Below are 55,561 nucleotides of genomic sequence, written 5' to 3'. Positions count from 1 at the left end.
TCGAGCACCTCGCCATCGACGACATCCGCACCGTCGACCGCCTCACCGACTACGTCGTCGGGCACCACACCGACGAGGACTGACCCGGTGCCCGCCCAGACCCGCGGCCTGCGCGTGACCAGGGCGGTCGCCGCCGGGTTCGCCGACCACGCCGCCGCCGCGCTCCACCCCGACCTGCGCACCTTCACCGGCGACCTGGTCCGCCCGTACGGCCTGCCGCTGCGCGAGGACCTGCTGAGCGCGGGCGCCGGGCACGACTACGCGGAGATGGGCGCCGCCCTGCTGGAACGCGCCCTGCCCGGGGGCGAACCCGCGGACCTGCTGATCCTCGCCTTCTCCTCCCCGGACGTCCGGCCCGCCGCCCCCGCCTCGCTCCGGCTCAGCAGCCACTGCCCCGGGCAGCCGACCGCCTTCGCCGTCTGCGACCAGGGCAGCGCCGCCGCCTTCACCGCCCTGCGCCTGGCCGCCCTCCACCACCGCACCGGCGGCTGCCGCCGGGCCGTGGTCGTGCTCGCCGAGCAGAGCGCCCTGCACCACGAGCCCCCCGAGCCGGTGGAACTGCCCCTCGAGCACCGCGCCGTCGTCCTGGTCTGCGAGGAGGCCCCGGGGGAGGGGCTGCGGGTGCGCGGGCAGAACCAGCCGGACGGCGCCCGGGCCCTGCGCGCCGCCCGCGACGAGCACCGCCGACTCGGCGACGGCGCAGCGCTGCTGCTCTCCGCCGGACTCGCCGACCACGGCCTCCCCGGCGGCGCCGAGGCGGCCCGCCCCGGACAGCCCTTCACCGGCCTCTGGACCCTGCTGGCCGACCGCCTCCCCGCCCGCCGCCCGCTGCTGGTCGCCGACCACGACCGGCGCCTGGGCCGACTCAGTACGCTGACCCTGCCGTGAACACCCCCGACACCCCCCGCCGCACCGGCGACGCCGCCGACGTCATCGACGTCTGGAGCATCCCCACCGACCAGCCCCCGCACGTCGTGCACCGCCTCCACGCCCTGCTCGACCCCGCGGAACGCGACCGGGCCGACCGCGCCCACGACCCGGCCGAGGGCGGACGGTTCGCGGTGGCCCGGGGCGCCGTCCGGCTGCTCGTCGCCGAACGGCTCGGCCTCGCGCCCGCCGACCTGGTGTGGCGCTACGGCCCGCACGGCAAGCCCGAACCCGTCCTCCCCGCCGCCGCCGAGCCGCTCCAGGTCAACTGGTCCGGCTCGGGGGCGCTCGCGCTGCTGGCCCTCGCCGTCGGACGCCGGGTCGGCGCGGACGTCGAGCGGCTCGCCCGGCCCGAGATCGGCGCGCGGATCGCCCGCCGCCACTTCCCGGCCGCCGACGCCGCGCTCGTCCTCCAGGCGCCCACCCCCGCCGACGGCGCCGACCGCTTCACCCGCCTGTGGTGCCGCCGCGAGGCCTGCGTCAAGGTCCACGGCGGACGCCTCGCCCAGGGCCTCGGCCTCCCGCTGGCCGGACCCTCCCCGCTGCGCCTGGCCGACGCCGCCCCGCTCGGACCCGGCCCGCTCTGGCTGGCCGACGTCCCGGTGCCGGGCCCGTTCCGCGCGGCGGTCGCCGCCGACACCGACCGCCCCTTCACCGTCCGCCACCGCACCTGGAGCGCCTGAACCCGCCTGTGCGGCAAGCGAACCGGGCCCGACCGGCAACCGCACCGGTCGGGCCCCGCGCACGTGCGCCGTCAGCCCACCGGCCGCGACATGTAGACCGCCCGCCGCCCGTACGACGCGGGCACGGCCACCTCCCGGTGCGCGCGGTAGCCGTAGAAGCGCAGCAGGATGTCGCTGCCGCGCACCGCGACCATCGAGACCTGCGCGAACCCCCGCTCCACCGCCCGCGCGTGCACGTGCTCCATCAGCACCGCGGCGAGCTCCCGACCGCGCAACTCCTCGGCCAGCACCAGGTCGTGCACGTGCAGGTTGTCCGAGGCGAACGCCCCGCCCTCCGCCACGGCGAGGTCCGGGCAGCGCAGCGGCGGGTACGGCAGGCTCAGCAGGTAGCCGCGGACGGTGCCGCGCTGCTCCAGCACGTAGCAGGTCTCCGGCGAGCAGCGGGCCCGGGACCGCAGCGCCTCCCGCCCCTCCGACAGGCCGTCGGCCGCGTAGGCGTCGTGCTCCAGCGCGACCACGGCGTCCCAGTCCCCCTCGGCCAGCTGCCGGACCAGGAACTCCCCGCTCACCCGCCGAGCCCCCGCTCGCGGGCGGCGGCCACCATCGGCGCCCACGCCTCGATCAGCACCGCCCAGCGCACGGCGTCCTCCCGGGCCTCGTCCAGCAGCTGCTGCCGCTGCCCGGCCACCACGTCCGCCAGCTCGGCGTACTTGCCGCCCAGCTTGCGGTAGAGGCGGTCCACCTCGTCCAGGCAGGTCTCGTTGGTGTCCCGCTCCAGGTCGACGGTGCTGCGCACCAGACCGAGCACCGGCTCGACCCGCAGCACGTGCCGTTCGTCCAGCAGCCCCCGGCCGAGGTCGATCATCTGCCCGTAGACCGGGTACAGGTACAGCATCGACAGCAGCATCTTCACGAAGCGCAGCTGGTACGAGACGAACCCGGCACCGCTCCGGCGTTCGGGCGTGTAGTAGTTGACGATGTGCCGCCGGTGGATGACGGCGGGCAGCTCGGAGTGGACCAGCGCGTGCAGCAGCGCGTAGTCGGCGCCGATGGTGCGCAGCGAGGGCACCAGCGGCAGCACCTCGTAACCCCGGTGGTCGATGGCGACGTTGCACATGTAGACGTCCCAGATGTCCGGCACGCCGAGCACCGAGTCGTCGGGGTCGAAGGTCTCCGGCTCGGCGCCCTTGAAGGAGATCTCGACCATCGCGTCCTGCTGCTCCCGCGTCCACACCCGCGGCGTCCACAGGCGCACCAGGTCCCGGTAGACCTCCGGGTCCAGCTCGGCGATCTCGCCGATGTCCACGTTGAGTTCGCCCATGAAGGACGCGCTGACCAGCATCACCGGCCGGTCCGCGTCCGCCGGGTCGAGCACCGAGCGGGCCACCCCGGCCGCCGCCTCCCCGGCGGGCTTGCCGATCGACAGCAGCTCGTGGTGGATCGGGAACATCTTCCGGCCGTCGACGACCCGGTAGTCGAAGTCGTCGTTGCGCAGGTGCGCCGAGGTGCAGCCCAGCGCGGCCGCGCCCAGGAAGACCCGGTTGACGCAGGAGCCGTACGCGACGTCCTGCGGCAGCATCAGGTCGAGCAGCAGCCCGGGGTCGGCGGCGCCGGAGCGCTGCGCCACGTCGCGGAAGAACGCGTGCTGCGCCTCGTTGCCGAGGTGGTGGACGAACACGCCGGGGGAGGGGGCCAGCGAGGCCACGGCGTCCGCGTTCTTCGCGAAGTCGGCGCCCACGGTGGTGTCGAGGACGAGGAGGTGCACCTCGGCCCCGAAGGTCGCGACGGCGTAGGCCGCCTCCTCGGCGAGGTCCACGATGGTGCCGGGACAGGCCCGCATGGTGGGCAGGGCGAGGCAGACACGTTGCATGGCGGTGGGGATCTCCGTCCGGTCGTCGGATCCGCTGCGGCCGCCGGGCGGCCGAGCGGGGAGGAGGCGCCCGGAGCGGCCCGCCGCGCCGCCCCGGACGGCCCGTCGGCGGGCCCGTCGGCGGGGGCGGAGGACTGCGGCGGAGGGCTGCGGCGGCACCGCGGGCGGCCTGGTTCCACCACCCTGGACCAGCCCCGAACGGGGCGTCAACGCGCGGCCCCCGATCCGTCCCCGTCGACCGCCGACCCTGCCCGATGGGGCAGCGCGCCCTGCCCCGGGGCCGGCCCGGAACGGGCCGACGGAATCCGGCCGGGAATTCCCGCCGCCCGCCGACCGACTTCCGCCGCCCGGCTTCCGCCCCGAAGCCCGCCGCCCCGAAGCCCGCCGTCCCGGAACCCGCTCCGGAAGCCACCCCGGGCGAATGCCGCCGAACGCCCGCCCGCCGCCCACCAGTTCCCGCCGGAATTGATCCGTGATTGACCCGTGATGGTCGTTGCGCCCCCTGCGTCGAATATCTCGGCGAGATCACGGAATTGCGGGGGAAACGTCCCCGGAGGCGGCGCGCCATTGCCTACGCCAGACAGCTCCGCCCGCGGCCGCGCTCCCCGAGGTCGGCCCGCGCCTGCTCGATGGCGCTCAGCGCGTTCGCCCGGCGGTGCTCCAGACCGACCCGCTCGGCGATCGCCAGCGCCTGCTCGGCCGCCTCCAACGCCCGGGCGGGACGCCCCGCCGCCCGGCAGGACGCGGCCAGCGACACCAGCACGCCCGGCATCCGGTCCCAGGCGCCGAGCACCCGCAGCGCCCCCAGGCACTCCTCGTAGTCCCGGCACGCCTCCTCGAACCGCCCCGTCCCGTGCAGCGCCGTCGCCCGGGCGTACAGCATGTGCACCTGGCCGACGAAGTCACCGAGGCCCCGGAAGGCCGCCAGGCTCCGCTCGGCCCGGCGCAGCGCCGACTCCGGCCGCTCCACCGCGAGGTCGGCCAGCGCCGCCATCCCCTCGACGAAGGCGTGCGCCGACGGGTTGCCCAGCTCGGCGCTCAGCGCCACCGCCTCCTCGCACCAGGCGACGACCTCCTCGTCGGTGCAGTGCGGCAGACCGGTCAGCGCCAGGACGACCAGCGCGCCGGGCAGCAGCGCCGCCTGTCCCGTCCGCCGGGCCAGCGCCACCACCCGGACCGCCTCGGAGCGGGCCTGCCGGGTGCGCTGGAACTCCCGCTGCGCCCACATCAGCGTGTACCGGGCCCGCGCCTCGCTCTCCGGCAGGCCCGCCGCCGCCGCGGCCCCGGCCACCCGCCCGGCCAGGTCGCACAGCTCCGGCACGGCCGTGCCCAGGTCGATCAGCTGGATCAGCACCAGCGTCAGGTCCGCGACCACCGCCAGCGGCCCGTCCGGGTCCAGCGCCGCCTGCCCGGCGAGCGCCAGCACCGCGGGCACCTCCCGCCGGGCCCAGGCCAGTCCCTCGGCCGCCCCGGCGAACCCGGGCCCGGGAACCCCCGCCGCCACCAGGTCCGGGAAGGGGTAGCCGGGCCGCACCACCCGGTACAGGTCCGCCACCGCCGCCAGGTAGTGCCGCAGCAGCCGCTCGACGGCCGCCCGCCCGGCGGCCTCCCCGTCCACCTCCCGGACCAGCTCGCGGGCGAACAGCCGCAGCAGGTCGTGGTACTGGTAGCGGCCCGGGTACGGGCAGGACAGCAGCCCCAGGTCGGTCAGCGCCTCGGCCAGCCGCTCCGCCGCCGCCTCCGGCAGCCCCAGCAGCACCGCGGCCGCCGCCGAGGACACCCCCGGCCCGTCCGCCAGCGACAGCAGCCGGAACGCCCGGGCGGTCTCCGGGTCGAGCTGCTCGTAGCTGAGCCGGAACGAGGCGGCGACCGCCAGCTCCCCGGTCTCCAACTCGGCCAGCCGCCGCCGCTCCGAGGCCAGCCGGTCCACCAGGTGCGCCACCTGCCAGGCCGGCCGGGCCGCCAGCCGGGACGCCGCCGTCCGCACCGCCAGCGGCAGGAACCCGCAGGCCGCCACCAGCCGCCGGGCCGCCGCGGGCTCGGCCGCCACCCGCTCCTCCCCGGCGATCGCCGCCAGCAGCCGCACCGACTCCCGGGGCGTCAACGGCTCCAGGACGAGCTGCCGGGTCACCGGCAGCCCCGACAGCCAGGCCCGGCCGGTCACCAGCACCGCGCACGAGCGGCTGCCGGGCAGCAGCGGCCCGACCTGCCGCCCGTCGCGGGCGTCGTCCAGCACGATCAGCACCCGCAGGCCCGCCACCCGGGAGCGGAACAGCGCGGCCCGCTCCGCCGTCCCCGGCGGGACCGCCGCGTCCGCCACCCCCAGCGCGGCCAGGAAACCGGCCAGCACCTCGCCCGGGTCGGCGGGCAGCGCCCCCGCCCCCCGCAGGTTCACGTACAGCTGCCCGTCCGGGTACTGCCCGGCCACCGCATGCGCGACGTGCACCGCGAGCGTCGACTTGCCCACCCCGCCCAGGCCCGACAGCCCCACCACCGGCATCGCCGCCCCGCCGGGCGCCAGGTCCGCGCGGAGCGCCGCGCACAGCTCGTCCCGGCCCGTGTAGTCGGAGACGTCGGCGGGCAGCTGGGCCGGCGGGGTCGGCCGCCCCCCGGCGGGTCCGTCGTTCGCCGCGGGACCCGGCACCGGTACGGGCGGCGCGGCCAGCTTCGGGTCGCCCGACAGGATGCCCAGGTGCAGCTCGCGCAGCCGCGGACCCGGGTCCACCCCCAGCTGCTCCAGCAGCGCCCGGCGGGCGTCCGCGTACACGCCCAGCGCCTCGGCCTGCCGCCCCCCGCGGTACAGCGCCAGCATCAGCAGCTCGCGCATCGGCTCCAGCAGCGGGTACTGGCTGACCCACACCGTCAGCTCGCCGATCACCTCCGCGTGCCGCCCCGCCTCCAACTCGGCCTCCAGCCACGACCGGACGGCGTTCAGTCGACGCTCGACCAGCCGGGCCCGGTGCGCCTGGGCCAGCGGCCCCGGCAGCCCGGCCAGCGGCTCGCCGTGCCACAGCCCGCAGGCCTCCCGCAGCAGCCCCAGCGCCCCGGCCGGGTCGCCCAGCGCGCGGGCCCGGCCCGCCGCCGCGACCCGCTCCTCGAACACCTCGGCGTCCACGCAGTCCGCCGGGAGCCGCAGCACGTACCCGCTGCCCGAGGACACCAGCACCGTCGGGTGCACCCGGTCCGGCTCCAGCACCCGCCGCAGCCGCGACACGTAGGTGCGCACGATGGCGGCGGCCCGGGCCGGGGGCTCCTCCCACAGCGCGTCGAGCAGCTCGTCGACGGACACGATCCGGCGGGCCCGCAGCGCCAACGCGGTCAGCAGCGCCCGCTGCTGCGGCGGGCCGAGCTCCAACTCCCGCTCCCCGCACCATGCCTGCACCGGCCCGAGCAGGCACAGCCGCAGCCGCTCCCCGCCGTCCGGTTCCGGGGCCGACGCGCCGCGCGGTTCTCCGATTTCCGTCACCGTCAGAAGGTAGCGGTTCGGTCTCGCCGACCGCGGCGCCGGGGCGGGTGCAATTCCGTCCCGGTGCCCGCTCCCCGCCACTCGGCCGCCCCGCGCATTCGATTCCGGCGCGCCGCGGAGCACCCTCCCGGCGGGCCGAAAGGAAAAACCTCCCGCGGAACGGAACCGTCCGGGCAGATGCGCATCCGTCAATCTTTTATTGACCGGCGGCGGATAGCGTGTTCCCCGTCCGCCGAACCTCCGCCGAACCTCCGGCGGGCGAGGCGACCTCCCGCGGTGCCAGGCCCTCACGGCCGCCGGAGGAGGAAGGGCGGCGTCGCGTGCGGACGGCGCCGACCGACCGGTTCTGACGGTGCGCCCACCACCTGTGGGGGGCGGTGGGCGCACCGCCGAGCGCAACGAAAGGAACCCAGCGCCGTGCTCCAGTACGCCGACGACGTCCGTACGACGACCCGACAGATCCCGACGCAGACCGCCCGGCCGGTCCCGACGCAGGCCGCCCGGCCGGTCCCGACGCAGACCGTCCGGCCGATCCCGGTCGCCGTCCACGCCCCGGACCCGCTCTCCCGGGCCGGAGTGCTGAGCTACCTCCGGCAGTGCCCGGAGATCTCGCTCGTCGACGACCTCCGGCAGGCCGGCACCGGCGTGGCCCTGCTGGTCGCCGACACCTTCGACGCGGCCGCCCTGACCACCCTCTCCCGGCTGGTCAAGGCCGAACGGGCGCGCGTGGTGCTGGTCCTGGACCGGATCCAGGAGCCCGAACTGCTCGACGTGGTCTCCCTCGGCGTCACCACCATCCTGTGGCGCCGCGAGGTCACCGGCGAACGCCTGCGCCAGGCCGTCCGCACCGCGGACCGCGGCCACGGCGACCTCCCGCCCGACCTGCTCGGCAAGCTGATCGGCTGCATGGGCCGCCGCCGCACCGCCGACGGGACCGGCCACGACCCCGCCGAGCACGGCATGCTCCCCCGCGAGGTCGACGTCCTGCGCCTGGTCGCCGACGGCATGGACACCGGCGAGATCGCGGGCAAGCTCCTCTACTCGGAGCGGACGATCAAGAACATCATCCACACCGTCACCACCCGCTTCCACCTCCGCAACCGCGCCCACGCCGTGGCCTACGCCCTGCGCGAGGGCTACATCTAGGACCCGCGCCCGCCGTGCCGGGGCCGGTGGCCGGGGCCAGAAGGCGAGCTCGAACCCGTCGTGGCTGCGCGCGAAGCCCGGTCGGCCGAGCGCGCAGCCACGCACGCGGGCCCGCTCGGCCCCGGGACGTGCGTCACCCGCGGGCGGCCGCCCCCCGCCGTCGCCGGGGCACGGCTTCGGGAGCCGTCGGCACGGCGACGACCCCGACAACCGGCCCCGGCCGGCCCTCAGCGCGCGGCCAGCACCTCCAGCAGCCTGGTCAGCGACGTCCCCAGCCCCCAGCGCCCGGCCAGCCACTCCAGCGCCGCCGGGTCGCGCGGCCCGCGCGGCAGCTCCGGATCGAACGCGGGCAGCGGCACGTCCCGGGCGACCCGGACCACCGTCGGCGCCACGTCCAGGTACGGGGCCGCCTCCAGCAGGTTCCGGCGCCGGGCCGGGGTCAGCTTCGAGGCCGGGTCGGCCGCCGCGGCCCGGACGCCCGCCAAGTCGCCGTACTCCTGCACCAGTTGGGTCGCGGTCTTCTCCCCGATGCCCTTGACGCCCGGCAGCCCGTCGCTGGCGTCCCCGCGCAGGGCGGCCAGGTCGGCGTACGAGGACCCGGGCACGCCGTACTTCTCCAGCAGCGCCGCGTCGTCCATCACCAGCGCCGACCCGACCCCCTTCGCCGGGTAGAGCACCGTCACCGCACGGGCGTCGTCGACCAGTTGGAAGAGGTCCCGGTCGCCGGTGACGATCTGGACCGGGCCGGTGGCGCGGGTCGCCAGCGTCCCGATCACGTCGTCGGCCTCGTAGCCGGGCACGCCGACCCGGGCGATGCCCAGCGCGTCCAGCACCTGCTCGATCACCGGGACCTGCGGGGCCAGCGTGTCCGGGACCTCCTCCTCGCCGTCCTGCGCGGCCTCGGCGACCCGGTGGGTCTTGTACGTCGGGATCAGGTCGACCCGCCACTGCGGGCGCCAGTCGGCGTCCATGCAGGCGACCAGCTGGTCCGGGCCGTGGTCCTGGACCAGGCGGGAGACGAAGTCGAGCAGGCCGCGCACCGCGTTCACCGGCTCGCCCTGCGGGGAACGCAGCGAGTCCGGGACGCCGAAGTAGGCGCGGAAGTAGAGGCTGGCGGTGTCCAGCAGCATCAGGCGGGGCGCGGTCGGGGCGCTCGGTGCGGTCGGTGCGGTCACCCCCCGATCATGCCGCATCCCGCCGACGGCCCACGCCCGACGGCTGACGCGCGGTCAGTGCGGGTGCGGACCCGCGCGGTGCACCGGGCCGTGGGTGTCGCCGCAGTGCTCGCGGGCCGCGTCCCCGGCCGGGTCCCCGGCCGCCGCGACGGTGCCGTGCGGCGCGATCTGCAGCAGCCCGTCCGCTCCGTCCTCGCCGACGTGGTCCACCTGCAGGGTGGTGTGGGTGATCCGGTACTCCTCGCGCAGGCGCCGCTGGAGCTCGCGCTGCACCGCGTGGCAGTCACCGCCCGGGGTGACCAGCACGTGCGCGGACAGCGCGGGCTGGTTGGAGGTGATCTCCCAGATGTGCAGGTCGTGGACCTCCTCCACCTGGGGCGCCGACACCAGCCGGTCCGCGACCGCGTCCGGGTCGACCCCGGCGGGCGCGGCCTCCAGGAAGATCCGCGCGGAGTCCCGCACCAGCCCCGTTCCGGCCCGCAGCATCAGCGCCACCACCACCAGCGAGGCGATCGCGTCCGCCCGGACGAACCCGGTGAACAGCACCACCGCGCCCGCCACCGCCGTCGCGACGAACGCGTAGAGGTCGGTCAGCACGTGCTGGAAGGCGCCCTCCACGTTCAGCGAGGACCGGTTCGCCCTCGACAGGCACCAGGTCGCCGCGACGTTCACCACCACGCCCACCAGCGCCGTCACCAGCACCAGCGAGCCCTGGACCTCCGGTGGCGAGACCAGCCGGGTCACCGCCTCGTACCCCAGCCACGCCGACAGCACCAGCAGCGTCACCCCGTTCGCCTGCGCGGAGAGGATCTCGGCCCGCTTCAGCCCGTACGTGTAGCCGCCGCGGGCCGGACGCGCCGCCAGCCGCATCGCCACCAGCGCCAGCGCGATCGACGCCGCGTCGGTCAGCATGTGCGCCGCGTCCGAGATCAGGGCCAGCGACTGCGCGGCGAAACCGACCACCACCTCGCCCGCCATGAACACCAGCAGCAGGAGCAGTGCGCTCCACAACCACCTGCGGTCCGCGTCCGCCGCCACCGCGTGGCTGTGTCCGGCGTGCGAACCGGGACGGTCGCCCTGCTCGTGCGCGTGGTCGTGCGCGTGGTCGTGCTGGTGCTCGGCCATCGGGATCCCTCCGCTCTGGTGCCCGCACCGGAAGTGAACCCCAGATCCGAGCAAGATCCAAAGGCGGCAGTGGTGACCGTTGTCGTTCCCCGTTGCGCCATCCGGGTCGGATAGGGTGCGCCCCGCGCCCGCGCGGCTCGCGCGGCGGTCGGACCGGGATCGAACAGGGGAGTGGACGGGGTGGCGGAGGCAGGGACGGACGGGCGGGTGCCGCTGCGGGTGATCGCCCGGGAGTGGGGGCGGATCGGCGTCCTCGGCTTCGGCGGCCCGCCCGCGCACATCCTGCTGCTGCGCAGGCTCTGCGTGGAGCAGCGCGGCTGGATCGCCGCGAGCGAGTTCGAGGACGGCATCGCCGCCACCAACCTGCTGCCCGGTCCCGCCTCCACCCAACTGGCGATCTTCACCGCCTGGCGGCTGCGCGGCACCGCCGGGGCGCTGGTCGGCGGCGCGGCGTTCATCCTGCCCGGGCTGGTGCTGATCCTGCTGCTGGCCGCGCTGTTCCTGGCCGGGAACCCGCCGCACTGGGTGCTGGGCGCCGCCGCGGGCGCGGGCGCCGCGGTCGCCGCCGTCGCCGCGCAGGCCGCCAGCACCCTCGTCCCGCCCAGCCTGCGCCGCTCCGGCCCCGGCCCGGCCCGGGTCCGCTGGGCCGCCTACCTGCTGCTGGGCGCGGCCGCCGCGGTCCTCACCGGCCCGTGGCTGGTCCTCGTCCTGCTCGCCACCGGCACCGCCGAGATCGCCTTCCGCCGCCGCGGCCGCCGCGCCCACCCCGCCCCCGGCCCCGCGTCCGCCGGAACCAGCCCCACGGGGGACACCGCACTGGGCCGACCGGACGCGGACCCGCCCGTCCCGCCCGCCCCGCGCGGGCTGCTGCCGCTGCTGGCCCCCGGCCTCGCCGCGACCGGCGGGCTCGGCGCGCTCGCCTGGGTCGCGTTCAAGGTCGGGGCGCTGTCCTACGGCGGCGGCTTCGTGATCATCCCGCTGATGCAGCAGGACGCCGTCGAGCGCTACCACTGGATGACCGACGGCCAGTTCCTGAACGCCGTCGCGCTCGGCCAGATCACCCCCGGCCCGGTGGTGCAGACCGTCTCGGTGGTCGGCTACGCGGCCGCGGGCGTCCTCGGCGGACTGCTCGCCGCGGCCGTGGCCTTCGCCCCGTCCTTCCTGTTCGTGCTGTTCGGCGCCGCCCACTTCGACCGGCTGCGCGCCAACACCTCCGTGCAGGACTTCCTCACCGGCGCCGGACCGGCCGTCATCGGCGCCATCGCCGGTTCCACCGTCCCGCTGGCCCTCGCCCTCGGCCGACCCTGGCAGTACGCGGTGCTGGCGCTGGCCGCGCTCTGGCTGCTCGTGCTGCGCCGCGGGGTCGTCCCCTGCCTGCTCGGCGCGGCCGGCCTCGGCGTGCTCGCCGCCGCGGCCGGTCTCGCCCTGCCCTGAGCCGACCCAGCCCGGGAGGCCCGGCAGCCCCGGCAGCCCCGGCAGCCCTGGGAGACCCGGGAGGCCCAGGAAGCTCGTGAGCCCCCGGGAGCTCAGGAGCTCAGGAGCTCCGGAAGCTCGGGAGGACGGCCTCCTCCGGCGTCGCCGGGGCGGTGAGCGGGGCCAGCCGGGCCGCGTTGACCAGGGCGCGGGCGACCCGCCGGTCCTCGCCCTGCTCGGGGTGCCACTGCACGCCGACGGTGAAGCCCGCGCCCTCGACCGCCTCGATCGTGCCGTCCTCGGCGTACGCGCTGACGGTCAGGCCCTCGCCGAGGCGGGCGACCGCCTGGTGGTGGAAGGTCGGGACGACCACCGACTCCTCCGGCAGCAGGTCCGCGAGCAGCGTGCCGGGCACCGGGCGGACCGGGTGGCGGCCGTACTCGCCGGGCGCGCCGACGTGGCGCAGCCCCTCCTCCTCGCCGACCGCGTCCGGCAGGTGCTGGACCAGCGAGCCGCCGCACACCACGTTCAGCAGCTGCATGCCGCGGCAGATGCCCAGCAGCGGCGTCCCGGCGGCGAGCGCGGCGCGGATCAGCGCGGCCTCCCACAGGTCGCGCGCGGCCGCGGTGGCCACCGTCCGCGGGTGCGGCCGCTCGCCGTACAGGGCCGGGTCGACGTCCTCGCCGCCCGCGATCACCAGGCCGTCCAGCCGGGCCACCACGGCCGCCGCGTGCTCCGGCGCGTCCGGCGGCAGCATCAGGGCGATCCCGCCGGCCTCGCGCACCAGCTCCGGGTAGCGCGCGGGCAGCAGTACGGAGCGCATCCGGTCCCACCGCCCCCAGGCGGCGTCGTTGAGGTAGGTGCTGATGCCGATCACGGGGCGAGAGGTCATGGCGCGCATTCTGCCGTGCGGCCACTCCCCGCGCCGTACGACCCACCCCCCTCGTGCGCCCCTTCAGGCGCGTGGAGCACACCGTGCGCCCCCGGGGGCGCGCAAGGCCGCCGCCGGGGCGCGCAGACGGGGACGATCGTGTGATTCTCACCGGAATCTCATCGCCGGACCCCGGAATGTGCCCCCTCCCTGATTTCCCGCTTATCCGTCGCCCCCTAGGGTCTCTGTCGTGAGCGAGCAGCAGATTCCGGCCGGGTGGTACCCGGACCCGGTCGACACCGACAGCGACCCCCGCCCCCAGCGCTGGTGGGACGGCAAGGGCTGGACCGCCGAAACCCGCCCGGCCCCCGCCGGACCGGCGGCCCCCGCCGACGCGACCCCCGCCGACGCGACCCCCGCGGACGCGCCGCCCGCCGCCGGGACCGCCGCGCCCGGGACCGCCGCGCCCGGGGTCGAGGAGACGGCCGTCCTCGAGGGCACCGTGCTGGACGCCTCCGGGCAGACCGTCCACTACCCGCCGCTGCCCCCGTACACCGGGCAGTTCGGGGCGAAGCCCGCCCGCAGCAAGCCGTCGAAGCCGGTGCTGGTCGCCGCGTCGGTCGCCGCCGTGCTCGGCCTCCTGGTCGGCTCCGGCGTCACCTACCTGGTGATGGACGGCCGCCACGACAGGACCAGGTCCACTGCCGCCCCCAGCACCGACGGCCGCCACCCCGGCGGCGGCTTCGGCAGCGGCGGCCTCGGCGAGGGCGGCAACGGCGGCAGCGGTGGCAAGGGGGGCAAGGGGGGCAACGACAGCCCCACCGACCCGTTCGGCTTCGGCAGTGGCGGTGGCAGCGGCGGCAGCGGGAAGAGCAGCACCACCGCCGTCGACACCGTCAACGGCATCGCGCTGCCCGTCCCGAACGGCTGGAAGGGCGGCACCACGAACGACGGCTACGCGGGCATCACCACCGGCGACTACACCTGCGCCGACGGCCAGGACAACTGCTCGCTGGGCGGCGTGTTCACCACCCAGCTCCAGGGCACCGACGCCAAGCAGGCCGCGCAGGCCGACATCGTCGACGCCGCCAAGAACGCCTACGGCAAGCTCAACGGCCACAAGGAACTGAAGAACGAGCCCGTCACGGTGGCCGGCCGCTCCGGCTACCTGGTCCGCTGGCAGGTCGACGCCGAGCAGGGCAACCCGGGCTACGTCGAGACGGTGGTCTTCCCGACCGCCGACGGCAAGGCCCTGACCGCCGTCCACTTCGGCTTCGACATCGCCGACAAGGCGCCCGGCCTGAACCAGATGGACACCATCCTGAAGGGCATCACCAAGGCCGACGTCGGCAGCACCGGCGGCGGGGGCGGCACCACCACCTGACCGACCGCCGCCCCCGCACGGCCCGGCACGCCACCCCCCGAACGAGGGGGGACGACGCGCCGGGCCGCGGCCGTCCCCGGCCTCCTCCTCACCTTCCTCCGCGCAGCCGCGTGTTGATCCGCGCCGCCTGCCGGATCAGGTGGTCCCGTTCGGCTGCCGTGCCGGCCTCGTGGGCGGCCCGCGCGTACAGGGCGGCGGCGGTCGGCAGGTCGTCGGCCCGTTCGTGCAGGTACGCGCGGGCGGCGGTGTGCCGGGGGAGCGACTCGTCGAGCGCGGCGAGGGCGGCCAGGCCCGCGCGGGGGCCGTCCGCCTCGCCGACGGCGACGGCCCGGTTGAGGCGGACGACCGGGTTGTCCGTCAGCGCGGCCAGTTCGTCGTACCACTCGACGATCTGCACCCAGTCGGTCTCGGCAGCGGTCGGCGCGTCCGCGTGCAGCGCGGCGATCGCCGCCTGGGCCTGGAACTCGCCGAGCCGGTCGCGGGCCAGCGCCGCCTGAAGGACGGCGACGCCCTCGGTGATGGCGGCGGTGTCCCAGCGGGTGCGGTCCTGTTCGGCCAGCGGCACCAGGCTGCCGTCCGGCGCGGTCCGCCCGGCCCGGCGGGCGTGGTGCAGCAGCATCAGCGCCAGCAGGCCGGACACCTCGGGGTGGTCGATCCGGGCCGCGAGCTGCCGGGTCAGCCGGATCGCCTCGGCCGCCAGGTCGACGTCCCCGGAGTAGCCCTCGTTGAAGACCAGGTACAGCACCCGCAGCACCGTCGCCACGTCCCCGGGCCGGTCCAGCCGCACGCCCGAGACGGTCCGCTTGGCCCGCGAGATCCGCTGCGCCATGGTCGCCTCCGGCACCAGGTACGCCGCGGCGATCTGCCGGGTGGTGAGCCCGCCGACCGCGCGCAGCGTCAGCGCCACCGCCGAGGACGGCGTCAACGACGGGTGCGCGCACAGGAAGTACAGCTGCAGCGAGTCGTCGGTGTCCGGCACCGGACCGGGCCCGGGCTCCTCCTCCACCGCGTCCTCGCGGCGGCGGCGCGCGGTGTCGGCCCGGGCCGCGTCCAGGAAGCGCCGCCACGCGACGGTCACCAGCCAGCCCTTCGGGTCCCGCGGGGGCTCGTCCGGCCACCGCCGGACGGCCTCCAGCAGGGCCTCCTGGACGGCGTCCTCGGCCGCCGCGAAGTCGGCCCCGCGCCGGACCAGGACCGCCAGGACCTCCGGGGTGAGGACGCGCAGCAGCCCCTCGTCCACGGCCGACGACGCCACCGCGCTCACTCCGTGACGGTCGGCGGCTCGGACATGAACGGGCGCAGCTCCAGCCACTCGTGGATCGGCCGGCCGCCCGCCCCGGGCGCCGCCGACAGCTCGGCGGCCAGCTCCAGCGCCCGCTGGTGGCTGTCCACGTCGATCACCATCCAGCCCGCGATCAGGTCCTTGGTCTCGGCGAACGGCCCGTCGGTGACCGGCGGCTTCCCCTCCCCGCCGTACTGCACCCACGTCCCCTCGGGCGCGAGCGCCTGCGCGTCCACGAACTCGCCGGTCCGTTCCAGCTTGGCCGCGAAGTCGCGCATGTACTGGATGTGCGCGGTGACCTCCTCGGGCGTCCACCGGTCCATCGGGACGAAGCCCTCGGGCTCCGGCGCGCCGCGGTAGTGCTTGAGCATCAGGTACTTGGCCATGGTCTCGCTCCTCGGTACTGGTGCGGCCCATTGTGGCCGCCTTCACCCCTGGGACGGAGCCGCTCACGGGTTCTCGACACGGACGCGGGAAAATCCTCCGGAGTTTTTTCCGGCGGGCCCGGGGCCCGCCCCTCGAGGGGTCGCGCCCGGCCCGCTCCTCGTCCGGCCGTCCCGGTGGTAGTGGAAGGTCGGCGGCACCGGCTTGCCGTTCTCCTCCTCGTACTCCACCGAGAAGACCTCCGCGCCACCCGCCCGGGCAGCCCCCGGGACGCCGCGCGGCGGCCGGGCGGCCGGGCCTCACAGGAAGGTGCGGCCCTCGCCCCGGTAGGTGGGCACGGTCCCGGTGACGGCGTCGCCCTCGACCAGGTGCAACTGCTCGAAGCGCTCGCACAGTTCGCCCGCCTTCGCGTGCCGGAACCACACCCGGTCGCCGATCAGCAGGTCGTCCGCGGCCGACCCGAGCAGCGGCGTCTGCACCTCGCCCGCGCCCTCCTGCGGGTCGTACCGCAGCCCGGACGGCAGGTACGGGACGGGGGAGCGGTCCGCCCCCGCCGGGCCGGAGGCGGGGTACCCGCCGCCCAGCACCGTCACCACGCCCACACCGGGACGCCGTACCACCGGCTGGGCGAACAGCGCCGCCGGACGGCCCCGGAAGGCACGGTAGTTGTCGAACAGCCGCGGCACGAACAGCCCCGAACCGGCCGCCACCTCCGTCACCGCGCGCTCCGCGACCGTCGACTCCACGCTGCCCGTGCCGCCGCCGTTCACGAACTCCAACTCGGCGACCTCGCGCACCCGCCGCACCACCTCGGCCCGCCGCGCCGCCAGCTCGCTGCGCGCCTTCGCCTGCATCAGCCGCACCGCCGCCGACCGCAGCGGGCGCCCCGGCACCGCGTCCCCGACACCCGCCACGTGGCCCTCGTACGCCATCAGCCCGACCACCTCGAAGCCCCGGCGGCGGTTCACCGACTCCGCGAACCGGCCCAGCTGTTCGGGCGTCCGCAGCGGCGAGCGCCGCGCGCCCACCCGCACCCGGCCGCCCAGCAACTGCAGCGAGGTGTCCAGCTCCAGGCAGACCCGCACCGTCGCCGGACCCCGCCGGGCCGCGTCGATCAGGTCGAGCTGCGCCACGTCGTCCACCACCACGCTGACCTGCCGCGCCAGCTCCGGGTCCGCGGTCAGCCGCCCGTACGCGGCCCGGTCCGCCGAGGGGTACGCCAGCAGGACGTCCGTGAAACCGGACTCCACCAGCCACAGCGACTCCGCCAGCGTGAAGCTCATCACCCCCGCGAAGCCGTCCACCTTCAGCACCCGCTCCAGCAGGGCCCGGCACCGCACCGACTTCGACGCCACCCGCACCGGCTTCCCGCCCGCCCGCCGCACCAGGTCCGCCGCGTTCGCGTCGAACGCCGCCAGGTCCACGACGGCCAACGGCGCGTCCAGGTGCGCCGTCGCCCGGTCGTACCGGGCCCGGTCGGAGACGCTTCCGCTGGTCGCAGTGGTTTCAACGAGTGCCATGGGCGCAGACTGCCACATCCCCCTACTGGACGGTAGATCCACCGGCCCCCCAATCCACCCACCACCCCCACCCGCCCCGGGCCGCCCCGCCCGCCCCCGCAGGCGTGCCACCCGGCCGCCCCTCCGCCCTACTCCTCCCGCCCCGCCACCGCGTGCAGGACGCGGAAGCGCCCCGGCTCCGCCGGGTCCCGGTCGGCGACCTGCACCGGCGGCCGGGCCCACTGCCACACCCCGCTGCCCGGCACCCGGGAGAACCGCACCGTCCCGCGCGTCCCCGCCACCTCGACGCCCGCCCAGTCCAAGGCGCGCCCGCTCCCGTCCCCGGCCGCCCGCAGGGCCGCGGCCAGGGCGGCCATCGCGTCCCAGCCCTCGAAGGCCACGAACGACGGCTCCGCGCCCAGCAGTTCGCGCAGGGCGGCGTCCACCCGGGCGCCGTGCGGGGTGAACCGTTCGGGCAGGTAGCGCAGGAACGGCACCGCGGCACCGTCCGCCCCCAACTGCTCGACCCAGTCCGGCAGTTCGGGCTGCCCGGCGGGTGCCCCGAGCAGGACGCCACCGAGCCGGGGGTCGCGCCGGACCGCCCGGACCAGCGGCACCGCGGGCTCCGGGTGCCCGACCAGCAGCAACAGGACACCGGCCCCGCTCGCGGCCAGCGCGTCGCACAGCGCCCCGGGGGAGCGGTCGCGCGCGTCGAGGCCGACCACCTCCCCGCCGTGCACCGCGAGGTGCTCGCGCAGGACCTCCGTCCCGGCCGCCCAGTACGCGCCGGGGTCGGCGGCGACCGCGATCCGGCGGTGGCCCGCACCGAGCAGGAACTCGGCGTAGACCCGCCAGCCGTACGACTGCGCCGGGGCGATCCGCGCCACCCGGCGGGCGGGCGCGTCGACCAGGCCGTCCAGCACCGCCGACGCGCAGACGTACGGGACGCCGAGCTCCTCGGCCCGGGTCGCCACCGCCCGGGCCACCACGCTGTGGTACTCGCCCGCCAGCGCGGACACCCCCAGCCCGGCGAGTTCCTCGACCGCCGCCACCGCCCGCACCGGGTCCGCCGCGGTGTCCCGCACCAGCAGCTCCACCGGCCGCCCGCCGATCCCGCCCGCCGCGTTGACGTCCGCGACCCCGAGCTCCAGCCCGGCCAGCAACTGCCGCCCCGCCGCCACCCATCCGGGCCGACCCAACGGCACCAGCGCCCCGACCCGCACGCTCGACCCCGACATCCCGTCAACTCCCGCCACCCGCCCGGCCACCTCGCCCCACCGTACCCGCCGCCCTCGTCGTGCCCGCCGCCCCCACCGCTCCCGCCGCCCAGCGCGCCGCCGATTCCACCGCCGCCACGCCCTGCGCCATCTCCCGCCAGCCGTCGGAGAGCACCGCCACCAACGTCCCGTCCGCCAGCGCGCCGAAGCTGCCGACCACCCACAGCCCGGTCGCGCTGCGCGGCAGCCACCCGTTCTTCAGCGCGGTCGCCCCGGCCGCCGACACACCCCAGGTCTGCTCCGGCACCACCCGCCCCATCAGACCGGCCAACCACCGCCGCCCGGGCAGCGCCCCGTCCGCGGCGAAGACCTGCCGCAGCAGCCGGACCCGGTCGCCGACGCCGGTGGTGGTCAGCCCCCAGTAGCCGTCCCGCCCGGCGGTGGTCTCCACCAGACCGAGCGCCCGGTACGCCGCGTCCAACCCGGGGGCGCCGCCGACCCGCCGGTACAGTTCGCTCGCCGCCGAATTGTCGCTGCGGACGATCGCCGACTCCGCCGACTCCCGCTCCCCGGCCGTCAGCCCGCCCTCACCGCCGCGGTGCAGCAGCAGCGCCGCCACCAGGTCGACCTTCACCACGCTGGCCGTCACGAACAGCCCGCCGCCGCGCACCGCCGCCGCGCACCGCCGCCGCACCCGTCCCGGGCCGGACGGCCGCCACCGCCAGGCGTCCGCCCGCGCGTCCACGCCGCTCCACCACCGAACCTCCTCCACCGCCGCACCGACCGACTCCGCCGACCGTCCCCGGGGTAAACGTGGCATACGCTCACGGGGTGGAGCGCAAGAACATCCCCGACCCCGGTTTCGCCGAGGACGACGGCACCGCCGACCCCGCCCTCGTCGCGGCCCTCACCGCCTGGCAGCAGGACCCGGCCACCGAGCCCGACCTGCTGGCCGCCCTCACGCCCAGCCGGCTGATGGTGCCGATCGTGGCGCTGCTGGGGGAGGTCGAGGTGGGCGCCGACGGGCACAGGCACGAGAAGACCAGCGACATGGCCGTCCCCGTGGTGGAGGCCCCGGACGGGCGCCGCGCCCTGCCCGCGTTCACCTCGCTGGCGTCCATGGCGGCCTGGCGCGCGGACGCCCGCCCGGCGCCGGTGGTCGCCCCGCAGGCCGCGATGGTGGCCTTCTCGGAGCGCGCCGACACCCTGCTCGTCGACCCGGCCGGCCCGGTCACCTACCAGCTGTCCGGCGCCCGGCTGCGCGCCGTCGCGGAGAACCGCCGCTACCTCCCGCCGCACCGCGACCCCGAGGTGCAGCAGGCCCTGCGCACCCTGCTCGCCGCCGAACCCGCCGTCGCGGCCGCCCACCTCGTCCCGGCCCCGGACGCCGACGCCACCCTGGCCCTCGTCCTGGCCGACCCGGCCACCGACCCCGCCACCCTCCAACCCCTCGCCACCCGCCTCGGCCGGGCCCTCGCCGCCGACCAGGCCCTCCGCCTCCGCCTCGACCGCGGCCTCCAGCTCGCCTTCCTGCCCCGCCACCCCGAACAGCAGCCCTTCTACACCCGCCCCTGACCACCCGCCCCGCTGGACGCCGACCCTCCCCGCCCACCGGCAGGTCGACCACCACGGAGCCGCCCGCCCCGGGCCGTACCCGCGCGATGGATGCCGCCCGCCCCGGCCGCCGCCGTTCTCGGGACCGCGGCCCCTGTCCCGACGGGTCGTCACACCCGTTACCGTGAGCCGGATGACGACCGTACTGGTGAACGGCCTGCCCGGGGCGGGCAAGAGCACCCTCGCGCACGCCCTGGCCGTCGAGCTCGGTCTCCCGCTGTTCAGCAAGGACGCGGTCAAGGAGACCCTGGCCGACCAGCTCGCCGCCCTCCGCCCCGCCGACCGCTGGGAGTGGAGCCGGGCGCTGGGGGCCGCCGCGGGCGAGACGCTGTGGACGCTGCTGCGCGACGCCCGCGGCGCGGCCGTGCTGGAGGCGCCCTGGCTCGGGGAGCCGATGCGGACGGTCGTCCGGGCCGGGCTGGACGCCGCCGGGGTCGACCGGCCGCAGGAGGTGTGGTGCGACGTCCCGCCCGCGCTCGCCCGCCGCCGCTTCGAGCAGCGCCTCGCCCGCCGCCACCCCGTCCACCCCGAGCGCCCCGGTGAGCCGGACGGCCGCTGGAAGGTCTGGGCCCGCGAGGCGGGACCGCTCGCCCTGGGCCCCGTCCACCGGGTCGACACCAGCGGTCCGGTGGATGTCCCGGCCCTGGCCGCGGCCCTGCGCCGGGCGGGCGCCGCGAACCCCGGTGACGTGCCCGCACCTGAAAGGTAAGCTTCACTGAGCCTTAGCAACCATTACCGCTCCTGGAGTGCGCCCATGCTCGACGACGCCACCCTCCCCGAACTCGTCCGGGCCTGGACCAGCGGCTGGGCCGTCTCCCGCGGCGCCGCCGACCCCGCCCCCGAGCCCTGGGGCTGGAGCATCGACGTCGGCCAGCCCCGCCACGTGTGGCGCCACGTGCTGCCCGAGCCCGCCGAGGCGGAGGTCCGCAAGATCGCCGACGGCACCACCGTCCCCTGGACGTGGCTCAAGCTGTTCGCCGAGGACGAGCGCGTCCTGCCCTGGGTCGGCCCCGGCTGGCACCAGGACGTCCCCGGGTACCTGATGACCCTCCCGCTCCGCCCCGGCGCCGGCCGCCCCGCCGTCCCGTCCGGCTACCGGATCACCACCTGGAGCCGCGGCGGCACCGTCCGGGCCCTGGTCCGCACCACCGGCGGCGAGTTCGCCGCCCGCGGCCAGCTCGGCCTGGCGCCCGCCACCCCGCTCGGCGGCCGCACCGACGCCCCGCTGATCGCCGTCCCCGACCAGATCGAGACCGCCCCCGAGCACCGCCGCCGCGGCCTCGGCGCCGCCCTGATGCGCACCCTGCAGCACGAGGCGCACGAGGCGGGCGCACGCACCGCCCTGCTGGTCGGCACCACCGAGGGCCGCGCCCTCTACACCAGCCTCGGCTGGACGCTGCGCTCCCCGATGGCCAGCTTCTGGTACGACCCGTCCACGCCCACCGCCCGTCCGTCCGGCGGTTCCTGACGACCGGGCCGATCACGCCCCGGCGCCCGGACGCGTCGGAGCCCGGACGCGCCGACGCCCGGACGCGCCGACGCCCGCCGGGAGGGCGCACTCCGGGCGGGCGTCGAACGGGCGAACGGGCGGGCGGACCGGCGGGCAGGCGGACGGGTGCCGGGCGCCGGGACGTGATCGGCGGTGATCAGGCGGCGATCAGCAGGTTCCGGCGCGGGGCGATCACCCGGCCGTCCGGCAGCAGCTCACCGGTGTCGTCGAACAGCAGCACGCCGTTGCACAGCAGGCTCCAGCCCTGTTCGGGGTGGCGCGCGACCGGGACGGCCGCTTCGCGGTCAGCCGATTCGGCGGACGGACACTCGGTTCGGTGCTGGCACATCCTCGTACCTCGCTTCGCTGAAATTTCGCACCGGATCAGGTGTGAACCGGCGTCAGCCGGGTAGGACGATTGGTCCTCCACCCGACCGTCACCAGTGTCCGACTCCGCGGGCGCTCGCGCAGCCATTTGGTGACATGCGCCACAGAAGAGCGCGCGAGATCACCCGACCGGGCGGGAGACGATCCGATCCGCGCACGGACGGGCCATGCCGATCCGATCCGATCGGATCAGTGCGACATGGCCCGTTCGGGCGGTGCGTCAGCCGCTCGGCCCCTCGGCCGCCCAGCTGCTCGGTCGTTCGGCCTGCTCAGCCGATCAACGCGGTCGACTGGCCGACTGCGGTGGCGGCTGCGGTGGCGACGGCGGTGACGACGGCGGCGGACCGGGCCGGGGCCGCGGGGGAGCGCTCCAGCCGGGCCAGCAGTTCGGCGGCGGGCAGCACCTGGTGGGCCGCCACCCCGAGCGGGGCGGGGGCCAGCGGGACGAGCAGGTCCTCCCCGGGCTGGGCGCCGTGCAGCCACAGCGCCGAGGCGTAGTGCTCGGGCAGCGAGAGCAGCCGGGGCTCGTACCGCCCGGGCGTGCCGTGGGTCAGCTGCCAGGCCTGGCGCAGCGCACGCACGGTGGAGTCCAGGAACGGGCCCGCGGTCAGGTGGGAGAAGGCCGGCCCGGCCGGTCCGTCGACCACCTCGGCGGCGGCCACCACCCCGTCCAGCCCGTCCTCGGTGAACTCGCCGACGGTCAGCGGCGCGTGCTCCCGCCCCTGCTCCCCCCGCGGCTCGGCCGCGCCCGGCGCGTCCGGCGCCGGTGCGCCGGGTCGGCCCGCTCCGGCCGCGCAGTCGCCGTGCCCGCAGGGGGCGGGGGCGGCGGGCGCGGCCTCCTCGGGGGCGGTCTCGCTCAGCAGGAAGCGCCAGCCCGTGCAGTCGGCGCCGGCCAGCCGGGGCGCGGGACCGTGCAGGGCGTGGACGGGCAGGGCGAGCAGCGGCCGGGGGCGGTCGACGCTATGGCGCAGGACGCTGGCCGAGGGCGGCGAGAGCTCCGCCTCGGGGGCGAGGGCGCGGAGGACGGCGCGCAGTGCGCCGGCCGGGGGCTGGGACAGGTGCAGGGTCATGGCTGGGTCGCCTCTCCGTGCGAGATCGGCGTGCCGTGCGGCATACCGGCATGGCGCCGACGCGAGGTGAGGTCTGGCCGTGTCCGGTTGTGCATGGCGCCGAGTGTGGTGGGCGGGTCGTCGACGAGGGCCCCTCGGCATCGTGGGTGTCTCGGACGGCCCTGACCGGGCCTGAGCTGCGTGCGAATTCCATTCGAACAGGTGCGCAGGGTGACCTTCATATCACGTTCCGTTGCGCCGCACAAGTTGAGGACTTGCTGACTCATCGTCAGGAACCCTGTCTCGTACGGCCGTTCCGCCCCCGGGCTATCGATCTTCGAGCGGGGCATGATGCTGGGGCACTGTCGACCGAGGGGAGGGAAGGCACCCGTGGGCGAGAAGGTCGTGGCGACGCGGGCGGAGCTGGCCGACCGGCAGCTGTACCGCCGCAAGCTCCAGTCCTGTCTGGACGTGCTGGAGCGGATGCTCAGGGAGGAGCGGTTCGACCGCCCCAGGGCGATGATGGGCCTGGAGATCGAACTGAACCTGGCCGACGAGCAGGGCCTGCCGGTGCTCGGCAACGAACAGGTGCTGGACGCGATCTCCTCCGCCGACTTCCAGACCGAGCTCGGCCGGTTCAACATCGAGGTCAACATCGCCCCGCGCCGCCTGGGCGGACACGTCTTCGAGGACCTCCGGGAGGAGCTCGACACCGGCCTGCGCTACGCCGACCGGCGGGCCGCCGCCGCGGGCGCCCGGATCGTGATGGTCGGCATCCTGCCCACCCTCGACCTCCAGCACGCCGGGCTGGACGCGATGAGCCGCAACGACCGCTACAGCCTGCTCAGCGACCAGATCCTGGCCGCCCGCGGCGAGGACATCGCCCTCGACATCGACGGGGTGGAGCGCCTCGCCGTCGACTCGGTCTCCATGGTCGCCGAGGCCGCCGCCACCTCCCTGCAACTGCACCTGCAGGTCACCCCGGCCCGCTTCGCCTCGGTGTGGAACGCGGCCCAGGCGATCTGCGGCGTGCAGCTCGCGCTGGGCGCCAACTCCCCGTTCCTGTTCGGCCGCGAGCTGTGGCGCGAGACCCGCCCGGTGCTGTTCCAGCAGGCCTGCGACACCCGTTCGGCCGAGCTCAAGGCGCAGGGCGTGCGCCCCATCACCTGGTTCGGGGAGCGCTGGGTCGACTCCGCGCTCGACCTGTTCGCCGAGAACCTGCGCTACTTCCCGGCGCTGCTGCCGATCTGCGACGACGAGGACCCGGTCAAGGTGCTGTCCTCCGGCGGCGTCCCCCGGCTCGGCGAGATGCGCCTGCACAACGGCACCATCTACCGCTGGAACCGCCCCGTGTACGACGTCGCCGACGGCGTCGCCCACCTGCGGGTGGAGAACCGCTGCCTGCCCGCGGGCCCGACCGTGGTCGACACCCTCGCCAACGCCGCCTTCTACTACGGCCTGGTCCGCGTCCTCGCCGAACAGTCCCGACCGGTCTGGACCAGGCTCCCCTTCGAACTGGCCGACCGGAACTTCCAGAACGGCGCCCGCCACGGCATCGACGCCGTCCAGTGGTGGCCCCGCAGCGGCCGCGGCGCCCGCGGCCAGGTCGAACTCCCGGCCACCGACCTGGTCCTGAACGAACTCCTCCCGCTGGCCCACCAGGGCCTGGACGAATGGGGCATCGAAGCCCGCGACCGCGACCGCTACCTCGGCATCATCGAACAGCGCTGCCTCCGCCGCACCAACGGCGCCGCCTGGCAGGCCGCCACCGTCCACCGCCTGCGCGAGCACCACAACCTCGGCCCGAACGAGGCGATCGCCGCCATGACCCGCCGCTACATCGAGTGCATGCGCACCGGCGAACCCGTCCACACCTGGCCGCTCGACTGACCGCCCTGCTCCCGCCCCCGCCCCGCCCCGACCGCCGGGCGGGTACCGGCCACGGCGCTTCACGGGAGGCTCATCTTCCTGTGAAAGGATGATCGGCCCGGGGCAGCAGCACGGCCCCGGGCCGATCGTCCGTCCCCGGGAGACCCGTGACCACCGCCTCGGCCGAGCCCGCCACCACCCCCAAGGCCCCTTCGCGACGGCTCCTCGCCGTCGAGCTGCTGATCGTCCTCGGACTCTCCCTCGGCGCCAGCGGCGTCAGTTCGCTGATCAGTTTCGTCGGCTCGCTCACCGAGCCCGCCGACCTCGGCAGCCAGGTCGCGACCCTCAACGCCTCCCGCGCCCCCGGCCGCCCCTGGCTCGACCTGGCCTGGCAGCTCTACTACGTGGCCCGCGGCCTGATGCCGGTCGTCCTGGTCGGCTACCTGCTGGTCCGGGAGGGCGCCTCGCTGCGGGTGCTGGGCTTCGACCTGCGCCACAAGCTCTCCGACCTCGGCCGCGGCGCACTGGTCGCCGCCTGCATCGGCGGTTCCGGCCTCGCCCTCTACCTGGGGGCCCAGGCCGCGGGCTTCAACCTCACCGTCGCCCCCTCCGGCCTGCCCGACGTCTGGTGGCGGATCCCCGTCCTGGTCGCCTCCGCCTGGCAGAACGCCATCCTGGAGGAGGTCGTCGTGGTCGGCTACATGCTGCGCCGCCTGCAGCAGATCGGCTGGGGCTGGCCCGCGGCGGTGGCCGCCAGTGCGGTGCTGCGCGGCTCCTACCACCTCTACCAGGGCGTCGGCGGACTGGTCGGCAACATGGTGATGGGCGTGGTCTTCTGCCTGCTCTACCGCCGCTGGCAGCGGGTCGGCCCGCTGGTCGCCGCCCACGCCCTGATCGACACCACCGCCTTCGTCGGCTACGCCCTGCTGGCGGGGCACGTCAGCTGGCTGCCCTGACCCCGTCCCCGGCCGGGGCGTCCAGCAGGGCGTCCACCAGCACCTCCACCGGCGGCCACGGGAAACCGGGCCGGTCCCGGCGCAGCGTCACCAGCCCGTGCAGCGCCGCCCACACGCCCAGCGTCTCCGGTGCGATCCCCACCGCCCCCGCGCCGCCCGGCGCCCGACCCGCGGCCCGGACGGCCTCGTCCAGCAGCGCCAGCGCGGGCAGGCCCGCCATCTGGTCCGGCTCCCAGCCGGGGGATCCCGCGGTGCCGAACAGCACCCGGTAGTGCCCGGGGTGCGCCTGCCCGTACCCGCAGTACGCCAGGCACAGCGCCCGCAGCCGGGCCCGGCCGTCCAGGCCGTCCCCGCCGCCCCCGGCGTTCTCCAGCGTCGCGAGCAGCTCGCCGAACCGGGCCTCGTACACCGCCACCAGCAGCGCCCGGACGTCCGCGAAGTGCAGGTAGACGCTCTGCGGCGCGACCCCGGCGCGGCGGGCCACCGCGCGCAGCGAGAGCGACTGCTCGCCCTCGCCCTCCTCCAGCAGCGCGCTCGCCGCAGCGACCAGCTCCCCGCGCAGCAGTGCGCCCTCGCCGCGCCGGTTGGGTCGGCGTCCCGGTGCCCCGGTCGTCCTCGTGGTCATGGTCGCCATGTTGACAGTTTCACCGGACAGGCGTCTACTCACACCCATCAGTGGACAGCCGTCCACCGACTACTGGGGGAGCCATGACCACCACCGTGCAACGCGTCGTCCACGCCAGCGCGCTGATCGACTTCGCGGGCGCCCGGATCCTCACCGACCCCTGGCTGTCCGAACGCCGGGGCTACCGGCCGGGCGAGCCGCGCGCGGTGGCCACCGCCGCGGACCTGCCGCCGCTGGCCGGCATCGTGATCAGCCACGGCCACTACGACCACTGCGACCTCGACGCGCTCGCCTCCTACCCGGACCGGGACGTCCCGTTCGCCGTGGTCCGCGGCCTCGCCGCCCGGGTCCGGGCCGCCGGGTTCCGCCGGGTCACCGAACTCGACCCCTGGCAGTCCACCCGCCTCGGCCCGGTGGAGGTCACCGCCGCCCCGGCCCTGCACGGCGTCCCCGAGGTGACCTTCGTGCTCCGGCACGAGGGCCGCACCGTCTTCTTCGGCGCCGACACCCTCCGCGTCCCCGCCCTCGACGAGGTGGCCCGGCGCTTCCCCGAGATCGACCTCGCCCTGCTCCCGATCAACGGCCTGCGGATCCGTCCCGCCCTCAACCGCCAGGTGGTGATGGACGCCCGGCAGGCCGCAGAGCTCACCGCCGTGCTCCGCCCCCGCCTCGCCGTCCCCATCCACTACGCCTTCACCGCCGGACGGCTGCGCGAGGCCACCGTCCTGAAACTCGTCCGCGACCGCCCCGACCTCTACCGGGACGCCGTCGCCGACCTCGCCCCCGACACCGCCGTGCACGTCCTCGCCCCCGGCCGGCCGCTGACCCTGTGACCGCTCCGCGCTGACGCCCCGTCACCGCGCGACGGTAGGCTGACCCCCGACAGCCGCGGTGACGGGGTACGCACGACGGGGGAGCGCCAGATGGACGGACTGCCGGGCCCGCACGGCGCACGGGTACGCCTGATCGCGGACGCCCTGCACAAACTCACCGGCCGCCCGCCCGTCGTCGACCGCACCCGCCACGGCGCCACCCGGCTCTCCGTCCGGGTCACCGAACAGCCCGACCGGACCCAGACGCTCGCCATGCTGCGCGTCCTCGCGCTCGGCGACCGCTACGGCCACACCGAGACCGCCCGCTGGCAGCGGGTCTGGGTCGAGATCTCCGACCCCACCGCCCCCCTGCCCGCCTTCCTCTCCCGCCCCGAGGACTGACCGGCCCGTCCCCGGCCCCGCACCCCGGCGGACGGCCCCGCTCGGTGAAGAAGGCGTCGCCCCGACGGGCTCCCACGGTCGCAGGTGGTCGCGGTTGCGCGAGGAGGCCCGGCGCAGCGCACGCGGGTCCTTCCGGGCCGTCGTCACCCCCGCCCCCGTCCCCGCTCCGGGGCCGACTCCCGGGGACGGTCTCAGCAGGCCCACGGGTTCAGCCGGGCCCGCGAGGGCGGCCGTCGCAGCAGCCGGTCCACGTGCTCGCGCTGCAGCCCCTGCGCCGGGTCGACCGGCAGCAGCAGCCGGTCCGTCCGCAGGACGCTGCGCCGCACCAGGCGCGGCGGGATGCAGTCGTCCACCCAGGCGAACGGGCGGCCCTGCGCGTGCCGCAGCAGCGGCGCCCACTTGGCGGCCGAGAACAGCTCCATCAGCGGCACCCGCGGGTCGCCGGGCTGCGGGACGTAACCGCTGAACACCACCACCGGCAGCTCGGGCAGGCCGAGCAGCGGGCCGATGTGCTCGTTGGCCCGCTCCTCCCAGGTGGTGGCCCACACGAGTTCGTAGTGGTCGGCCAGTTCGCGCAGCCAGTCGCCGTGGCGGGGTGACAGCAGCACCGAGTAGCCCAGCAGGGTGTGCGCGTCGAAGTCGTCGTCGGGGTGCGGGAACACCGGGTTCAGCACCCCGTCGACGTCGAGGTACAGCAGTGGCTTGTCCATGCGGCGGTCCCTCCCGGTCGCGGCCAGTTACCTGGTCGGACGAACCCGGGGCCCGGGAGGTTGCAGACTGTCAGCGGCTGTCACCCGGAAGTGACGACCTCCGCCTCCGCCGCCCCGGCCCGCGAACCGGCCCGCGCCTCCGGTACGGCGCGCTCCAGGTGCCGCACCTCCGGCACCAGCAGGACCAGCCCGGCCAGCACCGCGCAGATCAGCGCGCAGCCCCACAGCGCCCCGGACAGCCCGAACGCGTCCGCCGCCGGACCGGCCAGCGCGGTGCCCAGCGGCAGCAGCGCGAACGAGCCGAACGAGTCGTACGCCGACATCCGCGACAGCAGTTCCTCCGGGATCTCCTGCTGCAGCGTCACCATCCAGCCCACCACGAACACGGTGGTGCCGAGCCCCGCCAGGAACATCGCCAGCGCCACCGGCAGCAGCGGCCAGCCCAGCGCCAGCGCCAGCGGCGGCAGCCCGAACAGGAACACCCCGCCGTTGCCCACCAGCAGCAGCCGACGCGGCTGCCAGCGCGTCATCAGCGGGCCCGCCACCACCATGCCGACGCTCAGCGCCGCCATCGCCACGCCCCACGCCCCGGCCCCGCCCATCCGGTCCTCGGCCACCACCGGCCCGTACACCGCCTCCACGGCGAGCACGCACGCGTTCATCAGGCCGAACTGCACCACGATCGCCCACAGCCAGCGCCGGGCGGTGAACTCCCGCCAGCCGACCAGCAGTTCGTGCGCCAGACCGGGGCGCGCCGGACCCCGCCCGGGGCCCTCCGGCTCCAGGCCCGCGCGCAGCGCCGCCGCCACCGCGAAGCACGCCGCGTCGGCCGCCAGCACCCAACCGGGGCCGACCACCGCGACCAGGACGCCGCCGAGCGCCGCACCCGCGATCGACGCGCCGTTCATCGCCATCTTGAACACCGAGAACGCCTTCGCGGCGTGCTCGGCCGGCACCGCCTGCAGGATCACCCCCTCCGCGGCCGGAGCGTAGAACGCCTGTCCCGCCCCGCCCGCCGCCGAGAGCGCCATCAGCGCCCACAGGCTCGGGTGCCCGAACAGCACCAGCGCCGCCAGCACCCCCTGCGAACCGGCGTTGAACAGGTTCGCCCCCACCATCACCAGGTGCCGCGGCAGCCGGTCCGCCACCGCGCCGCCCACCAGCAGCAGCACCACCAACGGCACCGTCCGGGCCGCGGTCACGTACCCCACCTCGGCGCTGCCCCAGCGCGGATCGGAGTGCAGGACGGCGAACGCGGTGGCGATCGGAGCCGCGGCATTGCCGAGCCCGCTCACCACCGTCGCAGCGGTCTGAACGCGGTAGTTACGGCCCGCCCAGGCCGGATCGAGGAACGTCACCGCCCGACCATGGACCTGCCACACCCCTCCTGTCCAGCGCTTTTCCCCGCCCACCCGCCCCCAGGCCGGCTCCAGCCCAGGCACCCCGGAGGGAGGTCGAGCGTGTGCCGCCAGGCGGTCTCGGCCTCCCGCCTCGCCGCTTCCTCCCCTCGCCGGAGGCGCTTCCCTTCCCCCCGGCTTCCTCCCCTCGCCGGGCCGGGTGTCAGCCCAGGTGCCCCCGCAGGAAGCTGAGCGTGCGTCGCCAGGCGGTCTCGGCCTGCAGGGGGTCGTACGTGCTGGGGGTCTTCTCGTCGTTGAGGAAGGCGTGCCCGGCCGGGTAGAAGTGGATCTCGGGGCGTCGCCCCGTCGCCTCGCCGATGCGGGCGGCGGCCTCGTCGACGGCCTCGGCGGGGAGGGAGGCGTCCTGTTCGCCGTAGTGGCCCAGGACGTGGGCGGTGAGCCCGTCGTAGCGGTAGTCCGCGTCGGGGAGCCCGTAGAAGGGGACGACCGCGGCGATGCGGTCGCCCTCCTGGGCGGCGAGGCGCAGGGCCAGGCCGCCGCCCATGCAGAGGCCGATCGCGCCGATCGCGTCGCCGACGGTGGCCGGGTCGTCGAGCAGGTACCGGACGGCGGCGGCGAGTTGGGCGGTGGCCCGTTCGACGGGGAGCTCGCGTTTCATCCGGGCGGCCTCGGCCCGGTCGTGGGTGACGGTGCCGCCGTACAGGTCGGGGGCGAGGGCGGTGAAGCCGGCCGCGGCGAGGCGGTCGGTGAGGTCGGCGACGTGCCGGGTGAGGCCCCACCACTCCTGGACGACGAGGACGCCGGGGCCGGTCCCGGCGGGCGGCCGGGCGAGGTAGCCGTACAGGGTGCTCCCGGGACCGGGGCCGGGACCGGGGAAGCTGGTGTTCTGGCGGGCGGCGCCCATGGCCTCTCCGTCGGGACGGCCGCGCGCGGCAGCCTGGGGCGGCTCGCGGCGGGCAGCGGGTTCGACTGGTGATCGGGGCGCACTCTATGCGCAGCGGGTGGCGGAATCCACGTCCGCCACCCGCCTCCTGACGTACCGTCGCCCGTTGTTCAGCCCATCTCCTCCAGGGCCTTGCCCTTGGTCTCCTTGATGCAGAAGGCGACGAACGGGATGGACAGCAGCGCGAAGCAGGCGTAGATGACGTACGTCGCCGACAGGTTCCAGTCGGAGAGGTTGGGGAAGGTGACGGTGATGGCCCAGTTGGCGATCCACTGCGCGGAGGCGGCCACCGACAGGGCCAGCGCCCGGATCCGGTTGGGGAACATCTCGCCGAGCAGCACCCAGACCACCACGCCCCAGGAGAAGGCGAAGCAGAACACGAAGACGTGCGCGGCGACGAGCGCCACGGTGGCGTACGAGTCGGCCAGGGTCGCGCTGTCGCCGGTGCCGTGCCGGAAGGAGAACGCCCAGGCGGCGAGGCCGAGCGAGACGGCCATGCCCGCGGAGCCGGCCAGCGCCAGCGGCTTGCGGCCGATCCGGTCGACCAGCAGCATCGCGACCACGGTGCCGACCACGTTGACGATCGAGGTGGAGAGCGAGATCAGCAGCGAGTTGGACTCGTCGATGCCGACCGACTGCCACAGGAACGAGGAGTAGTAGAAGATCACGTTGATGCCGACGAACTGCTGGAACACCGAGGCGCCGATGCCGATCCAGACGATCGGCAGCAGCCCGAAGCGTCCGCCCAGCAGGTCCTTCAGGCGGGGCTTGTGCTCGGTGTTCAGCACCTGGCGGATCTCGGCGACCCGGGCGTCCAGGTCGACGTCCGCGCCCTCGACCTCGGCCAGCACCTTGCGGGCCTGCGCCTCGCGCCCGTCGCTGATCAGGTAGCGCGGCGACTCGGGGATGGACAGCGCCATCAGCCCGTAGACGACGGCGGGCACGGCCTCGACGCCGAGCATCCACTGCCAGGCCTGGACGCCCGCCAGGTGGTTGGTGGACTCGCCCCCGGCGGCCTGGTTGAGCGCCCAGTTGGCGAGCTGCGAGACGGTGATGCCGAGCACGATGGCCATCTGCTGGAAGGAGGCCAGCCGGCCCCGGTACGCGGTGGGCGCGACCTCGGCGATGTAGGTGGGGGCGATCACCGAGGCGATGCCGATGGCGATGCCGCCGAGCACGCGCCACACGCCGAGCACCTCGATGCTCGGCGGGAACATCGACCCGACGCCGCTGATCGCGAACAGCACGGCGGCCAGCAGCATGGTGCGCACCCGGCCGTAGTGGTCGGCCAGCCAGCCGGCCACCACGGCGCCGGCCGCCGAGCCGAGCAGGGCGATGGCGACCACGAACGCGGTCTCGCCGTTGCCGACGCCGAAGTGCTTCTGGATGCCGGTGACCGCGCCGTTGATCACCGCACTGTCGTAACCGAACAGGAATCCGCCCATCGCGGCGGCGGCGGAGATGAACACCACGTGGCCGAGGTGTTCGTCCCTGGGGGCGGCGTGGGTAGCCAGTGGTCTCTCCCTACATGACGATCCGTCCCGTTATGGACGGAAATCTCCGGAGGTAATTCGACCAGCGGCTACCCCGCCGTCCGCGTCCGACACGCCCGCGGCCGATCAACTGTCAGTCCGACGAACGGTCAGCGGGGCCCGTCCGCAGGGCCATCCGACGCAGCAGCTGCGCGCGGGCGGCCGCGTCCTGCGGGCGCCCGGTGGCCGCGTGCCGCTCGGCCAGTCGCTCGGCGACCTCGCCCTGGAGCTCGACCGGCTTCTTGTCGTCGTACTTGAACTTCGCCCGCACCCGGCGCACCGTCAGCCGCAGCCCCCGGACGGCGGTCAGCTGCTCCCAGTATGCGTTCCGCGGCTCCACCCGGTCCGCGGGCTGCCCGGGCTCCTCGGGCTGGAAGTGCGCCAGCTGCCGGTTGAGCAGCGCGGCCTTCTCCGCCGGGTCCTCGACCAGTTCGGCGGTGCAGGAGAACTGCACGGAGGCGTAGTAGCTGGTCGGGGTGTACGGGGCGCCGCGCCAGCGGCCGGGGACGAAGGCGTGGTCGTCGGTGACGGCCAGCGTCACGTGCGGGTCGGCGCGCACCGCGGCCAGCAGCGGGTTGGCGGCGGCCAGGTGCAGCAGCACCTCGCCCGCCTCGGCGTCCAGCAGGAAGGGTGCGGGGGTGAGCACCGGGCCGTCGGGCCCGTTGGCGGCCAGCGTGCCGAAGTCCCGGCCCGCGGCCAGCCACCGGCGCCACTCCTGCTCCGCGCCGCGGTCCCACCCCCGGATCAGCACGGCCGCTCCCGCAGGTAGGCGGGGGGCTCGACGTCGGTGTGCGGGGAGGGGAGCGGCGCGCCGTACGCCGGGGCGACGGGGACGACGCCCGCCCAGTACGGCAGGCCGAGGTCCTCCTCCTCGTCGTTGACGCCGCCGGTGCGGGTCTTCGCCGAGACCTGCTCCAGCTCCAGCCGGATCACCGCGGTGGCGGCCAGCTCCCTGGCGTTGCCGGGGCGGCAGTCGGCCGAGCGGCCCGGCACCACCTGGTCGACGATCGCGTCCAGCGCCAGGCGCAGCTCGGCGGGGTCGGTGACCTGGTGCGCGGTGCCGTGGGCGACCACCGAGCGGTAGTTGACCGAGTGGTGGAAGGCGGACTTGGCCAGCACCAGCCCGTCCAGGTGGGTGACCGTCACGCACACCGGCAGGCCCGGCCCGTCCTTCGCCCCGCGCAGCGGGCGGCTGCCGGTGGAGCCGTGCACGTACAGCACCCGGCCGACCCGGGCGTACAGGGTGGGCAGCACCACCGGGGCGCCGTCCCGGACGAAGCCGAGGTGGCAGAGGTACCCGGCGTCGAGGATCGCGTGCACGGCGGCTTCGTCCCAGGCGGCGCGCTCCTTGGAGCGGGTCGGGGTGGTGAGGTCGTCGCGGGTGTACGACCCTCCGGGGCTGTTCGACATGACAAATCCTCTGCACTAGTGCATAATCTGCTTTGTGCTAGGAGAGTATCGGATCACCGGTCGGCGAGCCAGCGAAATTGCCGCCGACGTCGAACGCGCCGTCGCCGCAGGGGAGTTGGCCCCCGGGGCCGCCCTGCCCCCGCTGCGCGACCTGGCCGGGGAGCTCGGCGTCAACCCCAACACGGTGGCCGCCGCCTACCGCCTGCTGCGCGAACGCGGCGTCATCGAGACCGCCGGGCGGCGCGGCAGCAGGGTCCGCCCCCGCCCCGCCACCACCCCGCGGGACCAGGCCCGGCTGCCCGTCCCCCCCGGCGCGCGGGACGTCTCGGCGGGCAACCCCGACCCGGCCCTGCTGCCCCCGCTCGGCCCCGCCCTGGCCGCCGCGGCCACCGGCCCCACCGTCCTGTACGGGCACCCCGTGGCCGAGCCCGAACTGCTCGCCGACTACCGCGCCGAGTTCCGCGCCGACGGCGTCCCCGAGGGCGAACTGGCGGTCTGCTCCGGCGCGTTGGACTCCATCGCGCGGGTCCTGTCGGCCCACCTGCGCCCCGGCGACACCGTCGCCGTCGAGGACCCGGGCTGGGGCAGCCTGCTCGACCTGCTGCCCGCCCTCGGGCTGCGCCCCGCCCCCGTCCCGGTCGACGACCAGGGCCCGCTGCCCGGCCCGGTCGCCGCCGCCCTCGACCACGGCGCCCGCGCCCTGGTCGTCACCAGTCGCGCCCAGAACCCCACCGGCGCCGCCCTCACCCCCGCCCGCGCCGCCGCCCTGCGCGCCGTCCTGGCCGAACGGCCCGGCACCGTCCTGGTCGAGGACGACCACGGCCACGGCATGGTCGACCAGCCCTTCCAGTCACTGGCCGACGGCACCGTCACGCACTGGGCGCTGGTGCGCTCCGCCGCCAAGGCGCTCGGCCCCGACCTGCGGGTCGCCGTCTGCACCGGCGACGCCGACACCGTCTCCCGCGTCCTGGGCCGCCAGCGCCTGGACGCCGGGTGGGTCAGCCACCTGCTGCAGCGCACCGTCCTCGAACTGCGCCGCCGCCCGCCCACCCCCGCCCCCGTCTACCGGGCCCGGCGCGAGGCCCTGCTGTCCGCCCTCGCCGCGCACGGCATCCGCGCCCACGGCGCCAGCGGCCTCAACGTCTGGGTCCCCGTCCCCGACGAGACGGCCACCACCGCCGCCATGCTGCACCGCGGCTGGGTCACCGCCCCCGGCTCCCGGTTCCGGCTCGCCTCCCCGCCCGGCGTCCGGATCACCGTCTCCACCCTCGACCCGGCCGAGGCGGTCGAGCTGGCCGCCGACCTCGCCGCCGTCCTGGCCGCCCCCGCCACCGGCTCCCGGCTGACCTGAGGAGGCCGTCCGTGCTGGTCCGCCTGGTCCGCCTGCGCCCCGCCGACCCCGGCCCGCCGCTCGCCGAGGCCGACACCCCGTACGGCCCGGCCGTCGCCGTCTGGCGCGGCGACCCGGCCGCCCCGCCCGGCCCGTACCGCGTCGAGTGGACGATCGACGAGGAGCACGCCACCGTCCGCCCGGCCCCCGCGGCCGCGCCCGCCGTCCGCACCGAGGGCGAACTCCTGCTGCTGACCGGCGAGTTCGACGGCGCAGGGGTGCTGCGCACCGGCGACAGCCGCACCCTGCTCGACCTGGCCGCCCCGCCCGGCCGGATCGAGGTCGCCGTCCCGTGCGTCCGCGTCGAGCTGTACCCGTACGACCTCTGAGGCCCGCCGGGGCCCGACCGCACGAAGGCCCCGCCGGAAGGGGCGGGGCCTCCTGTCGTGCGGTGCGGGCCGCTCAGCCCTTGGCCAGCAGCGCCTGCGCGTGCTCGCGGACCTGGTCGCGGGACAGGTACGCGTCGGTGTACTCGAAGTCGCGCAGCCGGGCGGGCTGGCGGGCCAGGAAGCCGGTGCGGACGAAGTCGTCGCCCGCGGTGGCGTTGAGCAGCCAGTTCGCCGCCGTGCGGTACTTCGCGGCGTTGGTGCGCATCGCCATCACGTGGTAGCCGCGGGCCACCGCCTGGGCGGGCGCGCCGTGCAGCTCCACGCCCAGCGGCTTGGAGACCGCGTCCTTGCCGCCGAGGTCGACGACCAGCCCCAGGTCCTTGTGGAAGTACGGCTGCAGCGGCTGGTTGCGCAGCGCCGCGACCAGGTTGTCGGCCACCTTCTTGCCCTGCCGGGCCGAGTGCTGCGCGGTCGGCGGACAGACCGCCCCGTCGCCCTTGGCCAGGTCCGGCACCGCGGCCGCGTCGCCGAGCGCGAACACCCCCTCGAACTGCGGCACCCGCATCTCCGCCGTCACCGCGAGCCGCCCGCGCACCGTCTCCGCGTCCAGCGTGCCGACCAGCGGGGAGGCGGCCACGCCGGCCGTCCAGATCAGGGTGCGGCACGGCAGGCTGCGCCCGTCGGTGAACTTGACCGTCTCCGGGCCGACCTCGGCGATCGACACGCCCAGCGACACGTCCACGCCGCGCCCGCGCAGGATCTCCATCGCGGTGGCGCCGAGCTTGTCGCCCAGTTCGGGCATCAGCTTCGGCGCGATGTCGATCAGGTGCCACTTGATCAGCTGCGGGTCCAGCCGCGGGTAGCGCTTGACCGCCGCCGTGGTCAGCCGCTGCAGGCAGGCCGCGGTCTCGGTGCCCGCGTACCCGCCGCCGACCACCACGAACTGCAGCCGGGAGGCCCGCTCGTTCTCGTCCATCGAGGCGGACGCCAGGTCGAGCTGGGCGATCACGTGGTCGCGGATGTAGGTGGCCTCGGCGAGCGTCTTCATGCCGCGCGCGTAGTCCGGCAGGCCGGGGATGTCGAAGGTCCGGGTGACGCTGCCCGGCGCGAGCACCAGGTAGTCGTACTTCTCCGCCACCACCTCGTCGGTGATCTTGCGGACCACGGCGACCTTCGACCGCGGATCGATGCCGATCGCCCCGCCCGGCACGATGTGGGTGCGCCGCAGCGAGCGCCGCAGCGAGATCGCCACCGACTGCGGGGTCAGCACCCCGGCCGCGACGTGCGGCAGCAGCGGCAGGTACAGCTGGTACGAGAACGGCGTGACCAGGGAGATCTCCGCCTCGGAGGGGGCGAGCTTGCGCTCCAGGCGGCGCGCGCACTCCAGTCCGGCGAAACCGCCGCCGACGATCAGGATCCGAGGTCGTTCCATCTTCATCCCCTACTGTGTGCAGGTCCGTGAGTGGCAAGGACGACTGTTGGCCACACTCGCACGGGGTAACGGCGGGTGCATCTCCAACGGGCTGCCGGGCGCCTGCCCGCCCGGCGCGCGGCCATGCCCCCGGCGGGCCGCTAGGCTGTCCGGATGCTCTCCGAGGTGACGGCCGTCCGCTACGCGACGCCGCTGCGCGAAGGCGGTTCGATGCCGGGCCTGATCGAGGCCGACGACCGCCGCCTGTACGTCCTGAAGTGGGTCGGCGCGGCCCAGGGCCGCAAGGCGCTGGTGGCCGAGGTGCTGGCGGGTGAACTCGGCCGCCGGCTCGGCCTGCCGGTGCCCGAACTCGCCCTGGTCGACCTGGACCCGGTGCTGGCCCGCAGCGAGCCCGAGGTGCAGGTCCAGGACCAGATGCGGGCCAGCGGCGGCACCAACCTCGGCATGGCGTACGTCTCCGGGGCGCTGAACTTCGACCCGCTCTGCTTCGAGGTGGAGGACGACTTCGCCGCCCGGGTGCTCTGGTTCGACGCGCTGATCGGCAACGTCGACCGCTCCTGGCGCAACCCCAACCTGCTGGTCGCGGCCGGCGGGCTGCGGCTGATCGACCACGGCGCCAGCCTGATCTTCCACCACAGCTGGCCGGGCGCCGAGAAGTGGCGCCGCAAGCCCTACGACGCCTCCGACCACGCGCTGCGGCACGCCGTCGGCCACCTGGCGGCCGTCGACGCCGAACTCGCCGCCCTCGCCGAGCGGGCGCTGCCCGCCGCGGTCGCCGCCGTCCCGGACGTCTGGCTGGCCGACGAGCCAGGCTTCGACACCCCCGACGACGTCCGCGCCGCGTACACCGCACAGCTCACCGCCCGGCTCGCCGGGCCCCGCGACTGGCTCCCGGAGGTGGCGTCCTGATGGAGCCCGTCCACGAACAGCCCCGCCACGACTACGAGTACGCGCTGATCCGGGCCGTCCCCCGGGTCGAGCGCGGCGAGTGCATCAACATCGGCGTCCTGCTGTACTGCCGCACCGCCGAGTACCTGGGCGCCCGCACCCACCTCGACCAGGGGCGGCTGCTGGCCCTGGACGCGCTGGCCGACGTCGCGGGCGTGCGGCGTGCGCTGCGCGGCGTCGAGGCGGTCTGCGCGGGCGGCGAGGCCGCCGGTCCGGCCGCCCGGGACAGCGCCGGGCAGCGCTTCCGCTGGCTCACCGCCCCGCGCAGCGCCGTCGTCCAGCCCGGACCGGTGCACACCGGGCTGACCGCCGACCCGGCCGGGGAACTCCACCACCTGTTCGACCGTCTGGTGCTCTGAGCGGCCCCGCCCGGGAGGTCGTGCACGGAGCGTCCACCGGATCCGCAAACTACTTGCCAGGCTCAATACTGGAGACACTGAAACGAATGGGCGTACCCTGACCGCCATGGCCAGCAGCACAGGCAGCGGCACCGCCGCGACCGCACCCTCCAGCACCGAACTCATGGAACGCATCGCGGCCGTCGGCGCCGCCTACTTCCAGGACTTCGCCGCCGCCGCGGCCCGCCACGGCCTCAACTCCTCGCAGGCCAAGGCCCTCAAGGCCGTCCTCGAACCCGTCCCGATGCGCGCCCTGGCCGGACGCCTCGGCTGCGACGCCTCCAACGTCACCGGCATCGTCGACCGCCTCGAAGCACTCGGCTACGCCCGCCGCGAGGCCGCCGCCACCGACCGCCGGGTCAAGATCGTCACCATCACCGGGCCCGGCCGCGACGTCCTCGACCGGATCCGCGACGACATGACCCGCGCCCGCGCCGCCTTCGACAGCCTCGCCCCCGAGCAGCGCGCCGCCCTCGCCGGGCTCTGCGACCAGGTCCTGCCGCTCCTGCTGCGCCCGTGAGACCGTGAACCCGTGACTGTCGGTGGCGTGCCGTACGCTCACCTGATGCACCAGGACCAGGGCAACGGATGGACCGCCACGGGGCTGCGCTGGCAGGACGGCGCACCCCACCTCACCGCCACCGACGGCCGCGAGCGCCACACCCGTCCGCTCGCCGACGGCGCCCCCGTCGCCTGGCGGATCACCGGCCCGCGCCGCTGCACCGGCGCGCACACCGAGCGCGGCCACCGCCCCTGCCCGCACCGCGCCACCGTCCCCTCCGAGGGCGCCCTCAGCCAGTGCCCGAGCTGCCAGAACGCCGACCGCGGCCTGCAACTCGCCCGCGACCGGATCCTCGACGACGGCCGCACCTACCGCCTCTACCTCGCCTGGTTCGCCCCCGGCCTGCTCAAGGTCGGCCTCACCGCCGCCGACCGCGGCACCGCCCGCCTGCTCGAACAGGCCGCCCTCACCTGGACGTTCGTCGCCCACGGCCCGCTGCCCGCCGTCCGCCGCGCCGAACTCGCCCTCGCCCACGCCCGGCTGGCCCGCGAACGGATCCCCGCCGCCGCCAAGTACCCGGCCTGGTGGAGCCTGCCCGCCCCCGCCGAACGGCGCGACGCACTCACCGCCGCCCGCACCCGCGCCCACCACCTGCTCGCCGAGCACGACCAGCTGACCCTGCTCACCGACCACCCCGTCACCGACCAGGTCGCCCTGTTCGGCCTCACCGACGGCGCCCCCGAGCACTACCAGCAGGTCAAGTCCCTCACCGACGGCGCCCACCTGAGCGGCCGCCTGCGCCGCCCGATCGGCAGCCACCTCTTCCTCGACCGCCCCGACGGCCCCCCGCTGCTCCTCGACACCCGCCTGCTCACCGGCTGGACGCTGCACCCCGCCCCTGACGCCCCCGGCTGCGACGGCCTGGCCCTGCTCCCCAGGACCCGCCCCGCCGCCGAACAGGACACCCTGTTCTAGGCTCCGGCCGTTCCGGGGCCGCCCCCGTCGAAAACCCGTTGAACCCGCGGCCGCCCGCCCGGGAGGCTCCCGCCATGGGCCCATGGACCTTCAGCGCGCCGCTTCCGACCCCCGAACCCCCGGCCGTCGACGCCTTCCTCTCCGCCGTCGACCGCACGACGAACGGCAACACCCTGCTGCTCACCGCGGAGTGCGACCCGCCCCTCACCGCGCAGGACGGCCGCGCCGCCCTGCCCGCCCTGCTGCGCAGCGACCTGTTCGACCCGCTGCTGCGCGGGGCCGACGCCCGCCGCGGCTGGCACAACCTGACGGACGGCTCCCGGCCCCACGAACTCCCGCTCCTGCGCCGGGACTTCCGCGCTGCGCTCGCACCCCTCGACCGCGCGGGCTTCCTGGCCCGGCTGCGCCGGATGCTCCGCGAGGCGTGGAGCCCGTACCGGCACCGGCTCCCGGCGGCGCAGGCCGAACGGCTGGTCGGCGACTTCGCCCGGGAACTGCTCGGCCCGGACGGCCGCGACGACCCGGACGGCCGCGACGCCCCGGCCTGGTCCTTCGCCGCGGTCGGCCCGGACTTCCTGCGCTGCGCCCACTACCCCGACGACGCGCCGGAGCCGTGGCCGACCTACTTCGACGGCTGCGGCAACGACACCGCCACGCTCGCCCACCGCGGCCGCACCCTGCACCTGCTGCTCACCAACGGCTCGCCCTGAGCGCCCCGCCCCGGGCCGGGCCCCGGCCGCGCTCAGCTGCTCAGCCCTTCTTCCGGGCCTCCTGCTTCTGCCGCGCCCCCAGCGCCGCCAGCGCCATGTCCTGCGCCTGCGACCTCAGGTTCCTGTAGCCGTACCCGCGGTCCGTCAGCCACAGCTCCGCCGCGGTCTCGGCCCGCACCGAGGCCGCCACCACGTCCTCCTCCGCCTCCCCGTGCTCCAGGAAGCGGAAGGTGAAGAACGGCCGCGCCGACAGGTCGTACGTCAGGTGCCCCTCCTCGGTGAACTCCGCCCGCAGCACGTCGTGCTCGGCGGCCTCGGCCTGCAGTTCGGCCCGCTGCTCGTCGGTCAGGGCGTCGAAGGAGCCGCGGACCGTGATCCGGAAGGTGCGCTTGGTCATGCCCGGACCCTAACCCCTCCCGTTCCCGCCGCTCACCCCGATTTCCCGGCCCGCCCCCTCCCGGCCCGCCCCGCCGCGAGCTGCTCGAACGCCGCCCGCAGCGGTTCCGGCAGCGGGCCGTGGTGGGCCACCGTCAGGCGGCGGGTGGCCCGGGTCAGCGCCACGTACAGGTCGTTGCCGCCGCGCGGGGACTGCGCGCGGATCGCCGCCGGGTCCGCCACCACCACCGCGTCGAACTCCAGGCCCTTGCACTGCGCCGCGCTCAGCGCCCCCAGGTGCGCCAGCTCCGCTAGCCGGGCGTCCGGCACCACCAGGCCCGTCACGCCCGTGCCGGGGCCGTCCGGGGCCAGCAGGGCGGGCAGTTCGGCCGGGTAGTCGGCGACCCGCACCGCCCGCGGCGCCTCCCCGCCGGTGCGCACCGGCACCGGCGCCACGGCCCCCGGGTCGACCTCCGCCAGCACCGCCGCCGCCACCGCCATCACCGGCGCGGGGGTGCGGTAGCTGACCTCCAGCCGCTCCTCGCGCCAACGGGTGCCCAGGTACCGGCCCAGCACCTGCTGCCAGTCGCGGGCGCCCGCCGCCGAGGAGGTCTGCGCCAGATCGCCCACCACGGTCAGCGAACGGGTCGGGATCCGCCACATCACCGTCCGCCAGGCCAGCTCCGACAGCTCCTGCGCCTCGTCCACCACCACGTGCCCGAAGGTCCACTCCCGGTCGGCGGCGGCCCGCTCGGCCGTCGAGCGGTACGGGCCCGCGTCCGCGTGCCGGGCGGCCAGCGCCGCCGCGTCCAGCTCGCCCGCCTGCCCGGTCACCTGCAGCACCCCGTGCGCGTACGCCTCGGCGGCGGCCCGCTCGCGGTCCTCGGCCCCGGCGGCGGCCCGCTCGGCCGCGCCGTCCGAGCCGAGCAGTTCGGCGGCCTCGTCCAGCAGCGGGACGTCCTCCACCGTCCAGGGCGCGCCCGGGGCGCGGCGCAGCGCGGCCCGTTCGGCGGGGGAGAGGCCGGGGGCCAGCGCGTCGGGGTCGGCGAGCAGCGCCCCGACCAGCTGCTGCGGGGTCAGCAGCGGCCACAGCGCGTCCAGCGCGGCCCGGACGGCCGGTTCGGCCCCCAGTTCGCCGGGGGCGTGCCGGGCCTCCTCCTCGTCCCAGGGGCGGCCGAGCTCCTGGGCCCGGACCCGGGCCAGGCCCTCCAGGGCGGCGCGCCGGAAGACGGGGCGGGCGGCGTTGTGCGGCAGCCGCAGGCCGCGGGCGCGCTCCCGGGCGGCGGCCAGCACCCGCCGGGGCAGCGGCAGGTCGAGCGCGGCGATCCGCCGGTCGCCCGCGGGCAGGCGCTGGTGCAGGTGCACCGCCCCGGCCAGCACGTCGACCATCCGCAGCGAGCCCTTCAGCACGGCGGTCTCCGGCCGGTCGGCGGCGGTGGCCCGGAGGCCGGGGAACAGCTCGCCGACGGTGCGCAGCAGCACCTCGGTCTCGCCGAGCGAGGGCAGCACCTGCTCGATGTAGCGCAGGAAGGCCGGATTCGGGCCGATCACCAGCACCCCGCGCCGCTCCAGCACCTCCCGGTGCGCGTAGAGCAGGTACGCGGCGCGGTGCAGCGCGGCGACGGTCTTGCCGGTGCCGGGGCCGCCGTGCACCACCACCGCGCCGGGCAGGCCGGAGCGGATCACCCGGTCCTGCTCGGCCTGGATGGTGGCGACCACCTCGCGCATCCGGCCGGTCCGGGCCCGGCGCAGCTCGGCCAGCAGCGCGGCCTCGCCGACCAGGGTGGTGCGGGCGCCGTCGGCCTCCAGCGCGTCCAGGTCGAAGGCCTCGTCGTCCAGGCCGACCACCCGGCGGCCCGCGGTGCGCAGGTGGCGCCGCCGCACCAGGCCCTGCGGGTCGGCCGGGCCCGCGGTGTAGAACGGGCGGGCGGCCGGGGCCCGCCAGTCCAGCAGCAGCGGCTCGAACTCCCCGTCCAGCAGCCCGATCCGGCCGACGTAGCGGCTGGGCCCGTCGCCCGGGTCGATCCGGCCGAAGCACAGGCCGCGTTCGACGGCGGTCAGCCGGGCCAGGCGGCGGGACCGTTCGGCGTGCGCCACCTCGTGCTCCAGCCTGGCCTGCCGGGTGCCGCCGGGGCCGGGGCCGGCGGTCCGTTCGAGTGCGTCCCGGGCCCGGGCGCGGGCGGCGTCCAGGTGGGCGTAGAGGTCGGTCAACCGCTGCTGTTCGAGGCGCAGTTGGGCGGCGAGGAGCGGGTCGGCGGAGTTCTCGTCCAAAGGTGTGGTATCCTTGCGGTGAGGAGTTTATATTCTTGGCCATTGCGCTGGGCTCAACCGGCCATGGTACCCGTCCGCCCGGCGGACGCGCCTCGTCCTCGCCTGACCTTGACTGTTAGGCTTGCGAAACGTGAGCGCGAAGCCCAAGATCCCCAATGTCCTGGCCTCCCGGTACGCCTCGGCGACCCTGGCCCAGCTGTGGTCCCCCGAGCACAAGGTGGTCCTGGAGCGCCACCTGTGGCTGGCCGTCCTGAAGGCGCAGCAGGACCTCGGCATCGAGGTCCCGGCCACCGCGATCGCCGACTACGAGCGGGTGGTGGACCAGGTCGACCTGGCGTCCATCGCCGAGCGCGAGAAGGTCACCCGGCACGACGTGAAGGCCCGGATCGAGGAGTTCTCCGAGCTCGCCGGGCACGAGCAGATCCACAAGGGCATGACCTCGCGCGACCTCACCGAGAACGTCGAGCAGCTGCAGATCCGCCAGTCGCTGGAGCACGTCCGCGACCGCACGGTGGCCGTCCTGGTCCGCCTCGGCCGCCTCGCCGCCCAGTACGGCGAGCTGGTCATGGCCGGCCGCTCGCACAACGTCGCCGCCCAGGCCACCACCCTCGGCAAGCGCTTCGCCACCGCCGCCGACGAGGTCCTGGTCGCGTACGTCCGGCTGGAGGAGCTGATCGCCCGCTACCCGCTGCGCGGCATCAAGGGCCCGGTCGGCACCGCCCAGGACATGCTCGACCTGCTCGGCGGCGACGCCGACAAGCTCGCCGAACTCGAGCGCCGGGTGGCCGGCCACCTCGGCTTCGAGAACGTCTTCACCTCGGTCGGCCAGGTCTACCCGCGCTCGCTCGACTACGACGTGGTCTCCGCGCTCGTCCAGCTCGCCGCCGGGCCCTCCAGCCTGGCCAAGACCATCCGCCTGATGGCCGGCCACGAGCTGGTCACCGAGGGCTTCAAGGCCGGGCAGGTCGGCTCCTCGGCCATGCCGCACAAGATGAACACCCGCTCCTGCGAGCGCGTCAACGGCCTGGCCGTCATCCTGCGCGGCTACGCCTCGATGACCGCCGAGCTCGGCGGCGACCAGTGGAACGAGGGCGACGTCTCCTGCTCCGTGGTGCGCCGGGTCGCGCTGCCGGACGCGTTCTTCGCCTTCGACGGCCTGCTGGAGACCTTCCTGACCGTCCTCGACGAGTTCGGCGCCTTCCCCGCCGTCATCGAGGCCGAGCTGGACCGCTACCTGCCGTTCCTGGCCACCACCAAGGTCCTGATGGGCGCGGTCCGGGCCGGGGTCGGCCGCGAGACCGCCCACGAGGTCATCAAGGAGCACGCGGTGAACGCGGCGCTCGCCATGCGCGAGGGCGCCCGCGAGAACTCCCTCGTCCCCGCCCTGGCCGCCGACCCGCGCATCCCGCTCGACCACGCCGCCCTGGACGCCCTGCTCGCCGACCGCCTCTCCTTCACCGGCGCCGCCGCCGCCCAGGTCGGCGAACTCGTCCGCCGCATCGAGGAGGTGGCCGCCGCCCACCCGGAGGCCGCCAAGTACGCGCCCGGCGACATCCTCTGACACGGCGGCCGACAGGCCGGACCGAGTCCCGGCAGGACCGTCGCACTGCGAGGTACTGCCGGGACCTGCGCCTCCCCGGGCCGCTCGGCGGCTCGTCCGCCCCCTCGGGTCCACCACGGGTGAGGGAGGTGCGCGACGGGATCCGGATTCCGGATCGGTGCCCCCGGCCTCGGTCCACGGGTGTCCACCCGCGGGATCCGGGCTTCGGCCGGACCGCGGATCGCCGGGGTCGGCGTCGGTAGCGGCGGAGCCCGGCTCGCCGCCGTCCTCAGCCGCCTCCCCGGCACCCGACGACTCGGTTGCGTCGCCTTCGGTCGCTGGACCCGACCGGCGATCGCCGCCGGTCCCCGGCGCACTCCCGAGGACGCGCTGCGCCTCCTCGACCTCGGTCAGGACGTCGCCTGCTCGGTGACGACCACGCCCTCCGGGAACCCCTCCACCACCTTGCGCCCGCTGCCGACCGACCGGATCCCCGGTCTGCGGCACCTGCTCGACCTGCTCCAGGAGGACGAGGAGGCGGACGGCGCCCCGGACCCGCTCCCGCCGGCGACCCTCGACGCGACCCTGGCCGAACCCGTTCCGACCGTCGACCGGCACCTCGAAAGCCCTTGCCGCACCCGGCCGTTCGCCGTGTGCCGACTCGACACCGCTCCCGACCCGCCGACCGCCGTCACGGACCGGCTGCGGCTGCAGTTCCTCGCGGGCGGCGCCGACGCGGACCTCGCCCTGCTGCTCCTGGACGCCGACAGCCGGGTGAGCGGCGACTTCGACCCGGTCTTCCACCGGCAGCCGGTCGGCGCTGCCGGTGCGGTCCGGACGCACGGAGAACTACGGGAAGGCGACCGGCGGGCCGAACGCGCCGACGTCGACCTGCGTGCGCTGCCCGACCGCGTCCGGCGGATCCTGATCGCGGTGGGCACCGACGCGCACGGCGGAGTGCCGCTCGCCGACCTGCACGAGCCACTGCTCACGCTGCGGGCCCCGGGCACCGGGGCCTGGCGCATCGCCGTCACCCCCGACCCGCGGGCCGGTGCCGAGACGGTGGCCGAACTCGTCCGCGAAACGGCGCCCGACTCGCACCGGTGGGGGGTGCGGACGATCGCCCGCCCCTGGACCGGAGGGCTGACCGCACTGGTCCGGGCGTACGGCATCGACGCGGACTGACACGACGGGCAGGAGGCCCCGGGCCCCGCACCGAGCCCGTTGCCCCCGTGCGTGCGGGCGCCGACGGGCGCACTCGGTCGGGCCCTAGGGTCGCTCGCGCCCCGCGCCGCCCTCGTCCGGGTGGATCGGCGGGGTGGTCGGGGCGCAGTACCAGTCGCAGTCCGGCTCGGCGACCGGGTGCGGCGGGGTGAGGGCGTCGGGGCGGACGGTGGTGAGCGCCAGCAGGGCGCCGGTGGCGAGCAGGGCGGCGCAGATCAGCACGGCGGTGGTGAAGGCGGCGTCGACCTCGGCGGGGACGCGGTAGGCGTCGCCGCTCAGGCCCGCCAGCGGGGGGATCGCGGCGACCGCGAACAGGCCCGCCGCGCGGGCGGCCGCGTTGTTGACGCCGGAGGCGATGCCCGCCCGGCGGACGTCCACGGCGGCCAGCACGGTCGCGGTCAGCGGGGCGACCAGCAGGGTCATCCCGGCGCCCTGCACGGTGACGGCGGGCAGCACGTCCAGCCAGTAGTCCGCGTCCGGCCCGATCCGCAGCATCAGCAGCACGCCCGCGGCCACCACCAGCGGCCCCACCGTCAGCGGCAGCCGCGGCCCCACCGCCCGGCCCAGCCGTCCGGCCCGGCCGGAGAACAGCAGCATCAGCACGGTGATCGGCACCAGTGCGACCCCCGACAGCAGCGGCGTGAACCCGGCCACCACCTGCAACTGCACCGTCAGCAGCAGGAACACCCCGCTGAACGCCCCGTACACGCACAGCGTGACCAGGTTGACCGAGGTGAACAGCCGGGAGCGGAACAGCGACAGCGGCAGCATCGGGTCGGCCGAGCGGTGCTCGACCAGCACGAACACCCCGGTCAGCGCCAGGCCCGCCGCCCCGGCCGCCAGCGCGCCCGGGGTCAGCCCCGAGCCGGCCTCGGTCAGTGCGTAGGTGATCCCGGCCAGCGCCAGCGCCGCGAGCAGCGCGCCCAGCACGTCGAAGCGGCCGGAGGCGTCCGGGTCGCGGCTCTCCGGGACGTGCCGGGCGGTCACCGCGACCACCACCGCGGCCAGCGGCAGGTTCAGCAGGAAGATCCACCGCCAGCCCGGCCCGTCCACCAGCCAGCCGCCCAGGAACGGGCCGACCGCGGCCGCGACCCCGCCCAGCCCCGACCAGGCGCCGACCGCGCCCGCCCGGTCCTCCTCGGCGAACACCGCCTGCAGCATCGCCAGCGAACCGGGCGTCAGCAGCGCCCCGCCCACCCCCTGCAACGCCCGTGCCAGCACCAGCAGTTCGACGTTCGGCGCGGCCGCGCACCCGGCCGAGGCCAGCGCGAACCAGCACACCCCGAGCAGGAACACCCGCCTGCGCCCGTACCGGTCGCCGAGCGAGCCGCCCAGCAGGATCAGCGCCGCCAGCGTCAGCATGTACGCGTTGACCGTCCACTGCAGCGCCGCCAGGTTCGCGCCCAGGTCCGCGCCGATCCGCGGCAGCGCGACGTTCACCACCGTGCCGTCCAGCATCGCCATGCCGGAGCCCAGCGCCGTCGCCGCCACCACCCACCGGCCGCGGCCCGTGCCGAGGCGGATCCCGTTGTCGTCCACGCTCAGAGTCTCGGGCAGCGGGGTGGCGGCGCGGGCGCGGCGCGCAGGCGAGGGGTCAGGGCAGCAGTGCGGCGCGGCGCCAGGAGCGGGCGGTGGCGGGGGTGAGGACGCCCAGGTCGGCGAAGAACTCCAGCGCCTTGCGGGCCCAGTCGATCCGGGCCTGCCGCCAGTGCGGGTTGGCCTCGGCGGCCCGGCGGGCCCCGGCGGGGTCCAGCCCGGCCAGCGCGTACACCCGCGGGTGCACGATCTCCTCCACCGCGTGCCGGGCCAGCAGCGCCAGCGCCCGCCGGAACACCGCCCGCCGGGCCGCCGGCATCGCCGCCCAGCGGCGCTCCAGCTCCGGCTTGGCGTAGCCGATGTGCCGGGCCTCCTCGACCACGTGGATCCGGGCCACCGCGCGGGCCAGCGGCTGCAGCGACTCGTCGCGGACCATCTCGCGCTGCATCGCGTCGGTGAACTCCTCGACGAAGATCGCCCCGGCGAAGGTCATGGTGGTGTCGTTGAGCAGGAAGTGCAGCTTGCCCAGGCGGTCGGCGCGCCGGGTCGGCCGGGCCGAGGGGTAGCCGGTCGCGGTGATGTAGCGGGCGAACATGGTCGAGTGGCGGCACTCGTCGGCGACCTCGGTCAGCGCGTACTGGGCGTGCCCGGTGGTCAGGTCGCCCGCGTAGACGTGCCGGATCAGGCCCTCCATCAGCACCAGCTCGAACCAGATCCCGGCGGCCGTGGTGGACGCGAACTGGTGCACGCTCAGCCGGGCCCGGGCCCGCTCGTCCAGCCGCTCCCACAGCGGGGTGCCGTACAGCGCGACGCGGTGCGCGGGCAGCGCGTAGTGGTCCGGGTCGACGGGGGCGGACCAGTCGATCTCGGTGAGCGGGTCGTACGAGTGCTTGGCGGAGGCGCGCAGCAGGCGGGCCGCGTTGAGCTCGCGGTCGGCGTTGCGCTGCCGGGCGGGGGACTGCGGCGGGGTGGCGGTGTCGGACACGGGCGGGCTCCGGAGGGTGGGGGTGCGACGGGGGCTCCGGGACGAGTAAACCAATGAGACAGAGTGTCAACAAGGGGTCCGGGCAGATCGGCGGAAGAGGGCCCGTCCGGGTGCAACCCCGTCCGGCCCCGCGCAGACTGGCCGCATGGACCCGGTCACCGCCCTGGAACGCATCGCCTTCCTGCTGGAGCGCGAACTCGCCTCCCCCCACCGGGCCAAGGCGTTCCGCACCGCCGCCGAGGCCGCCGCCGCCCTGCCCCCCGAACCGATCGACGCCGCCCAGGCCGAACGCCTCCCCGGCGTCGGCCCCGTCACCGCCCGGGTGATCGCCGACGCCTCGGTCGGCCGCACCCCGCAGTACCTGCTGGAGACCGAGGCCCGCGCCGCCGCCGGGCCCGCCCCGTCCACCGCCGCGCTGCGGCTGCGCGAGAAGCTCCAGGGCGACTGCCACCTGCACTCCGACTGGTCCGGCGGCACCGCCCCCGTCGAACGGATGGCCCACACCGCCCGCGCCCTCGGCCACCACTGGGCCGTCCTCACCGACCACTCGCCCCGCCTCACCGTCGCCCACGGCCTCGGCGCGGACCGGCTGCGCGAACAGCTCGACCTGGTCGAGGAGCTCAACGCCCGGCTCGCCCCGTTCCGGCTGCTCACCGGCATCGAGTGCGACGTCCTCGCGGACGGCACGCTCGACCAGGACGAGGAACTGCTCGGTCGCCTGGACGTGGTGGTCGCCTCCGTCCACTCCGAGCTGCGGATGGAGGCCGACGCGATGACCCGCCGGATGCTCGCCGCCGTCCGCAACCCGCTGGTCGACGTCCTCGGCCACTGCACCGGGCGGCGCCTGGGCGAGAAGCCCCGCCCGCCGTCCGCGTTCGACGCCGAGGCCGTCTTCACCGCCTGCCGCGAGCACGACACCGCCGTCGAGATCAACTGCCGCCCCGACCGCCAGGACCCGCCCGACGACCTCCTCGCCCTCGCCGCCGACCTCGGCTGCCTGTTCGCGATCGACACGGACGCCCACGCGCCGGGCGAACTCGACTGGCAGGTGGAGGGGTGCGAGCGGGCGGTGGGGGTGGGGTTGGAGGCGGAACGGGTGATCACGGCGTGGTCGGTGGAGCACCTGCTGGCGTGGGCGGGGGCGCGCTGAGGGGGTGTCGGTGCGGGTCGGTACGCTGCCCGGATGACCGAGGTGCACGAAGAGACGCGGATCAGGCCGTTGGCGTTCCACGCGGCGGGTGGGACGGAGGACTGGCGGGTGCTGGGGGAGGGGGCCTGCGCGTTCTTCCGGACGGAGTCGTTCGGGGCGGGGGCGCGGCTGGTCGGCGCCCTCGGCGAGGCGCTGGCGGGGGTCGGCGAGGTGGACGTGGACCTGCGGCCGGAGGGCGTGACCGTCCGGCTGGTCGAGGTGGGGGAGGAGTACTACGGCCTGACCGGGCGGCACGTCGAGCTGGCCCGGCTGGTCTCCGCGACCGCCCGCGGGCTCGGCGCGGTCGCCGACCCGGGCGGCCTGCAGACCGTCCAGGTCACGGTCGACGCGCTGGAGGTGCCCGCCGTGGTCGCGTTCTGGCGGGTGCTGCTCGGCTACCGCGACCGCTCCGGCAGCCCGGAGGACCTGATCGACCCGGCCCGCCGCGGCGCGCCGTTCTACTTCCAGCAGATGGACGAGCCCCGCCCGCAGCGCAACCGGGTGCACGTGGACGTCTGGGTGCCGCACGACCTCGCCGAGGCCCGGATCGCCGCCGCGATCGCCGCCGGGGGCCGCCTGGTGACCGACGAGCACGCGCCGAACCACTGGGTGCTGGCCGACCCGGAGGGCAACGAGGCGTGCGTCGGCGCCGCCGGGGCCGCGGGCTGAGGGCCGCTCAGGCGCTCTCGACCAGGCGCTCGCGCAGGCTGTCCAGGGTGTCGTCCTTGAGGCCGAGCCCGGCCCGGGCGTAGCTCTCGGCGTCGCCCCAGTGCTCCGCGAGGACGTCGAGGGCGGCGTCCAGGTACTCGGCCCGGACGGAGAACACCGCGTCCGCGACCTCCGGGTCGCCGCCCGCCGCGACGAAACGTTCCACCAGCGGGGCGTAGTGCGTCCGCACCGCCGGGTCGACGGACAGGTACTCGGTGCGGACGGTCTCCTCGTCCGCGCCCAGCAGCAGCAGGAGCAGGGTGGCGCCCCAGCCGGTGCGGTCCTTGCCCGCGGTGCAGTGGAAGAGCACCGGCCCGCCGCCCCGGTGGGCGAGCGCGGTGAGCAGCTGCTTGTACGCCTGCCGGGCGGAGGTCGAGGTGACGAACGCCCGGTAGTCCTCGCGCAGGGCGCCCGCGGCCCGGCCGCCGCCGAGGGCGCGGTTGGCACCGGCCGGGTCGGCGAGCGCCGCGGCCAGCGCGGCCGTCGCACCGCTGCCCGCCTCGTCGGCGAGCACGTCCGCGACCAGCAGGTGCGCCCCGCCGGGGACGCGGTCGGGGAAGGCGGCGCGTTCGGCGGCGGTGCGCAGGTCGACGACGGTGCGCACGCCCAGCGCGTCGAACATCGGGTCGCCCGCCGGGTCGAGCCGGTCCAACTGGCCGGAGCGCAGCGCCAGCCCGGGCCGGACCCGGGCCCCGCCGGGCAGGTCGATGCCGCCGAGGTCGCGCAGGTTGGCGACGGTGGCGGAGTCCACGAGGTGCGAGTGCTGCATGACGGCCTCCCTGCCGACGGACCCGGGGGAAACGGGCGGACCTTGCCAGCACGCTAGGCGCGCCCCGGGCGGGTCGCCCCCGGAGTACCCCCGGCCGGGCGGACCTCCGCGGCGGACGGCGGAGCGCTCGGGGAGCGGCCGGGGGAGCGTGCGCCCGTGCGCCGCGCCACGCCGCGTGCGCCCCTTGATTGACGCGGCGTCAGCGGGCAGGGTGGTCACCGCCCGGCCCCGTCGGGGCGGGGGCGTGCCTGGTGCGACGAAGGGACGGAATCCCCGGATGGCAGCGAAGATCCTGATCATCACCGGTGACGCGGCGGAGTCGCTGGAGGTGTTCTACCCGTACCAGCGGCTGCTGGAGGAGGGCTACCAGGTCGACATCGCCGCGCCGACCAGGAAGACCCTGCAGTTCGTGGTGCACGACTTCGTCCCGGGCTACGACACGTACACCGAGAAGGCCGGCTACACCTGGCCCGCCGACCTGGCCTTCGCGGACGTCGACCCCGCGCAGTACGTGGCGCTGGTGCTGCCCGGCGGCCGGGCGCCCGAGTACCTGCGCAACGACCCGGAGGTGCAGCGGATCGTCGCCGCGTTCGTCGAGGACGACAAGCCGCTCGCCCAGATCTGCCACGGCCCGCTGATCACCCTGCGGACCGGCTCGCTGGCCGGGCGCCGCACCGCCGCCTACCCGGCGCTGGAGCCGGACGTGGCGGCGGGCGGGGCGGACTTCGTCGACGGCGACGCGGTGGTGGACGGCGTGGTGGTCTCCGCCCGGGCCTGGCCGGACCACCCGTCCTGGATGCGGGCGTTCGTCAAGCTGCTGCGCGAGAAGGCCCCGGTCGAGTAACGGCCGTCCGGGGTGTCGGCTTGCCCGCCCGCCCGGGGCGGGCAAGCGTGTACCCCATGGCAGCACACCTCGACGGACCGGCCCTGCTCGCGCTGCACGCCCGGGCGCTGGCGCACTTCGGCGACCTGGTCCGGGCCGTGCCCGACGACGCCTGGCAGGCGCCCACCCCGTGCACCGACTGGACGGTCCGGCACCTGGTCGGCCACCTGACCTCCGAGCAGCTCTGGGTGCCCGACCTGCTGGCCGGGGCCACCGTCGCCGAGATCGGCGACCGCTTCGACGGCGACGTGCTGGGCGCCGACCCGGTCGCCGCCTGGACGGCCGCCGCCGACGCGGCCCGGGCCGCGTTCGCCGCGCCGGGCGCGCTGGAGCGCACCGTGCACCTGTCGTACGGCGCGCGGCGGGCCGACGGGTACGCCCGGGAGATGACCGTGGACGCGATCGTGCACGCCTGGGACCTCGCCCAGGGCATCGGCGCCGACGCCACGGTCGACCCGGCCGCCGCCGAGTTCGCGCTCGCCGAACTCGCCCCGCAGGCCGACGGGTTGGCCGCCTCCGGGCTGTTCGCCGACCCCGTCCCTGTTCCGGCCGACGCGGACGCCGCGACCCGGCTGCTGGGCCTGGTCGGCCGCGACCCCGCGCATCCGCTGGGGCGCTAGGCGGCGTGTCAGCGCCGGGTGCGCACCCCGTCCAGGGCGATGGCCAGCACGCGCTCGCGCTGCCCCTCCTCCGGATACGCCACTGAGGCGATGCCGGAGACCATCCGCAGCAGGTCCTCGATGCTCATGTCGGTGCGCGCCTCGCCGGCCTCCTGGGCGCGCAGCAGCAGCGGGGTGCCCCCGGCGTACATGGTAAGCAGGCAGGCCTGGAAGATGTCCGACTCCTCGCCCGCCAGGGCCTCGCGGATGGCCCGCTTGGTCGTCGCGTAGTCGACGAAGCGGCGCAGCCAGGTGGTCAGCGCCTCCCACGGCGGCAGGTCGGCGACCGCGAGGGAGGCCCGGTAGAGGTCGTCCACCTCGGCGGCGTACACCGCCTCGAACAGGTGTCGGCGGGTGGGGAAGTTGCGGTAGAGGGTGCCGATGCCGACGCCGGCCCGCCGGGCGATGTCCTCCAGGGAGGCTTCGGCGCCGTGCGCCGCGAACGCCTCGCGGGCGGCGGCGAGCAGCGCGTCGAAGTTGCGGGCGGCGTCCGCGCGGCGCGGGCGCTGGGCGGCGAGGAACTCGCTCACCACGATCTGATCCGGCACGGGGACCTCGTTCTCGACACGTCCGGGAATTCGAATTGAACCGGAGGCATGCCTCCGCTAATCTGGAGGCATGCCTCGACTTTAGCACCGGGGCCTGGACTCCGGCCCGCCCGCGTACCGGCGGACCTGCCGTTTCGCCGTGCCCGCACACCCGGCCGACGTCGCCGGGCGACCGTACGGCGACCCTGCGTACCGATCCCGTCCCGCAGCCCGCTGCCCTGCCGTTCCTCCGCTCCTCCGTCCCGCCCGTCCTCCCGTCCGGCCGCCGCGGCGCACCCCGTGCTGCCCGTGCGCCGTCCCGGGTCCCGTGTCCCGAGAGGGTTCGATGAACCGCCACTCCCCCCGCCTGACCTTCGGCGTGCTCGCCGTCGGAGCGGGCGTCTACGCGCTGCTCCAGTCGCTGATCACGCCCGCCCTCCCGATCGTCCAGGAGGAGATGCACACCACGCAGTCCACCGTCACCTGGGTGATGACCGCCTACCTGCTCTCCGCCTCGGTCTTCACCCCGATCCTCGGCCGGGTCGGCGACCTGGTCGGCAAGAAGCGCACCCTGGTCGCCGCGCTGGTCGCGCTGCTGGTCGGCTGCCTGGTCGCGGCGCTCGCGCCGAACATCACCGTGCTGATCGTCGCCCGGGTGATCCAGGGCATCGCCGGCGCGCTGTTCCCGCTCTCCTTCGGCATCATCCGCGACGAGTTCCCGCCCGGACGGGTCTCCGGCGGCATCAGCAACATGTCCGCGGTGATCGCCGTCGGCAGCGGCCTCGGCATGGTCCTGGCCGGACCGATCGTCGGCGCCCTCGACTACCGCTGGCTGTTCTGGCTGCCCGTCATCGTGGTCGCGGGCACCGTCCTGCTGGCCCACCGCTACGTCCCCGAGTCGCCCCACCGCAGCGAGGGCAGCGTGGACTGGCTCTCCTCCGTGCTGCTCTCCGGCTGGCTGGTCGCCCTCCTGCTGCCGGTCAGCCAGGCCTCCCAGTGGGGCTGGGCCTCGACCAGGGTGCTCGGCCTGCTCGCCGTCGCCGTCGTGCTGTTCGCGGCCTGGGCGCTGCACGAGTCCCGCTCCCGCCACCCGCTGATCGACCTGCGGGTCATGCGACTGCCCGCCGTCTGGACCACCAACACCGCGGCCCTGCTGTTCGGCGCCGGCATGTACGCGGTCTGGGCCTTCCTCCCCGGCTTCGTGCAGATGCCCACCAGCGCCGGATACGGCTTCGGCTCCAGCGTCACCGGGGCCGGAATGCTGATGCTCCCGATGGTCGCCGCCATGTTCGTGGCGGGCGTGGTCGGCGGACGGCTGGCCGGGCGCTTCCCCGCCAAGGCCCAACTGGTCGCCGGCGCGCTCCTCGGCTCCGCCGCCTGCGCCCTGCTCGCCGCCCGGCACGACAGCCCCGCGGACGTCGCGGTCGCCGCGGGCGTCTTCGGCCTCGGCATCGGACTCGCCTTCGCCTCGATGAGCAACCTCATCGTGCAGGCCGTCCCCGCCGCCCAGACCGGCGCCGCCACCGGCATGAACGCCAACATCCGCACCATCGGCGGCTCGATGGGCGCCGCCCTGATGACCGGCCTGGTCACCGGCCACCTGCAGCCCGGCGGACGCCCCGCCGAATCCGGCTACACCCACGGCTTCGCCCTGCTGGCCGCGTTCTGCCTGGCCGCCGCCCTCGCCGCGCTGCTCGTGCCGGCCCGCCGCCCCGCCCCCGCGGCCGCACCGGTGGAGGCCCCGGCCGCGGCGCGGCAGGCCGCGGCCGCGGAGCACGAGGTGGTCGGCGGGTAGCCGACCGGCGGAGCGGGAACGGCACCCGCCCGCCGGGACGGCGCCGGGCCGCCGGGGCCGCGCCCGGCCGACGGGAGGGGTTCCGTCGGCCGGGCGCTGGGTCACCGGTGGTTCAGCCAGTTCACGGCGCTGGTCGGCTTGTCGTTGTAGTCGAACAGGGCCTGGTTCTCCCAGGCGTCCTGGGAGGTCGGGTCGGTCGGATCCCAGCCGTTGCCCGGGACGGCCGTCCAGGTGGGCTCCCAGTAGAAGACGCCCAGGCCCCGGCCGTTCGGTACGGCCTCCACCACGTTCATCACGTCGCGCAGGTTGGCGGCCTGGCCGGCCTGGGTGGCGGGGTAGCCGGCCACCAGCTGCGAGGAGGTGGCGACGTTGTTCTCCAGGGCGTCGTCGTTCGCCAGGGTGAAGGCGTACGCGGTCTCGGCGACGAACACCTGCTTCCCGTAGCGGGCGGCCAGGTCGTCCAGGGTGGTCTGCAGGTCGCTGAGCGGGCCGTGCCAGTAGCCGTAGTACGAGAGCCCGATCAGGTCGAACGGGACGCCGTGCGAGACCGCCTGGTCGAAGAACGTCCGGGCCCCGGCGTCGTCGCCGCCCTTCGCCAGGTGCAGTGCCACCTTGGTCGAACTGCTCACCGCCTTCGCCGCGTTCGCGCCCTGGGTGAGCAGCGCCGCCAGGTTGGACCAGTTGGCGGTGGAGCCCTCGCTCCACAGGATCCCGGCGTTGATCTCGTTGCCGATCTGCACCATGTCGGCGGTGGTGCCCTGGGCCTTCAGCGCGTTCAGCACGTCGTAGGTGTGGTTGTAGACCGCCGACTTCAGCTG

55 protein-coding genes (2 of these 55 cut by a window edge) are annotated in these 55,561 nt (G+C 75.8%); 27 read left to right on the top strand and 28 right to left on the bottom strand.

Features of this window, described 5'->3' with window-relative positions; all coding sequences use genetic code 11:
- The 3 genes in view from QSK52_RS21060 to QSK52_RS21050 are tightly spaced (at most 4 nt apart) and all read left to right on the top strand, a layout consistent with a single transcriptional unit that may run on beyond the window.
- On the top strand, positions 1–83 hold the final stretch of the coding sequence (locus tag QSK52_RS21060; RefSeq protein ID WP_285737661.1) for an acyl carrier protein. 232 nt of this gene lie to the left of the window's left edge; the window shows 83 of its 315 coding nt (coding positions 233–315); its start codon lies beyond the left edge, outside the window; the stop codon is at positions 81–83.
- A 4-nt stretch (positions 84–87) separates the two neighbouring features.
- The gene (locus tag QSK52_RS21055) at positions 88–888 is read left to right on the top strand and encodes a hypothetical protein (RefSeq protein WP_285737660.1); all 801 of its coding nucleotides are present in this window, start codon (positions 88–90) and stop codon (positions 886–888) included.
- Entirely contained in the window at positions 885–1,610 is a 726-nt protein-coding gene (locus QSK52_RS21050; RefSeq protein WP_285737659.1) for a 4'-phosphopantetheinyl transferase family protein, read from the top strand. Before QSK52_RS21055 ends, QSK52_RS21050 begins: the two co-directional genes overlap by 4 nt.
- Positions 1,611–1,681: 71 nt before the next feature.
- Here the strand turns inward: QSK52_RS21050 and QSK52_RS21045 are convergent, their stop codons facing one another.
- The 3 genes from QSK52_RS21045 to QSK52_RS21035 form a co-directional block, all read right to left on the bottom strand.
- Complete coding sequence (locus tag QSK52_RS21045; protein WP_285737658.1) at positions 1,682–2,179, bottom strand: GNAT family N-acetyltransferase; 498 nt, start codon at positions 2,177–2,179, stop codon at positions 1,682–1,684.
- A complete protein-coding gene (locus QSK52_RS21040; RefSeq protein ID WP_285737657.1) occupies positions 2,176–3,480 on the bottom strand; it encodes a DUF6271 family protein in 1,305 nt (434 codons plus the stop codon). The genes QSK52_RS21045 and QSK52_RS21040 overlap by 4 nt, the downstream gene beginning before the upstream one ends.
- Before the next feature lie 571 nt (positions 3,481–4,051).
- Positions 4,052–6,946, bottom strand: a complete 2,895-nt coding sequence (locus QSK52_RS21035; RefSeq protein ID WP_285737656.1) for an AfsR/SARP family transcriptional regulator — start codon at positions 6,944–6,946, stop codon at positions 4,052–4,054.
- 459 nt (positions 6,947–7,405) lie between these two features.
- Here QSK52_RS21035 and QSK52_RS21030 point away from each other — a divergent pair, with 459 nt between their 5' ends.
- Entirely contained in the window at positions 7,406–8,092 is a 687-nt protein-coding gene (locus tag QSK52_RS21030) for a helix-turn-helix transcriptional regulator (RefSeq protein WP_435053311.1), read from the top strand.
- A gap of 227 nt (positions 8,093–8,319) precedes the next feature.
- Here QSK52_RS21030 and QSK52_RS21025 read toward each other — a convergent pair whose 3' ends face one another.
- Positions 8,320–9,222: a 5'-3' exonuclease gene (locus QSK52_RS21025; protein WP_285737755.1), complete on the bottom strand. Its 903-nt coding sequence runs from the start codon at positions 9,220–9,222 to the stop codon at positions 8,320–8,322.
- Positions 9,223–9,321: 99 nt separating this feature from the next.
- Positions 9,322–10,392 carry a cation diffusion facilitator family transporter gene (locus QSK52_RS21020; protein ID WP_285737654.1) on the bottom strand — a complete coding sequence of 357 codons (1,071 nt, stop codon included), beginning with the start codon at positions 10,390–10,392 and terminating at the stop codon, positions 9,322–9,324.
- Between the two features lie 180 nt (positions 10,393–10,572).
- On the opposite strand from QSK52_RS21020, the gene chrA reads away from it, so the two are divergent.
- Positions 10,573–11,826, top strand: a complete 1,254-nt coding sequence (gene chrA, locus QSK52_RS21015; RefSeq protein ID WP_285737653.1) for a chromate efflux transporter — start codon at positions 10,573–10,575, stop codon at positions 11,824–11,826.
- Positions 11,827–11,926: 100 nt separating this feature from the next.
- On the opposite strand, the gene QSK52_RS21010 is transcribed toward chrA, so the two are convergent.
- The gene (locus QSK52_RS21010; protein ID WP_285737652.1) at positions 11,927–12,697 is read right to left on the bottom strand and encodes a gamma-glutamyl-gamma-aminobutyrate hydrolase family protein; all 771 of its coding nucleotides are present in this window, start codon (positions 12,695–12,697) and stop codon (positions 11,927–11,929) included.
- Between the two features lie 229 nt (positions 12,698–12,926).
- On the opposite strand from QSK52_RS21010, the gene QSK52_RS21005 reads away from it, so the two are divergent.
- Complete coding sequence (locus tag QSK52_RS21005; RefSeq protein ID WP_285737651.1) at positions 12,927–14,060, top strand: DUF2510 domain-containing protein; 1,134 nt, start codon at positions 12,927–12,929, stop codon at positions 14,058–14,060.
- 88 nt (positions 14,061–14,148) lie between these two features.
- Here QSK52_RS21005 and QSK52_RS21000 read toward each other — a convergent pair whose 3' ends face one another.
- From QSK52_RS21000 to QSK52_RS20980, 5 genes are all read right to left on the bottom strand, one after another.
- Positions 14,149–15,300, bottom strand: coding sequence for an RNA polymerase sigma factor (locus QSK52_RS21000; protein ID WP_285737754.1), 1,152 nt, complete (start codon positions 15,298–15,300; stop codon positions 14,149–14,151).
- 20 nt (positions 15,301–15,320) lie between these two features.
- Positions 15,321–15,728, bottom strand: coding sequence for a YciI family protein (locus tag QSK52_RS20995; protein ID WP_285737650.1), 408 nt, complete (start codon positions 15,726–15,728; stop codon positions 15,321–15,323).
- A gap of 297 nt (positions 15,729–16,025) precedes the next feature.
- Positions 16,026–17,246 (bottom strand): alanine racemase, encoded by a 1,221-nt coding sequence (locus tag QSK52_RS20990; RefSeq protein WP_285737649.1) that lies wholly within the window; start codon positions 17,244–17,246, stop codon positions 16,026–16,028.
- A 128-nt stretch (positions 17,247–17,374) separates the two neighbouring features.
- Positions 17,375–18,463: an ABC transporter substrate-binding protein gene (locus tag QSK52_RS20985; RefSeq protein WP_285737648.1), complete on the bottom strand. Its 1,089-nt coding sequence runs from the start codon at positions 18,461–18,463 to the stop codon at positions 17,375–17,377.
- A gap of 4 nt (positions 18,464–18,467) precedes the next feature.
- Complete coding sequence (locus QSK52_RS20980; RefSeq protein WP_285737647.1) at positions 18,468–19,214, bottom strand: serine hydrolase; 747 nt, start codon at positions 19,212–19,214, stop codon at positions 18,468–18,470.
- 59 nt (positions 19,215–19,273) lie between these two features.
- Here QSK52_RS20980 and QSK52_RS20975 point away from each other — a divergent pair, with 59 nt between their 5' ends.
- The 3 genes from QSK52_RS20975 to QSK52_RS20965 all read left to right on the top strand — a co-directional run bounded on the left by QSK52_RS20975 (position 19,274) and on the right by QSK52_RS20965 (position 21,524).
- The gene (locus QSK52_RS20975) at positions 19,274–20,017 is read left to right on the top strand and encodes an SseB family protein (RefSeq protein WP_285737646.1); all 744 of its coding nucleotides are present in this window, start codon (positions 19,274–19,276) and stop codon (positions 20,015–20,017) included.
- A 172-nt stretch (positions 20,018–20,189) separates the two neighbouring features.
- Entirely contained in the window at positions 20,190–20,765 is a 576-nt protein-coding gene (locus QSK52_RS20970) for an AAA family ATPase (protein ID WP_285737645.1), read from the top strand.
- A 45-nt stretch (positions 20,766–20,810) separates the two neighbouring features.
- Complete coding sequence (locus tag QSK52_RS20965; protein WP_285737644.1) at positions 20,811–21,524, top strand: GNAT family N-acetyltransferase; 714 nt, start codon at positions 20,811–20,813, stop codon at positions 21,522–21,524.
- 178 nt (positions 21,525–21,702) lie between these two features.
- Here QSK52_RS20965 and QSK52_RS20960 read toward each other — a convergent pair whose 3' ends face one another.
- Positions 21,703–21,894 (bottom strand): DUF5999 family protein, encoded by a 192-nt coding sequence (locus tag QSK52_RS20960; protein WP_285737643.1) that lies wholly within the window; start codon positions 21,892–21,894, stop codon positions 21,703–21,705.
- A gap of 307 nt (positions 21,895–22,201) precedes the next feature.
- Positions 22,202–23,002 (bottom strand): hypothetical protein, encoded by an 801-nt coding sequence (locus QSK52_RS20955; protein ID WP_285737642.1) that lies wholly within the window; start codon positions 23,000–23,002, stop codon positions 22,202–22,204.
- Positions 23,003–23,371: 369 nt separating this feature from the next.
- On the opposite strand from QSK52_RS20955, the gene QSK52_RS20950 reads away from it, so the two are divergent.
- Both QSK52_RS20950 and QSK52_RS20945 read left to right on the top strand, forming a co-directional pair.
- Entirely contained in the window at positions 23,372–24,871 is a 1,500-nt protein-coding gene (locus QSK52_RS20950; protein ID WP_285737641.1) for a glutamate--cysteine ligase, read from the top strand.
- Positions 24,872–25,017: 146 nt separating this feature from the next.
- Positions 25,018–25,806, top strand: a complete 789-nt coding sequence (locus QSK52_RS20945) for a CPBP family intramembrane glutamic endopeptidase (protein WP_285737640.1) — start codon at positions 25,018–25,020, stop codon at positions 25,804–25,806.
- On the opposite strand, the gene QSK52_RS20940 is transcribed toward QSK52_RS20945, so the two are convergent.
- Complete coding sequence (locus QSK52_RS20940; RefSeq protein WP_285737639.1) at positions 25,790–26,431, bottom strand: TetR/AcrR family transcriptional regulator; 642 nt, start codon at positions 26,429–26,431, stop codon at positions 25,790–25,792. The two genes, QSK52_RS20945 and QSK52_RS20940, sit on opposite strands and share 17 nt — an antisense overlap.
- An 83-nt stretch (positions 26,432–26,514) precedes the next feature.
- On the opposite strand from QSK52_RS20940, the gene QSK52_RS20935 reads away from it, so the two are divergent.
- Both QSK52_RS20935 and QSK52_RS20930 read left to right on the top strand, forming a co-directional pair.
- Positions 26,515–27,264, top strand: a complete 750-nt coding sequence (locus QSK52_RS20935) for an MBL fold metallo-hydrolase (RefSeq protein WP_285737638.1) — start codon at positions 26,515–26,517, stop codon at positions 27,262–27,264.
- Positions 27,265–27,354: 90 nt separating this feature from the next.
- A complete protein-coding gene (locus tag QSK52_RS20930; protein WP_285737637.1) occupies positions 27,355–27,645 on the top strand; it encodes a hypothetical protein in 291 nt (96 codons plus the stop codon).
- Positions 27,646–27,836: 191 nt separating this feature from the next.
- Here QSK52_RS20930 and QSK52_RS20925 read toward each other — a convergent pair whose 3' ends face one another.
- From QSK52_RS20925 to QSK52_RS20900, 6 genes are all read right to left on the bottom strand, one after another.
- Positions 27,837–28,355, bottom strand: coding sequence for an HAD domain-containing protein (locus QSK52_RS20925; RefSeq protein ID WP_285737636.1), 519 nt, complete (start codon positions 28,353–28,355; stop codon positions 27,837–27,839).
- An 80-nt stretch (positions 28,356–28,435) separates the two neighbouring features.
- Complete coding sequence (locus QSK52_RS20920) at positions 28,436–29,713, bottom strand: MFS transporter (RefSeq protein WP_285737635.1); 1,278 nt, start codon at positions 29,711–29,713, stop codon at positions 28,436–28,438.
- Between the two features lie 202 nt (positions 29,714–29,915).
- Positions 29,916–30,617, bottom strand: a complete 702-nt coding sequence (locus QSK52_RS20915) for a dienelactone hydrolase family protein (protein ID WP_285737634.1) — start codon at positions 30,615–30,617, stop codon at positions 29,916–29,918.
- Positions 30,618–30,766: 149 nt separating this feature from the next.
- Entirely contained in the window at positions 30,767–32,170 is a 1,404-nt protein-coding gene (locus QSK52_RS20910; protein WP_285737753.1) for a sugar porter family MFS transporter, read from the bottom strand.
- Between the two features lie 112 nt (positions 32,171–32,282).
- Positions 32,283–32,939 carry an FMN-binding negative transcriptional regulator gene (locus QSK52_RS20905; protein WP_285737633.1) on the bottom strand — a complete coding sequence of 219 codons (657 nt, stop codon included), beginning with the start codon at positions 32,937–32,939 and terminating at the stop codon, positions 32,283–32,285.
- Positions 32,933–33,598 carry a pyridoxamine 5'-phosphate oxidase family protein gene (locus tag QSK52_RS20900; RefSeq protein ID WP_285737632.1) on the bottom strand — a complete coding sequence of 222 codons (666 nt, stop codon included), beginning with the start codon at positions 33,596–33,598 and terminating at the stop codon, positions 32,933–32,935. Before QSK52_RS20900 ends, QSK52_RS20905 begins: the two co-directional genes overlap by 7 nt.
- A gap of 34 nt (positions 33,599–33,632) precedes the next feature.
- Between QSK52_RS20900 and QSK52_RS20895 the strand changes: the two genes are divergently transcribed.
- Both QSK52_RS20895 and QSK52_RS20890 read left to right on the top strand, forming a co-directional pair.
- Positions 33,633–34,949, top strand: coding sequence for an aminotransferase class I/II-fold pyridoxal phosphate-dependent enzyme (locus QSK52_RS20895; RefSeq protein ID WP_285737631.1), 1,317 nt, complete (start codon positions 33,633–33,635; stop codon positions 34,947–34,949).
- 11 nt (positions 34,950–34,960) lie between these two features.
- Positions 34,961–35,317, top strand: coding sequence for a hypothetical protein (locus QSK52_RS20890; protein ID WP_285737630.1), 357 nt, complete (start codon positions 34,961–34,963; stop codon positions 35,315–35,317).
- Positions 35,318–35,390: 73 nt separating this feature from the next.
- Here the strand turns inward: QSK52_RS20890 and QSK52_RS20885 are convergent, their stop codons facing one another.
- A complete protein-coding gene (locus tag QSK52_RS20885; protein WP_285737629.1) occupies positions 35,391–36,749 on the bottom strand; it encodes an NAD(P)/FAD-dependent oxidoreductase in 1,359 nt (452 codons plus the stop codon).
- Between the two features lie 153 nt (positions 36,750–36,902).
- On the opposite strand from QSK52_RS20885, the gene QSK52_RS20880 reads away from it, so the two are divergent.
- The 5 genes from QSK52_RS20880 to QSK52_RS20860 all read left to right on the top strand — a co-directional run bounded on the left by QSK52_RS20880 (position 36,903) and on the right by QSK52_RS20860 (position 40,282).
- Positions 36,903–37,658, top strand: coding sequence for a HipA family kinase (locus QSK52_RS20880; RefSeq protein WP_285737628.1), 756 nt, complete (start codon positions 36,903–36,905; stop codon positions 37,656–37,658).
- Entirely contained in the window at positions 37,658–38,056 is a 399-nt protein-coding gene (locus QSK52_RS20875; protein ID WP_285737627.1) for a DUF3037 domain-containing protein, read from the top strand. Before QSK52_RS20880 ends, QSK52_RS20875 begins: the two co-directional genes overlap by 1 nt.
- 106 nt (positions 38,057–38,162) lie before the next feature.
- On the top strand, positions 38,163–38,615 hold the full coding sequence (locus QSK52_RS20870; protein ID WP_285737626.1) for a MarR family winged helix-turn-helix transcriptional regulator: 453 nt from the start codon (positions 38,163–38,165) through the stop codon (positions 38,613–38,615).
- 45 nt (positions 38,616–38,660) lie between these two features.
- Positions 38,661–39,572: a DUF2797 domain-containing protein gene (locus QSK52_RS20865; RefSeq protein ID WP_285737625.1), complete on the top strand. Its 912-nt coding sequence runs from the start codon at positions 38,661–38,663 to the stop codon at positions 39,570–39,572.
- 74 nt (positions 39,573–39,646) lie between these two features.
- Positions 39,647–40,282, top strand: a complete 636-nt coding sequence (locus tag QSK52_RS20860; RefSeq protein WP_285737624.1) for a hypothetical protein — start codon at positions 39,647–39,649, stop codon at positions 40,280–40,282.
- 40 nt (positions 40,283–40,322) lie between these two features.
- Here QSK52_RS20860 and QSK52_RS20855 read toward each other — a convergent pair whose 3' ends face one another.
- Positions 40,323–40,679, bottom strand: coding sequence for a DUF6204 family protein (locus QSK52_RS20855; protein ID WP_285737623.1), 357 nt, complete (start codon positions 40,677–40,679; stop codon positions 40,323–40,325).
- A 32-nt stretch (positions 40,680–40,711) separates the two neighbouring features.
- Positions 40,712–42,928 carry a HelD family protein gene (locus tag QSK52_RS20850; RefSeq protein WP_285737622.1) on the bottom strand — a complete coding sequence of 739 codons (2,217 nt, stop codon included), beginning with the start codon at positions 42,926–42,928 and terminating at the stop codon, positions 40,712–40,714.
- A gap of 130 nt (positions 42,929–43,058) precedes the next feature.
- On the opposite strand from QSK52_RS20850, the gene purB reads away from it, so the two are divergent.
- Both purB and QSK52_RS20840 read left to right on the top strand, forming a co-directional pair.
- Positions 43,059–44,489 carry an adenylosuccinate lyase gene (gene purB / locus QSK52_RS20845; protein ID WP_435053304.1) on the top strand — a complete coding sequence of 477 codons (1,431 nt, stop codon included), beginning with the start codon at positions 43,059–43,061 and terminating at the stop codon, positions 44,487–44,489.
- A gap of 180 nt (positions 44,490–44,669) precedes the next feature.
- A complete protein-coding gene (locus QSK52_RS20840) occupies positions 44,670–45,653 on the top strand; it encodes a TerD family protein (RefSeq protein ID WP_285737620.1) in 984 nt (327 codons plus the stop codon).
- A gap of 84 nt (positions 45,654–45,737) precedes the next feature.
- On the opposite strand, the gene QSK52_RS20835 is transcribed toward QSK52_RS20840, so the two are convergent.
- Together QSK52_RS20835 and QSK52_RS20830 are read right to left on the bottom strand one after the other, a co-directional pair.
- The gene (locus QSK52_RS20835; RefSeq protein ID WP_285737619.1) at positions 45,738–47,231 is read right to left on the bottom strand and encodes an MFS transporter; all 1,494 of its coding nucleotides are present in this window, start codon (positions 47,229–47,231) and stop codon (positions 45,738–45,740) included.
- A 55-nt stretch (positions 47,232–47,286) separates the two neighbouring features.
- The gene (locus QSK52_RS20830; protein ID WP_285737618.1) at positions 47,287–48,213 is read right to left on the bottom strand and encodes an AurF N-oxygenase family protein; all 927 of its coding nucleotides are present in this window, start codon (positions 48,211–48,213) and stop codon (positions 47,287–47,289) included.
- 145 nt (positions 48,214–48,358) lie between these two features.
- Here QSK52_RS20830 and QSK52_RS20825 point away from each other — a divergent pair, with 145 nt between their 5' ends.
- Both QSK52_RS20825 and QSK52_RS20820 read left to right on the top strand, forming a co-directional pair.
- Complete coding sequence (locus QSK52_RS20825; protein ID WP_285737617.1) at positions 48,359–49,363, top strand: PHP domain-containing protein; 1,005 nt, start codon at positions 48,359–48,361, stop codon at positions 49,361–49,363.
- Between the two features lie 33 nt (positions 49,364–49,396).
- On the top strand, positions 49,397–50,071 hold the full coding sequence (locus QSK52_RS20820) for a VOC family protein (protein ID WP_285737616.1): 675 nt from the start codon (positions 49,397–49,399) through the stop codon (positions 50,069–50,071).
- 7 nt (positions 50,072–50,078) lie between these two features.
- Here QSK52_RS20820 and QSK52_RS20815 read toward each other — a convergent pair whose 3' ends face one another.
- Positions 50,079–50,879, bottom strand: coding sequence for a tyrosine-protein phosphatase (locus QSK52_RS20815; protein ID WP_285737615.1), 801 nt, complete (start codon positions 50,877–50,879; stop codon positions 50,079–50,081).
- A 277-nt stretch (positions 50,880–51,156) separates the two neighbouring features.
- Between QSK52_RS20815 and QSK52_RS20810 the strand changes: the two genes are divergently transcribed.
- Together QSK52_RS20810 and QSK52_RS20805 are read left to right on the top strand one after the other, a co-directional pair.
- Positions 51,157–51,723: a DJ-1/PfpI family protein gene (locus QSK52_RS20810; RefSeq protein WP_285737614.1), complete on the top strand. Its 567-nt coding sequence runs from the start codon at positions 51,157–51,159 to the stop codon at positions 51,721–51,723.
- 56 nt (positions 51,724–51,779) lie between these two features.
- On the top strand, positions 51,780–52,382 hold the full coding sequence (locus QSK52_RS20805) for a TIGR03086 family metal-binding protein (protein WP_285737613.1): 603 nt from the start codon (positions 51,780–51,782) through the stop codon (positions 52,380–52,382).
- Positions 52,383–52,390: 8 nt separating this feature from the next.
- On the opposite strand, the gene QSK52_RS20800 is transcribed toward QSK52_RS20805, so the two are convergent.
- Positions 52,391–52,969 carry a TetR/AcrR family transcriptional regulator gene (locus QSK52_RS20800; RefSeq protein ID WP_285737612.1) on the bottom strand — a complete coding sequence of 193 codons (579 nt, stop codon included), beginning with the start codon at positions 52,967–52,969 and terminating at the stop codon, positions 52,391–52,393.
- Between the two features lie 325 nt (positions 52,970–53,294).
- Between QSK52_RS20800 and QSK52_RS20795 the strand changes: the two genes are divergently transcribed.
- The gene (locus QSK52_RS20795) at positions 53,295–54,743 is read left to right on the top strand and encodes an MFS transporter (RefSeq protein ID WP_285737611.1); all 1,449 of its coding nucleotides are present in this window, start codon (positions 53,295–53,297) and stop codon (positions 54,741–54,743) included.
- A gap of 101 nt (positions 54,744–54,844) precedes the next feature.
- Here the strand turns inward: QSK52_RS20795 and QSK52_RS20790 are convergent, their stop codons facing one another.
- On the bottom strand, positions 54,845–55,561 hold the end of the coding sequence (locus QSK52_RS20790; RefSeq protein WP_285737610.1) for a glycoside hydrolase family 53 protein. The gene runs 858 nt beyond the window's last position; 717 of the gene's 1,575 nt are visible here — the last part of the coding sequence; its start codon lies beyond the right edge, outside the window — the gene reads right to left on this strand; the stop codon is at positions 54,845–54,847.

It is taken from the genome of Kitasatospora phosalacinea, from assembly GCF_030268885.1.
GTDB lineage: Bacteria > Actinomycetota > Actinomycetes > Streptomycetales > Streptomycetaceae > Kitasatospora > Kitasatospora phosalacinea_C.
This window is presented reverse-complemented; position numbering and strand designations above follow the sequence as displayed.

Excerpts from the sequence above, each read along its gene's own strand:
- QSK52_RS21040 (WP_285737657.1), bottom strand. The coding sequence starts at position 3,480 with ATGCAACGTGTCTGCCTCGCCCTGCCCACCATGCGGGCCTGTCCCGGC.
- QSK52_RS21025 (WP_285737755.1), bottom strand. The coding sequence starts at position 9,222 with ATGCTGCTGGACACCGCCAGCCTCTACTTCCGCGCCTACTTCGGCGTC.
- QSK52_RS21020 (WP_285737654.1), bottom strand. The coding sequence starts at position 10,392 with ATGGCCGAGCACCAGCACGACCACGCGCACGACCACGCGCACGAGCAG.
- QSK52_RS21010 (WP_285737652.1), bottom strand. The coding sequence starts at position 12,697 with ATGACCTCTCGCCCCGTGATCGGCATCAGCACCTACCTCAACGACGCC.
- QSK52_RS20995 (WP_285737650.1), bottom strand. The coding sequence starts at position 15,728 with ATGGCCAAGTACCTGATGCTCAAGCACTACCGCGGCGCGCCGGAGCCC.
- QSK52_RS20990 (WP_285737649.1), bottom strand. The coding sequence starts at position 17,246 with ATGGCACTCGTTGAAACCACTGCGACCAGCGGAAGCGTCTCCGACCGG.
- QSK52_RS20985 (WP_285737648.1), bottom strand. The coding sequence starts at position 18,463 with ATGTCGGGGTCGAGCGTGCGGGTCGGGGCGCTGGTGCCGTTGGGTCGG.
- QSK52_RS20970 (WP_285737645.1), top strand. The coding sequence starts at position 20,190 with ATGACGACCGTACTGGTGAACGGCCTGCCCGGGGCGGGCAAGAGCACC.
- QSK52_RS20965 (WP_285737644.1), top strand. The coding sequence starts at position 20,811 with ATGCTCGACGACGCCACCCTCCCCGAACTCGTCCGGGCCTGGACCAGC.
- QSK52_RS20960 (WP_285737643.1), bottom strand. The coding sequence starts at position 21,894 with ATGTGCCAGCACCGAACCGAGTGTCCGTCCGCCGAATCGGCTGACCGC.
- QSK52_RS20955 (WP_285737642.1), bottom strand. The coding sequence starts at position 23,002 with ATGACCCTGCACCTGTCCCAGCCCCCGGCCGGCGCACTGCGCGCCGTC.
- QSK52_RS20940 (WP_285737639.1), bottom strand. The coding sequence starts at position 26,431 with ATGACCACGAGGACGACCGGGGCACCGGGACGCCGACCCAACCGGCGC.
- QSK52_RS20935 (WP_285737638.1), top strand. The coding sequence starts at position 26,515 with ATGACCACCACCGTGCAACGCGTCGTCCACGCCAGCGCGCTGATCGAC.
- QSK52_RS20930 (WP_285737637.1), top strand. The coding sequence starts at position 27,355 with ATGGACGGACTGCCGGGCCCGCACGGCGCACGGGTACGCCTGATCGCG.
- QSK52_RS20925 (WP_285737636.1), bottom strand. The coding sequence starts at position 28,355 with ATGGACAAGCCACTGCTGTACCTCGACGTCGACGGGGTGCTGAACCCG.
- QSK52_RS20915 (WP_285737634.1), bottom strand. The coding sequence starts at position 30,617 with ATGGGCGCCGCCCGCCAGAACACCAGCTTCCCCGGTCCCGGCCCCGGT.
- QSK52_RS20900 (WP_285737632.1), bottom strand. The coding sequence starts at position 33,598 with ATGTCGAACAGCCCCGGAGGGTCGTACACCCGCGACGACCTCACCACC.
- QSK52_RS20885 (WP_285737629.1), bottom strand. The coding sequence starts at position 36,749 with ATGGAACGACCTCGGATCCTGATCGTCGGCGGCGGTTTCGCCGGACTG.
- QSK52_RS20880 (WP_285737628.1), top strand. The coding sequence starts at position 36,903 with ATGCTCTCCGAGGTGACGGCCGTCCGCTACGCGACGCCGCTGCGCGAA.
- QSK52_RS20875 (WP_285737627.1), top strand. The coding sequence starts at position 37,658 with ATGGAGCCCGTCCACGAACAGCCCCGCCACGACTACGAGTACGCGCTG.
- QSK52_RS20870 (WP_285737626.1), top strand. The coding sequence starts at position 38,163 with ATGGCCAGCAGCACAGGCAGCGGCACCGCCGCGACCGCACCCTCCAGC.
- QSK52_RS20865 (WP_285737625.1), top strand. The coding sequence starts at position 38,661 with ATGCACCAGGACCAGGGCAACGGATGGACCGCCACGGGGCTGCGCTGG.
- QSK52_RS20860 (WP_285737624.1), top strand. The coding sequence starts at position 39,647 with ATGGGCCCATGGACCTTCAGCGCGCCGCTTCCGACCCCCGAACCCCCG.
- QSK52_RS20855 (WP_285737623.1), bottom strand. The coding sequence starts at position 40,679 with ATGACCAAGCGCACCTTCCGGATCACGGTCCGCGGCTCCTTCGACGCC.
- QSK52_RS20825 (WP_285737617.1), top strand. The coding sequence starts at position 48,359 with ATGGACCCGGTCACCGCCCTGGAACGCATCGCCTTCCTGCTGGAGCGC.
- QSK52_RS20820 (WP_285737616.1), top strand. The coding sequence starts at position 49,397 with ATGACCGAGGTGCACGAAGAGACGCGGATCAGGCCGTTGGCGTTCCAC.
- QSK52_RS20815 (WP_285737615.1), bottom strand. The coding sequence starts at position 50,879 with ATGCAGCACTCGCACCTCGTGGACTCCGCCACCGTCGCCAACCTGCGC.
- QSK52_RS20810 (WP_285737614.1), top strand. The coding sequence starts at position 51,157 with ATGGCAGCGAAGATCCTGATCATCACCGGTGACGCGGCGGAGTCGCTG.
- QSK52_RS20805 (WP_285737613.1), top strand. The coding sequence starts at position 51,780 with ATGGCAGCACACCTCGACGGACCGGCCCTGCTCGCGCTGCACGCCCGG.
- QSK52_RS20795 (WP_285737611.1), top strand. The coding sequence starts at position 53,295 with ATGAACCGCCACTCCCCCCGCCTGACCTTCGGCGTGCTCGCCGTCGGA.